The sequence below is a fragment of the Microlunatus soli genome (assembly GCF_900105385.1).
GTDB lineage: Bacteria > Actinomycetota > Actinomycetes > Propionibacteriales > Propionibacteriaceae > Microlunatus > Microlunatus soli.
In genome coordinates this window covers 3,726,596-3,784,266 of record NZ_LT629772.1, presented here as the reverse complement: position 1 = coordinate 3,784,266, position 57,671 = coordinate 3,726,596, and the positions used below count along the sequence as shown (strand labels likewise).

Below are 57,671 nucleotides of genomic sequence, written 5' to 3'. Positions count from 1 at the left end.
GTCGCATGAGAGCCGAGGGGAGCGTCGGTGTTCGAGATCGACGATCACCCGATCCTGTCCCACGTTGAGCCACGGCTCTCGACCTCCCAGCTCGATGGACCCCGACCTAGCCCAGAGCTCGTCTACTACGCAAATCCCCCACTGGCCACCTTATCGACGAAGTCCGGGTGCTTGCTTAGCCACTCGGCGACCGCCTTGTCGGGGTTCTTGTCGCCGTACTTCTCGACCATCACGCTCTCCAACTCCACCATCTGATCTTCGTCCAGGACCATGTTGTGCATCAGCTGCGCAGCAAGCGGATGGTCCTTGCCGAAGCCCGTCCGGGTGAAGTCCCAGAGACCCTCCTTGGCACTCATCGCCTTCTTCGGGTCCTCCAGCTTGCGCAGATCGTATTTCTGGTAGGCCCAGTGCGGCGTCCACAGCGTGACGGCGACGTTCTTCTTCTGCTTGTAGGCAGTATCCAGTGCGCGGAGCATGGCTGCGCTCGACGACGTCTTGAACTCTAGATCCTGCAACCCATATTTCGGGATCGTGCTGTCCTGCATCGTCTGAGTCTCGCCGGCACCGTCCTCGATACCGATGATCTCGTTATTGTACTTGCCAGCCATCGTCTTCAGATCGCCGATCGACTTCGCGGGCGAGTACGTCGGCACCGCAATTTCGATCGTCGGATTGTCATACCAGCAGCCCTGTGGCTCGAGCTTGTCGCCGTACTTGTTGATGTAGGCCTTGTGTGTACTAGGCAGTTCCGCATCGGTGATGACGTCGTAGTTGCCCTGCGCCACGGCCGTGTATGCCGGCGCGGCGTCAAGGGTCTTGACCTCGGTCTGATACCCGGCCTTGTCGAGGATCGCCTTCATCAGGTGCGCGTTGGCTGCACCGTCAGCCCAGCCGGCGAACTTGGTGATCGTGATCTTCTTGTCCTCGTCGGCACCGATCTTCATCGACGCGGTGTCCTTGACTCCTTCGCCAGGTTGACAATCGGCGTACTTGCTCGCGATGTCTCCGGAACCCTTGTCACTACTGCCGCCACCGACTTCCTGGCCACCGGTGTTGGAGGCGCTACAGCCGCTCACCAGGAGCGCCGTCGCCGCGGCCATCGCGACGATCACAGTGCGTGCCTTGTGTATTCCTTCTGTTGTCATCCCACTGCCTTCGCAGTCTGTTGGTGATTGAGCAAAGCAAAGGGGGCCGGATCGGCGTCCTGCCGACACGGCCCCCTCCTGCTGCGCTTGGCCCGTCGAACGGGTCAGCGTGCTACTTCTTCAGTTGTCCCGAGACCAGCTGGTCCTCGAAATCCGGGTTGTCCTTCAGCCACTCCTGGACAGCCTTGTCGGGATTCTTGTTGTCGTACTTGCCGACCATCAGGTTCTCCAGCGAGTTGAGGTCGTCCTCCGGCCACGTCAGGTTCTTGAACAACTGCGAGGCCAGCGGATGATCCTTGCTGAATCCGGTGCGGGAGAAGTTCCAGATGCCTTCCTTGCCGCTCATCGCATCCTTGGGGTCCTCCAACTTGCGCAGGTCGTACTTCGAGTACGCCCAGTGCGGGGACCACAGGGTCACGGCGACATTTTTCTTCGACTTGTACGCGGTATCGAGTGACTGCAGCATCGCAGACGTCGACGAGGTCTTGAACTGAAGATCATCCAAGCCGTACTTGGGGATCGTGGCTTCCTTCATCGTCTTCGTCTCGCCGGCGCCGGGTTCGATGCCGATGATCTCGTTGTTGTACTTGTCGGCCATCGTCTTCAGATCACCGATGGACTTCGCCGGCGAGTAAGCAGGGACGGCGACCTCGATCGTCGCTGCGTCGAACCAGCAGCCCTGGGGCTCCATCTTGTCACCGTACTTGTCGATGTAGGCCTTGTGCGTGCTGGGCAGCCACACGTCGCTGAGGACGTCGTAGTCACCCTGTGCAACCGCGGTAAAAGCCGGCGCGGCATCGAGCGTCTCGACCTCCGCCTGGTAGCCCTTCTTGTTTAGCACGTCCTTCATCACGTAGGCAGTGGCAGCAGACTCGGCCCACCCACTGAACGCCGTGATCGTGACCTTCTTGTCCTCACCAGCGGCCATCTTGGTCGACGACGCGTCCTTGACTCCGTCAGTCACATCACACTTGGCGTACTTGCTCGCCATGTCGTCCTTGCCACTGCCGCCGGCGTCACCACCACCGGCAGGGGTTCCCCCGGTATTCGACGCGCCACAGGCGGCAAGCGCCAGCGCACTGACGACCGCAACTGCGGCTACTCCGAGCCTCGTCTTCTTCATGATCGTTTCACCCTTACCTTCTTCACTTCAGTGTCTACCCGACGTAGCTACGGACCGATTATTCGGCTTTAGTGGTTCAACTCATCCAGCGTCCGCCTTACCTCGGCGTCCTTGCCCCGCGGCAGACGTGACCCGATCCAGGAATACAGCGATGATCACAACGCCCAGGCCTGCTTCGACACCCAGCGGGGTGTCCAGCTGCTGGAGCGACTCATTCACATCCTTGCCCAGGCCCTCGGCCCCTGCCATTCCAGCAATGACGACCATCGATAGCGCGAGCATGATCACCTGATTGACGCCAGCCATGATCGTTGGCATCGCCAACGGGATCTGGATCTGCCGCAGGATCCGGCCCGAGCTCGAGCCGAACGCCTGACCTGCCTCGACGACCTCCTGGTCAACCTGTCGGATCGCCAGCTCGGTCAGCCGCACGCCAGGCGGCAGCGAGAAGACAACGGTAGCCACCGCACCGGGCACCGAGCCGATCCCGAAGAAGATGATCGCGGGGATCAGGTAGACCATCGTCGGTGTCGTCTGCATCAGGTCCATCACCGGTCGGACAACCCCGGACACGCACTTGTTGCGTGCGGCCAGAATGCCGAGAGGTATCGAGATCACCAGCGCAATCACGACCGCGACGATGACCAGCGCGAGCGTATCCATCGCATGCGGCCACAGGTCGAACGATCTGATCAACCAGAAGCCGATCACCGTGAAGACCGCAAGCCGCCACCCGCTGGCGAAGAACGCGATCGCAGCGAAGATCAAGATCATGATCCAGTAAGGCGGGGAGGCCAGAACGAAATCGAGAGCAGAGTAAAGAGCACCGATGATCGCTTTGATGACGTCGAAGAATCCGGACGCATTCGCCAGCAGCCAGTCGAACAGACTCTCAGCCCAGTCGCCGAGCGGAACGTTGGGATTCAGGATCCATTGGAAGATGCCCATCACGCAGTCGCCTCCGATCCCGACTTGCTCTCCGTGCCGCCAGCTTCCTCTGCCGAATCCTCTGCAGCGATGTCCTGAGCCATCGAGGCCAGCAGCGCCACCCGCGGCACGATGCCCGTCAGCTTTCCACTGTCACTGACCACAGCGAGTGGAATCGGCGAGTCCACCGACGGCGCAAATAGGGTGGCCAAGGAATCCGACTCGGCGACCGTCACCAACTGATCAGTGCGGATCAGGGCCTGCAGGTCGGTGTTCCCGGCCTTGACCGCTTCTACGGCGGTGTCGTCGGTGACGTAGCCGAGCAGCTTGCGATCGCGATCGACGACCAGCAGTCCGGACACCTGCAGCCGGCGCATTTCCTCCACGGCTCCGCGGGGTCCGACCGACACCGGAACGACAGCCTTGCTCTGCTCCATCACCGACGATGCGGTCAGAACTCGGGAGCGGTCGACGTCGGCGATGAACTTCGCCACGTAGTCGTTCGCAGGGTCGGTCAGGATCTCCTCTGCCGTGCCGATCTGGACGATCCTGCCCGACCGCATCACGGCGATCCGATCGCCGACGTACATGGCCTCGTTGAGGTCGTGGGTGATGAAGACGATGGTCTTGCCGAGGCTGGACTGCAGCTCGATCAGCTGATCCTGCATCTCGCGCCGGATCAGCGGATCCAGCGCCGAGAAGGCCTCGTCCATCAACAGGATGTCGGTCTCGGCGGCCAGTGCTCTGGCCAGGCCGACGCGCTGCTGCATGCCGCCGGAGAGCTGGCTCGGCAGTCGGTCGCCCCAACCCTTCAGCCCGACGACGTCCAGCCAATGATCGGCCTGTTCCAGCCGCTTGGCCTTCTCCACGCCCTGCTGTTCGAGTCCGTAGGCGGCGTTCTCCCGTACGGATCGGTGCGGCAGCAACGCGAAGTGCTGGAAGACCATCGAGATCTGTTCGCGTCGGACGGCGCGCAACTCGGCGTCCTGCACCGCGGTGATGTCCACGTCGCCGACATAGATCTTGCCCGCAGTCGGCTTCCAGAGCCCGTTCAGCGTGCGGATCAGGGTCGACTTGCCCGAACCGGAGAGCCCCATCACGACAAAGATCTCGCCGGGGGCGACCTCGAAGCTCGCGTCGATCACCGCCGCGGTGCCGTAGGACTTCACCGCCTCGGCGTCGGCACCATCATTGAGCAGCCGAACAGCCTCGGCCCCCCGCCGGCCGAACACCTTGTAGACGTGTTCGGCACGCAGCTTCGGGCTCGTCGACTCCTCGGCGGCAGATACATTCGTTCCAGTTTCCGCTGGAGTTGGCAAACCAAACCTTTCCCGGACCGGGGCGCGCCGAAGATCGTCACACGCAGCTGCGACGGACGCCGACGAACCACACTCGGATCGCCGATCGCCGAAGGCGACGGCGACAACCGGACCCCATGTCCCCGTCGTCTTACGCTCTCTTGTGCACTCGCCACCCTAGACAACGCCCGCTCCCGGCGGTCGTTCAGCTTCCCTTCATCTGGGGCCAATCACCGGACCTCGTCCCGAGAAACCGTCGCTGACTAGGAGGAACAGGAAGTCTCGATCGTTACCTCATCGTGACCCCACAGAGCGCGCCGTTCCGCTATAAGCGGTCGTCGTTCACTACCTGAGGCGAACGAGAGACCACGGTCACGAGCAGGTGAAGATTTGTCCATCCCCTTTACTAACGCGGACCGATTAATCCAGAATGCCTCTTCGACGGGCAACGTTGGGGGCCCGCTGCGGGTCGAGGAGGACCAATGGCTAGATCTGCCACTTCAGTTGTGCACCGGTTACGCTCGGCGTTCCTGCGCCTCGTGCCGGGTCGAGATACCCCGGAGCTCCGCACCGAGCTCAGCACCCGGAACGATTCCGGGCATACCCGAATCCAGCGCGGCCATGCTCCGACCAAGAAGCGCGCCGTTGCGCTGGTCGTCGCCGCTGCCGCGATCTCGATGACCGCCGCGGCCTGCACCGCAGGTACGGCCGGCGGTGGCGCCGCGGGCGGTGCGGCGGCCGGAGGCGGTGGCAGCGCCGCTGCCGGCGACTCGAGCAAGTTCCTGACCTACTCGCCGTGCTGCAGCTGGAACACGACGTGGTCGTTCAACCGCTACAACGTCAACGGCCTCGGCATCACCGACAATCTGATCAACGTGCCGCTGGCGATCCAGAAGGCGCCGAGCCTGACCGAGTACGAGCCGCAGCTGGCCGAGAGCTGGGACACCGCCCCCGGCAAGCTCACCGTGCACCTGCGCAAAGCAGCGAAGTGGGAGGACGGCACCCCGGTCACCAGCAAGGACGTCTACGACACCGCGATCCTGGACGCCACCCGCGGTGACGGCTTCTGGAACGACATCACCAAGATCGAGACCCCGGACGAGCACACCGTGGTCTACACCCTGAAGAAGGGTCAGCCGATGGCGCTGGCCCAAGCCGACATCTTCGGCATGCTCACCTACGCCTCCAGCGTGTACGGCAAGTTCGTCACGCCGCAACTGGAGAAGGACGTCTTCGCCTACTGGACGGCCTATCAGAAGGATCCGGACAAGGCTGCCAAGATGCCGGAGTTCAAGCGGATGAGTGCGGTCTTCAAGAAGCTCGCCGCCTACAAGGTCGACAAGGTGATCGGCAACGGCCCGTTCAAGCTGGAGAACATCACCACCAAGGAGGCCAAGCTTCCCAAGTCCGACACCTTCTGGGCAGCGGACAAGATCAAATTCGGCGGCCTGGACTATCTGAACGGCGCCAATGAGACGATCTACCCGCAGCTGTTCTCCAACCGGGCAGACTTCTCCAACGTCTACCTGCCGCCGCCGATCCTGAAGCGGTGGAACAAGACCCCCGAGTCCAACACCGCACTGCCGCTCGCGTTCGGTTTCGTGATGGGCTTCAACAGCCACAAGTACCCGCTGAACATCAAGGAGGTTCGGCAGGCGCTGGCCTACGTCATCCCGCGACAGCAGATCAGTGATGCCGCCTACGGCACGGGAGCCGGCGCCGGCGGCACCTGGAAGGAAGTCAACACCGGGATCTCGCCGTCACTGGAGAAGCTTTACCTGCCGCAGGACAAGATCAACCAGCTGAACAAATATCCGGTCGATCCGGCCAAGGCCACCGAGCTGCTGAAATCGCAGGGCTTCACCAAGAAGGGCGATCAGTGGATGACGCCGAAGGGTAAGCCGTTCAAGCTGACCTTCACCGCCAACTCCGGCACCTCCGACATCGTCACCTCGTTCAACTCCGCGTCCAAGGCGCTGACCGCGTTCGGGATCAAGTCCGACGTGAACGCCACCTCGGGTGCGCAGCAGGATGCCGACCAGCACAACGGCGACTTCGACATCGGCATGTACCTGGTCGGTGGCAACAACCCGCTCGGCGTGTACAACACCATGCTGCATGATCAGAACTACACCGCCTCCGGCAACTACGCCGGCAAGCGCGGTATCGGCTTCGGACCGAAGACCGACGTGCCCGGACTGGGCAACGTCAATGTCCCGAACACGATCTACCAGCAGTCCAAGACGGTGGCTCCGGGACCGGAGATGAACAAGCAGGTCTGGAACTGGGCCCAACTGGTCAACGAGGACGTTCCCTACATCTGGTACGCCACCAAGGTCTACCAGTTCGAGTATTCGGAGACGAACTTCACCAACTGGCCACCGAAGGACAAGAACGGCACCAGCCCGCTGTGGGACATCGTCGGAGCCAACATGAGCGGCGGCATGTCACTGGCCTTCCAGCAGGGCTACGTCGTCCCGAAGAAGTAGCAGCCGGTGGGTCGGGGGGTGGTCACGCCGTGCCGGTGATCATGCCCCGACCTCACCCCTGTCTGTCTCATCGCCCCATCTTCGAACGGAATCTTGATGCTGCGCTATCTGGCTAAGCGCGTCGTGATGGCCCTGGTGACCATCTACATCGTGATGACGCTGTCGTTCTTCATGATCAGATTGATGCCCGGCAACCCGATGGCTGCGCTGGAGTCGCAGCTTCGGCAGCAGGGCGGTCTGACCGAGCAGGACATCCAACAGCGGATCAACGCGATCTACGGCGTGCTCCCGACCGACCCGGTCCTGGTCCAGTACAAGGACTACTTGATCAACATCCTGCATGGTGACCTCGGCCGTCCGATCACCAATCCGGGCACCACGATCACCGCGGTGATCGCCGAGGCCCTGCCCTGGACCATCCTGGTCGTCGCCGTGTCGCTGATCATCAGCTTCCTGATCGGCGTCGCGATCGGCTCGGCGATGGCGGCCAACCAGAACAGCACTTTCACCAAGGTGATGACCTTCGTGGTCTCCCTGCTCAGCGCCGTGCCGAGCTACCTGGTGGCGATCGTGCTGCTGTACTTCCTGACCGGTGTGTACCGGGTGTTCCCGCCGGGTGGCGCCTACTCGGTCGACGTGACGCCCGGCTTCAACGCGCCCTATCTGGGCAGCGTTCTGTATCACAGCATCCTGCCGATCGCGGCGTCGGTGATCACCTCGTTCGGAGGGTGGGCGCTGGCGATGAAGGGCAGCGCGATCTCGGTGCTCGGCTCGGAGTACGTCCGGGCCGCGGAGTCCCGTGGACTGAGTGAGCGGCGGATCAGCCGCTCCTACATCGGCCGGAACTCGATGCTGCCGATGGTCACCCAGCTCGCCCTGTCGATCGGGTTCATGTTCGGCGGCTCGGTGTTCGTCGAGACCTACTTCCAGTATCCGGGGATCGGCTTCTACATGATCCAGTCGGTCAACCAGCGCGACTACTCGCTGATGATGGGCTGCTTCCTGTTGATCACCGTCTCGGTGGTCGTGACCAATCTGCTGGTCGATCTGCTCTATCCGCTGGTCGACCCGCGGATCGCCAATCCGGCGACTCGGAAGCTTGCCGAGGACACGGCCGATTCCAGTGACGACGCTGTTCCGGTGGGAGGCACGGTCGCATGAGGTTTGCATCAGATCTGTGGCGGATCCTCCGCAACGACAAGGGCGCTCTGGTCGGCGGCGTGATCGTGCTGTGCTACGTGCTGCTCGCCATCTTCGGCCCGATGTTCGTCCAGGTGAGCAACGATCAGGACGCCAACAACGCCTACCAGGCACCGTCCATGGCGCATCCGCTGGGCACCGATTCGCTCGGCCAGGGTGTGCTGAGCCAGATCATCGTCGGCGCCCGCCCGATCATGATCGTCGGCGTGCTGTCCGCGGTCGTCACGATCTTCGTCGGCGTCGCCGTCGGGCTGCTCAGCGGCTACGTCGGTGGACTCGCCGATTCGGTGATCATGCGGATCACCGACATCTTTCTGACCATCCCCGGGCTGCCGTTGATCATCGTGCTGGCCGCGGTGATCCACACCACCAACCCGTTCGTCCTGGCCTGCGTGTTATCCATCACCGCCTGGGCGGGCCTGGCGCGAGCCATCCGATCACAGGCGATGAGTCTGCGCAGTAGCGACTTCGTCGAAGCAGCCAAGCTGCAAGGCGTGTCGCTGGGCAACATGGTCGGCCGACAGTTGCTGCCCAACGTCGGACCGTACGTCGCCATCCACTTCCTGCTCGCGATCACCGGCGCGATCTATGCCGAGGTCGGACTGTTCCTGCTCGGCATCGCACCGATCGCCGGCACCAACTGGGGAATCATGATCAACTTGGCCATGGCGCAGGGTGCGCTCTACACCACCGACAGTGCGTTCTACCTGTTCTCCCCGATGGCGGCGATCGTCATCCTGCAGGTGGCGTTCGTGTTCTTCTCCCGGGCGCTGGACAGCGTCTTCAACCCGAGGCTGCGTGTCCAGTGACCGCCGTATCGCAGAGCAGTCGTGCCACCACCGCGGTCGGCGAACCACTGCTGGAGATCAAGAACCTCACTGTCGCCTTCGGTGAAGGGCCCGGCTCGGTCCGCGCCGTCGAGGATGTCAGCCTGACGGTGAACGCCGGTGAGATCTGTGCCCTGGTCGGCGAGTCCGGCTGTGGCAAGTCGACGCTGGCCTACTCGCTGCTCGGCATCGTTCCGCCGCCCGGTCAGGTGATCGCCGGCGAGGTCACCTTCCGCGGCGAGTCGACCACCGGGCTGTCCACGGCCGAATTCAACAAGCTCCGCGGCGCGGAGCTGGCGATGGTGTTCCAGGGCGCGATGAACGCGTTCAATCCGGTGCTGACCATCGGCAAGCAGGTCGAGCACATCCTGCAGGCCCATCCGGAGTCGTTCGCCGACCCGCAGGAGGGACGGCAGTACTTCGAGCATCTGCTGGAGCTGGTGCAACTGCAGCCGGAGCGGATCTGGAAGTCGTACGAGAGCCAGTTGTCCGGTGGCATGAAGCAGCGGGTCGCGATCGCGGTGTCGCTGCTGCTCAAGCCGTCGGTGGTCATCCTGGACGAACCGACCACGGCCCTGGACGTGCTCAACCAGCGGCTGGTGATCGACATCCTGAAGGACCTGCACCGTACGCTCGGGGTGACGATCATCTTCGTCACCCATGACCTGGCGGTGGTGGCCGAGCTGGCCACCCGGGTCGCGGTGATGTACGCCGGTCGGCTGGTGGAGTCGGGAACCACCGAGGAGATCTTCGGCAACGGTCGACGGCATCCCTACGTCGAGGCCCTGATCGGTGCGATCCCGAGCGTGTTGAACGCCGGCCTACGGGTGAAGCCGATCGGTGGCAGCGTGCCCAACCTGGCCAAGCTGCCGCCGGGCTGCCGCTTCGCCCCGCGCTGTCCGCTGGCCGAGCCGGTCTGCAGCGCGCAGGAGCCCGACCTGATATCCGACGACCATGATCATCTGGTGGCCTGTCATGTGGCCAACCGTGCACTGGAGGTGTCCGGAGCGTGAGTCTGCTCGAAGTGCGTGACGTCACGCACACCTATGCCACCGGCAGCGGTCGACCGGTGCTGAACCATGTCAACCTCACCGCCGATGCCGGCGAGGTGGTCGCCATCGTCGGCGAGTCCGGCTGTGGCAAGACCACCCTCGGTCGGATGATCGCCGGCCTGCACGAGCCCACCAAGGGCACGATCGCCTTCGAGGACAACGACATCAACACCTTGAAGGGTCGGGCCCGCAAGGAGTGGCGCCGTCAGGTGCAGATGGTGCACCAGGACCCGTACGGGTCGTTGAATCCGGGCCTGACCATCGGCAGCACGCTGGCGCCGGGCATGCTGCAGCACAAGCTCGCCACCTGGCGCACCGTGCAGCCCAAGATGCTGGAACTGTTGCAGCAGGTGGGGCTGGATGCGACGCCGGAATTCCTGCAGCGCTATCCGCATCAGCTGTCCGGCGGACAGCGGCAGCGGGTCTCGATCGCCCGCGCGATCGGCCTGGAACCGCAGCTGATCGTCGCCGACGAGGTGACCTCGATGCTGGACGTGTCGATGCGGGTGGCGATCCTGGACCTGCTGTTGTCCTTCCAGGCCGAGCGTGGCATCGGATTCGTCTTCATCAGCCACGACTTCGGTGTGGTGCGCTACTTCGCCCAGGGCGGCCGGATCGCCGTGATGTTCTTCGGCTACATCGTCGAGGAGGGGCCGACCGAGCAGTTGATCACCGCGCCCAAGCATCCCTACACGCACATGCTGTTGGAGGCCATCCCGATCCCGGATCCCCAGCTGGCCAAGGAACGCGAGGACCAGGAGGCCGGCACCGAGCGGCTGATCGGCGAGCCGGCGCAGACCGGCTGTGTGTTCGCCAATCGGTGCCCGTTGGTGCAGGACATCTGCCGCAAGCAGCGGCCGGCGCTGTCCGACATCGGCGGTGGACACCGGACGGCATGCCACTTCGCCGACGACGTGCCGCCGCTGAGGCACATCGAAGCCGTCAGCGAGGAGGTCGCATGATCGTCGCCATGGCCCGGCTGCTGCTCAAGGGCGGGATCGCGATGTTGATCCTGTGCCTGCTGATCCGGCCGGCGATCCACACCCCCAACGGCCTGATGGGCGACAACCTCGCCATCATCGCCTGCCTGGCGTTGATCGCCACCACCCTGCTCTACATTCGCTTCGGCCCCAAGGACGACGACAAGCCCGCCGGTCGGCCGAAGTCCTCGCACTCCCCCAAGCACCCCTGACCCCTCATTCCCGCACCGGTTCGGTCTTTCCGCACCCTCTGCACGGGGTGCGGAAAGACGGAACCGGTGCGGGAATCTCGGTTTCACGTCGGAAACCTCGGTGCGAACACCGCCGGTCGTTGTCAGGATGGTGGGCATCGAGGGAGAGTGAGCATGACTGGTGCAGCATCCGCCGAGCTGATCGAGCTCATTCGGCAAGATCAACATCTGGGCGGCCTGATCACCGAGGTCGCGGCGCATCCCGATGGCGGCAGTAAGGTCGTCCGAGCACGCTGGATCACCGACCACTCTCCCGTCGTGCTGAAGTCCGAGCTCGGCGAGCTCGAGGCCGTCTGGATGCCGGCAATGAGCAGCCGCTGTGACGACGTCGTGCCGCGGATCCGTGCCCACGGGGCAACCCTCGCGGATGAACCACGACCGTGGTTGATCATGGACGACCTGCCGGTTCGCGGGCGTTCGGATCAACCGGCGACCGCGCGCGCCGTGATGTGCGCGGCGGCCCGATTTCAACAAGAAGCCGTCCGACTCCGACTGCCGACCTACCCGATCGATGCCGACTTCACCCAGAAGTACGGAGCGATCGCCGTCGACGCCGGATGTCCCGGTCCCGCACGGGAAGTCGTGCACCGTACGACTGCCGACGACGCCTGGTTGCGGTCGCTGGGTGAACACGTCGTCGGACACGGCGACGTGCATTTCTGGAACTCCGTCGCCGCGCGGCCGGAGGGACCGTGGAGGTTGATCGATCCGATCCCACGGACCGCTCACTGGGCTTGGGATGCGGCGTATGCCCAAATGACCTCCGGAGTGGCCGAGACGCCCGACCTGATCACCCTGCTCGCCGAGGAACGGACCCGCCTCGGACTGCCGATCGGGACCGAACTGGATCGCGTACGCGTCATCCTGCTCGGCTGGAGTTCGATGTTGTGGTGGGCGCTGCTGACCGCTCGCCGCACCGACGACTGGTGGGCGGCTGAGGTCGAGCGTCATCTCACCGCTCTGGCTGCCCTCCCGCAGCTCGTGGCCGGGCCCAAGATCTCACCATCACGCTAACGACAGCATCCCGCCCCTTCGACCGGCCCAGGGGGTGCTGAGCTCGTCGAAGGGAGCGGGATGCTGACAGTCGCGCAGGGTGTTGCAGGTGGTCAGGCGAGCACGTTGAGGACCGGGGCGATGGTCTTCTTCTCCGCACTCTCGTAGGCGGCGAGGATCATGCCGAGCACCTCGATGCCCTCCTTCTCGGTGTGCGGCGGCCGCTCACCGGTCTCCAGGCAGTGCGCGAAGTGACCGATCTCGGCGGTGAAGGTCTCCACCTTGTCGAAGGTGAAGGACTCCTCTTTGCCGTCCCGCAGCCGGTAGCTCAGGGTGGTGCCGTCGCTGTGCAGCGATCCGAGCTCGCCGACCGCGGAGAACCGTTCGGTGACGGCTGCCGGCTGGTAGGCCCAGCTGGTGACCAGCTGTCCGACCACGCCGTTGTCGAAGCGGATCAGCACCTGGGCGCTGTCCTCACCCTCCATGAACTTCAGCCGGTGGGTGGACAGCATCGCGGTCGCTTCCACCGGGACACCACCCGCGAGATGCAGCATCAGGTAGCTCGGGTGGTAGCCGGTGTCGATCAGCTCACCGCCACCGGAGGTCTCCGCGTGTGCCCGCCAGCCCATGTTGGCCGGGTCGAAGTTGTTGAAGAAGCTGTCGGTGGTGCGCACTTCGTAGACGGTGCCGATCACACCGGCCTCCAGCAACTCCTTGGCCTTGGCGACGGCCGGCATGAAGAGCTGGTTGTGTGCCGACATCAGGGTGATGCCGCTCTTCTTGACGGCGTCGTTGACCTGCCGTGCCTCGTCCGGGTTGAGGCAGAGCGGCTTCTCGCACAGCACATTCAGCCCGGCCTCCGCAGCGGCGACGATCGCGTCGGCGTGCAGGTGGTGCGGCAGGCAGATGTCGACCGCGTCCAGCTCGGCCTCGGTGATCATCTTCTTGTAGTCGGTGTACGGCGCCGCGTCGAGCTCGTCACCGCGCTTCTTCGCAGTCTCCTCGACCGCATCGGCGACCGCCGCGATCTTGATCTTGTCCGCATGTTCGGCGTAGCCGCGGATGTGCGCATTGGCGATGCCGCCACCGCCGATGAGTCCTACCTTGATCATGTCTTCCTGGTCTTCCTTGTCGTCTCGGGGTGGCAGATCACTTGTACGAAATGGTCTTGCCGGTTGCGGCGGCCTCGTTGGCTGCCACCACCAGCCGGGTCAGCTCCAGCGCGGCAGCGATGTTGTCATCGGCACGAGTGTCGTCGGCAATGTGCTGCACCCACTGTTGGTAGGCACTCGGCGACTTCTCCGGAACCGCGATCCGCTGCGGACCCTCGCCGAACGCCTTGCCCGACACCAGGACGGAGTCGTCGGCGTCGCTGTAGCTCAGCCAGCCCTCAGTTCCGCCGATCTCGATCAGGAACGGGTCGGGTGAGACGAAGCCGGCCTCGATCACGCCGATCGCGCCGGACTCGTAGCCGACGGTCACCACGGCGTTGTCCTCCACCTGACGACCGGTCACCTTGCCGTAGGTCGCCTGCACGGTGCTCGGATGGCTGCCGAGGATCAGCTGGGTCAGATAGACCGGGTGGCAGCCGAGGTCGGTCAGCGCACCGCCGATCGACGGTTCCGGATCGTAGAACCGGTCCGGCAGCCAGTTGGCCACCGACCCGTTGTGGGACAGCCGGACCTTCGCGTACGTCAGGTCGCCGAGCTTGCCCGAGGCCAGCACGTCGCGGACCACGCTGGTGTAGCCGTCGTACAGCCGCGGCAGCGAGACGATCAGTTTCACGCCGTTGTCGTCACAGGCCTTAATGATCTCCTCGGCCTCGGCGACGGTCGGCGCCAGCAGCTTCTCGGTGAAGATGTGCTTGCCGGCCTTCGCCGCGGCGACCATCAGGTCCCGGTGCCGGCTGGTCTCGGTGGTGACGGTGATCGCGTCGACGTCGTCCCGGGCCAGCAGGGCCTCGAAGTCGGCGACGTACTCGGTCTCGTACTTGGCGGCAGCTTCCTTGCCGCGTTCGGCGTCGTCGTCCCAAATGGCGACGAGCTCGGTATCTGGATGCTGGACGGATGATCTTGTGTAGTCCCCGGCATGAACATGCCAGAAACTCAGAGTTGCCACTCGTAGCGGGGCAGGCACGGACTACAGCTCCTTTGCGCGGTGCGTGAGGTCGGACAGCAGCTGAGAGGTTGCTCACAGACGTGCGTACTCCATCCGATCATGCTCGATTCATTATCTCAAGCCTCTTTACTAATCCGTCTTGATTAGCAATCATCGTTTCCCCCAGGTCCGCCAGGACCGACCGGTGGGAACCGGTGCGGTCGAGGAGGAGTTCGATGACGAGTTCTACCCGGGTGAGCGTGTCGGACGCCGCTCCCCGTGCGGTCGATGCCCCCGGTCGGTCGCGCCGCCTGACCGTTGCCCAACGACGACGACTGAGAACCGGTCTGCTGTTCGTCTCGCCATGGATCATCGGAGTCTGTGCCTTCGTGATCTACCCGGTGATCTACTCCCTCATCGTCAGCCTGACCCGCTATTCCGGGATGCAGTCACCGATCTGGATCGGACTGAAGAACTATGCGTCGATCTTCACCGACCCGCTGATCCACCAGTCGACCTTCAACACCGTCTTCTTCGCCGGGCTCGCGGTGCCGATCGGTCTGATCGTCGCCGTACTGCTGGCGCTGGCCATGAACCGGAACGTCCGCGAGGTCGGCTTCTACCGGGCCGCCCTCTACATCCCGTCGCTGGTGCCGGTGTTCGCCCTGGCGTTCGTCTTCAGCGTGTTCGTCAACCCGACGTTCGGCCTGGTCAATCGCTTCATGGCGTTGTTCGGGACCGAGAACGTCAACCTGCTGGGCACCCCGATCAGCGCCAAGGTGGTGATCGTCGGGATGGCACAACTCGGCGCGGGCAATGCGGCGTTGATCTTCCTGGCCGGCCTGCGCAACATCCCCTCGACCATCTACGAGGCCGCCCGGGTGGACGGTGCGTCCCGCTGGCGACAGTTCACCTCGATCACGCTGCCGTTGCTCAGCCCGGCGATCCTGTTCAACCTGATCACCGGCGTCTCGAACGGGATCCAGGTCTTCACCGAGGGCTACGTCCTGACCAACGGTCTGGGCGATCCGGACAACGGAACGCTGTTCTACATGATGTACCTGTACAAGAACGCGTTCTCCTATGCCTCGCTCGGCTACGCGTCGGCGATGGCGATCCTGCTGTTTCTGGTGGGAATGATCTTGGCCGGTGTCATCTACTGGCTGTCCCGTCGATTCGTCAACTACGACGTCGCCGCAGGCTGAGAGGAGAACATCGATGTCCGCCCTTTCCGATCTTGGAGAACAGGCCGGCCTCGGCGATCGGTCGAAGACGCCGACGCCCAAGCGCAGCAGCGATTTCAACCGCGCTGCCGACGGATCCCGCCAGCCGTGGTGGAGCTCGATCATCGCCCGCGTGGTGATGATCGCGGCCTGCTGCCTGCTGCTGCTTCCGCTCTACTGGATGGTCAACACGTCCCTGAAGTCCAGCCCGGAGCTGGCGACCTATCCGCCGACCTGGTGGCCGCACGCGCCGCAGTTCGGCAACTACGTCGACGCGCTGAACACGATGCCGTTCGTCCGGCTGTTCATCAACACCGCGATCATCACGATCTTGAGCGTGCTGTTCTCGGTGGTGTCGAGTTTCCTGGTGGCGTACGGCTTCTCCTGCATCGAGTGGCCCGGACGGGACAAGCTCTTCTACGTGGTGCTGGCCACACTGTTCCTGCCGTTCCCGGTCACGTTGATCCCGATGTTCGACCTGTACGCCCGACTCGGCTGGGTGAACACCTGGCTACCGCTGATCGTGCCGCACCTGTTCGGATCGGCGTTCTACATCTTCTTGTTACGCCAGTTCCTGTTGCAGATCCCGAAGGACATGTTGGACGCCGCCCGGATCGACGGTGCCGGCGACTGGCGGATCGCCTGGCAGCTGGTCTTTCCGTCGTCGCTGTCGGCGATCACCGCAGTGGCGATCTTCACCGCGGTCGGCGCCTGGAACGATTTCCTCGGCCCGTTGATCTATCTGCAGGACGCCAAACTGCAGACCCTGTCGATCGGACTGCAGACCTTCCGACAGGTCGAGACCCAGGACATCCAGACCAACCAACTGATGGCGGCGTCGTTCCTGGTGGTGCTGCCGTTGATCATCTTGTTCATCGTCTTCCAGCGGTTCTTCCTGAAGGGCATCACGATCGGAGGCTTCAAGTGAGCGGGCGGCGGTTCGGATCCCTGTCCAGACGAGGTTTCCTGGCTGCGGCCGGTGCGGTCGGCGGTGCCGCAGTGGCCGGCTGCAGTCAACGCACCAGCGGCCCCAACGAAGTCCGGATGTGGGGCGTCGGCGGCGATTCCCGGGACGCCGAGCAGAAGGTGATCGACACCTTCCAGCAGAAGAATCCGACGATCAAGGTGACGTCGCAGAACGTTCCGTCCAGCGGCAATTCCGGTGACGCGACGAGCGTGATCACCGCGGTCCGCGGCAAGACCGCGCCGGATCTGTGGTGGATGGACCGGTTCGCCGGCGCCCAGTACGCCGCCCTCGGGCTGCTGGAGCCGATCGACGATCTGATCGAGAAATACGAGGAGCCCGGCTTCCTCGATGCCTGGCTGCCGTTCACCGTCAACGAGCTCAGCTATCAGGGCAAGATGTACGGGCTGCCGACGGTCACCGACACCCGCGGCCTCTACTACAACAAGACCCTGCTGCGGCAGGCCGGCGTCGATCCCGACGAACTGGACATGTCCAACGGCCCGATCACCGTCGAGCGGCTGTTCGAGATCGGCGACAAGATCACCAAGACCGACAAGATCGGCAACTTCACCCGGATGGGGTTCGTCCCCTGGCAGGGGCAGGGCTCGGGCTACACCTGGTCGATGGGTCTGCATGCGCAGTATTTCGATCCGAAGACCTGTGAGCTGACCATGACCTCCGATCCGATCATCGATGCCTACCAGCTCAGCTACGACTTCGCCCGGAAGAACGACTACTCCCGGATCGACGCGTTCATCAAGTCCTACGAACCGGACAACGCGCCTCCCGGCCAGACGGCCTTCAACGGCGGCAAGCTCGGCATGGTGATCGAAACCAGCGGGACGGCGCACACGATCAGCAAGTACGCACCGAAACTGGACTGGGGCTACACCCATCTTCCGGTCTTCAAGGCCGGCGACGACCCGTACACCTGGTCGGGCGGCTTCTCGCTGGTGATGCCGAAGGGCTCGTCGCGCAGCGAGGCGGCCTGGGAGTTCATGAAGCACTACGCCGGAGTCCCCGGGCAGACGATCTACTGCCCGCCGACCTCCTCGCTGCCGACCCAGGAGGCAGTCTTCGACATCCCGGCCCTGAAGTCGGTACGGACCCAACTGAGTCAACTCAGCTACTCCACCTCACGACCGCCGATCCCGGTCGGCGCGCTCTGGTGGGACGCGGTCTCTCAGGTGATGAGCACGGTGAAGATCGGCTCGGCGACACCGCGGGCGGCACTGGAACGCGCGCAGGATCGGGTGGACGGACAAATGCAGACCTATTGCCCGTTCACATTGCCGAAAGGTTACAGCGAGACGTAATCACGGTCGGCAATTCCATCAGCGGAACACCGTTGGGTTAGAGTGAAACGTCACATTCGAAGGAGTTCAGATGCCGAGGTTCCGCACCGCGCTCGCCGCGCTGGCGCTTGCTACCGGTCTGTCCGGTAGCGGGGTCGCCGTTGCGTCGGCGAATCCGGTCGACGATCCGTTGGCCGCCGGCCCCACCTGCGCTCCTTCGGCGTCCGCCGTCAGCTACAGCGATGCGCTGGACAAACTGGTCTACAACGACCAGGAGATCGGCGGGCTGTCCAACCTGGCGTGGGACGCCCGCTCCCGCAACTTCATCGCCACCGTCGACAACCACGACGGCGACCCGGCCAAGCTCTGGAGCCTGGGCGACGACCTGGCCGACCCGCTGCCGACCCGTGACCCGCTGGTGCTGAAGGCCGCCGACGGCACCCCGTACACCGGCGAGACGGCCGACAACGAAGGCCTGGCGGTGCTGCCGGACGGCCGGTACGCGGTCAGCTCCGAGACCGAGCCGTCGATCCGGATCTTCGGCCGCAACGGGGTGCAGCAACAGACCCTGTCGGTGCCGGAACGGTTCGCTGTCGGCCCGGACGGTGAGGCCGAGGAGAATGCCACGCTCGAAGGGCTGACCGTCAGCCGGGACGGACGGACCCTGGTCGCCTCGATGGAGGGCACGCTGTCCGGTGACACCGGCGACGGCAACGACCGCCGGATCCTGGTCTACAAGGCCACTCACGGCCATCACCAGACGGCGAGCTACCGGCTGGACCGGCAGGTCGGATATCGGGTGGACGACGGGATGCGGATCTCCGAGATCGCCTCCTACGACAAGGACAAGCTGCTGGTCCTGGAGGCCGCCTACGACCCGACGGTCGGCAACACCATCCGGCTACAGGCCGCCGATCTGGATGACGCCCCGGACGTCAGCTCGGTGTCGGACCTGTCCGCCGCTCCGGACGAGCTGGTCGACAAGAAGCTGGTCGCCGACGTGACCAACTGCCCCGACCTGGGCGCCACCTCCAAGGAGTTGCAGTCCAACCCGCTGATGGACAACTACGAGGCGATGGCGGTCACCCGCGGCCGGCACGGCGCCTACAACGTCAGCCTGCTCAGTGACGACAACTTCAATCCGACCCAGACCACCCGGGTCCTGAATCTGGTCGCCGAACTTCCCTGACCCCTCATTAGCCGTCGTCAGCTGCGGCCGCAGAGCTGGACGGCCCGATCCAACTGGACCGCATACTTCTTGGTGTCCAACCGCATGATCGCACTAGTGAGCCCGTCGCCGACCTCACCCAGTTCCTTGTCACCGCTGTCCCGTATTGACGCGGCATGTAGCAGCGGACCCGCCGCCTGAGCCTCCCAGAGCCGGGCATCGTCCAGCCCGCCCCAGCTCTCGATGTTGCCTTCGCTCTTGAGGTGCTTCACCAATTCACATCCCATCGCACGGGAGTCGACCTGACCCGGTGTGCCATGGCCGATCAGATAGCCGCCGGCCCCGCCGATCACCAATGCCAGCACGACGACCACGACCGCGACGACGACGGGAATGCGGAGCCGCCGCGGCTCCGGCGGACTCGGGAGACGTCTGGGCTGTTCGGGATTCGCCATGTGCGGGATTCTTCCGATCCGACGGGTCACCGAGGACTGTCAGCGTCGATGATCATCGAAGGCGCTCAGCGCGACCACCATCACCCGTAGTCCGAGGATGACGCCGAAGAACAGCAGGATCACACCGAGCAGCGGATAGAGCCGCAGATCGCCGGTGACGACCGGGCCGGCCTGGGTGGTGATCAACAACATCGCCGACAACACGGCGGCGGCCGCCACCAGGGTGATGCTGATCTGGCCGACCAGTCGGGACAGGAAGGTACGATCCGCCGGATCGGCGAGCACGCGGACCTGAGCGGTGAAGCGGCCGTTCTCCAGATCGTCGGCGATCCGGTTCACCCGCTGGGGCAGCCGCTGCAGCATCGGTAGCATCCGGAACAGTTCCCGTTCGACCCGGACCCGGACCGCCGCCGGATCGGTGATCTCGCCGACCAGCGCGGCACCCTCGCCGCGGGCAGCGGTGACGATGTCGGTGTTGGGGTCGATGGCCCGCACGCTGGTCTCCAGGCCGGCCAGTGATCGCATCGCGGCACCGACCTGTGGCGGCACCGAGAACCGGTGGCTGGTGATCAACTTCCACAGCGCGGCGAACATACCGGCACTGCCGGCCGATCCGATACCGCCGCGGTAGCGGACGATCAGTTGGCCGATGTCACGCTCCAGCTGCCTGCGGTCCAGCCGCTCGCCCTGATGATCAAGGAGCTCGGTCAGGGCGTCGGCCGCACCGATCGGATCGTCCCGCTCCACCGCCAGCAGCAACAGGCCCAATGCCGTACGGGACGGCTGGTCCAGTCGGCCGACCGAGCCGAAGTCGAGCAGGGTCAGGCGTCCGTCGTCGCCGACGATGATGTTGCCGGGGTGCAGATCGGCGTGGAAGGTGCCGGTGAACAGGATCTCCCGGAGCACCTCGGTGAGCAGTCCCTCGGCCATCTCCGCTCGCTGCTGAACGTCAAAGCCGGTGATCAACTCCGAGGCCTGGCCGAGCGGCGTACCGACGATCCGTTCCATGATCAACACCGACGGGCCGGACAGCTGATCGTAGACCCGCGGCACGCCGATCCGCTCCGATCCGGCCAGCGATCCGGCGACCGCAGCCACGTTCTCGGCCTCCACCCGGTAGTCGAGTTCCTCGATCAGCGAGTCGGCGAACCCGCGCGCCAGCCGGACCGCGCCCAGTGATCGGGCCCAGTCGGCGGTTCGTTCCAGTTGCCGGGCCAGCCGGCCCATGATGTCCAGATCGACCTCGACCTGTTCTGCCGCACCGGGACGGCGGATCTTGATCACCACGTCGGTGCCGTCCAGCAGCCTGGCGGTGTGCACCTGGCCGATGGATGCCGTCGCCAACGGGGTCGGGTCGATGTGCTCGAACACCTCCTCCGGCGGCCGGGAGAGCTCCTCGGCCAGCACCGGCTGCAACCGGGACCACGGCAGCGGACCGGCGTCATCCTGCAGCCGGGAGAGCTCGCGGATGTAGGACTCGGGAATGATGTCGGGTCGGGTGGACAGCGTCTGCCCCAGCTTGATGAACGTGACCCCGGCCTCGCCCAGCGCCGCGGCCAGCGAACGCGGTGTCGATCGGTCCCGCCGGACATCGCGTCGACCGCCGATCCGCAACGACGACGACAGCCCGTGCTTGGCCAGGATCGCCAGCACACCGGTGTAACGGCGGCCGCGTCGCAGTCGGGCCCGGGTGTCGGTGATCAGGCTGCACGGATTGCCCAGGCTCCCGGTCGGTACGATCACCTCGGCGATCACCAGCACGATCAACGCCAACCCGAAGACGGTGAGCATGCCGATGCCGATCAGCAGTGTCGCCTCCGCGGGATCGCCGACCAGCCGGGTGCCGTCCAGCAACCCCTGCCGGGTCAGCATCACGCCCATCACCGGGAACGATGCCAGCGTCATGCCGCCGCCGATGACGATCGATCGGGGCCAGCCGACCGGGACACCGAGGACCCGGCGGCACAACAGCGCGAGCAGCACCGAGGCGATCACCAGGCTGCCCAGCGCGAAGACGATCTGGGCCAGCCCGCTCAGCACATTCATGGCCTCATCTCACCGGTTCGCGGCGAGCGGAGCAACCATCCGCGTGTCGGGTCCGGCCCGGAACGTCCGATCAGTCCCGACGCAGGACGTAGCCGACCGCTCCGTCATCGACGGCGATGTCGACCGCGGAGAAGCCGGTCACGGACTGGTTGGCCGCCTCGGCCGCCGAGTCGGCGAGCGGGATCCTGTCCTGCTCTGCCGGGAGCAGATCGACGAACGCCGGCCCCGGCCGGAAGGTCGACCGCAGCGGCAGGGTGTAGGCCGCCATCCCGCCGGGGTGCAGGACTCGACGCCAATCGGCGAAGATCGCCGCCGGGAAGAAGTGCAACGAGGACGTACAGAGCACCAGATCGACGCTGGAATCCTGCGCCGGCATCGTGCGCGCGTCACCGGCGATCCAGTTGATCCGTTCCGCCCCGGGGACCGTGTCGGCGATGTCCCGAGCCCGATCGATCATCGCCGGCGACAGGTCGATCGCGGTGATCCGGGCGGCCGGAAACGCTGCCAGGGCAGCGAATGCGGCCGCTCCGGTGCCGGTGCCGACGTCGACGATGACATCGGGCCGCCCGTCCGGCCAGACTCGGGTGACTCTGTTGATCAACGCCGCGGCGCGGGCGGCATGAGCACCGTTGCGGTCGTAGTCGGCGGCCAGGTCGTCGAACGGATTCACGGTCACCCGGTCACCGTAGCCTCCGGCTCAGGAGGTGGTACGGCCACACGGCGCCAGCCCCGGGATCGCCGCCGGCGCCGTCGCGGCCAGCCGCATCGCCCGTCGCGCACGGACAAGCGAGATGATCATGGCCGCCGCCACCAGCAGCGCATCCAACGCGACGTAACCGATGGTGGTGTCCCGCAGCCCGACGACACCGGTCAGCAGGCCGGCGACCAACGCCGGGACGCTGAAGGCGGTGTAGCTGAGCAGATACATGGTGGCGAACACCCGGCCGCGTTGCAGAGCCGGCGTCAGTGCTGCCACCTCGGCGATCACGGCACGGAACGTCGCCCCGAAGCCGGCGCCGGCGACGACCGAGCCCAGCACGTAGAGCGGCGTGCTCGGCAGCAGGGCCGCGATCAGGGTGATCAGCACCCCGATCCCCAGTCCGGTCAGGCCGACACGTTCGCGGAGCCGTTCGGGCAGTCGTCCGGACAGTGCTCCGCCGATCGCGCCACTGCCGAAGAAGGCACCCAGCACCAGGCCCGCCACGGCATGGCTGTGCACGCCCAGAACCCTTGCCACGATGGAGGTTCCCAGCGAGAGGTAGAGACCGCCGAGCGCCCACGTTGCGGCCATCGCCGGCACCACGGCCAGGAATCCGGCGCGGATCTCGGCCGGCAGTCCGACGCTCGGGCGCAAAGCCCGGAACACCGATCGGCCGTCGGCCGATCGCCGCTGCTCCTGCGGCAGCCGTGCCAGCAGGATCGCCAGCACCAGGTAGAGCCCGGCCAGCAGCCAGTAGACCAGGTAACGCGGCCACGGTGCGTAGTCGACCAGCACTCCGGCCGCCATCGCGCCGACAGCCATCCCGATCGCCGGTGCAGCCGAGCTGACCATCGATCCGGCCCGGGCGTGCGGTTGCAGATCGATGATCATCGCGCTGATCGCGCCAGTGGCGGCGCCGACCGCAATCCCCTGCACGATCCGGGCGGCCAGCAGTCCGCCGACCGACCCGGCGAACACGAACAGCAGCATGCTGATCGCCAGCAGCACCATCGCGCCGATCGCCAACGGTCGGCGTCCGACCCGGTCCGATATCGATCCGACAGTGATCAGCGAGGCCATCAACGCGAAGACGTACACCGCGAAGATCACCGTGAGGGTCAGCGCTGAGAATCCCCACAACCGCTGATAGACCGGGTAGAGCGGCGACGGCGCGGCGGACGCGGTCAGCAGCGCCGCACCGGACCCGCCGGCCAGGAAGAACGATGCCGTCCGGCTCGATTGCCGTACGAGCTGGGAAGACCGCATGAATCACCCTCCGCTTAAAGCAATACCTATTGCGTTAACGCGGGGAGCGTAACAGCACCGCGAGATCAAAAGCAACAGACGGTGCAATAATGTTCCCATGAGTCCCTCGACCTCGGCCACCTCGACACCGGTTCGCCGCCCGGGCGGCCGCAGCGCCCGGGTACAGGAGGCGGTGCACACCGCGTTGGGCCGACTGATGGGCGAGACCACCCGCGACAAGATCACCCTGCGCCAGGTCGCCGAGCGGGCGGGCGTCAACCCGACCAGCGTCTATCGGCGCTGGGGTGACATCGACACCCTGATGGAGGAGGTCGCGGTGGCCGCGCTGACCAGGGACGGCGACGTGATCCCCGACCACGGCGACCTGACCGCCGACCTGAACGATTGGGCCGGCATCATCGCCGAAGACATCACCCGGCCGCAGCGGGTGCGCTACCTGCGGGCCATGGTGTCGGCCCGCGACCTCCAGGTGGACAACTGCCCGTGCATGGACATCCGGCAACAGCAGGCCGAGCTGATGATCAACCGGGCGATCGAACGCGGCGAACCCGCCCCGACGTCGCAGCAGGTGCTGGACCACGTGGTCAGCCCGCTCTACCACCGCGTGACCTTCGGTCTGCCGGTCGACCGCGACTACGCCGTCCGGCTCGTCTCCGACGTCCGCGCGATGGCCTCGGCTCTCACAAACGCCGGCCGTCGCGAGCACTGAGAGCACCGCAACACTCCGCCGACCCGTCAGTTCCTCCCCGACATTCCGGGCGTGTCGGGGAGAAACTGACGGGTCGGCGCGGTGGGGTTGGGCTGGTCAGGTGAGGGCGAAGGTGAGCAGGTGCCGGTTGGTGGCGGTGGCGGTGTCGTCGAGCAACCGCAATCCGGCGGCCGCGCCGAGGTCGGCGAACTCCTGCCGGGTGCGTTCCCGGCCACCGAACAGGACGAACAGGCGCAGGTCCTGATGGGTGGCCTCGCGCAGCTCGTCCGCACCGCCGCCGAGGACTCGTTCGATCACCACCACGCGGCCGGACGATCCGGCAGCGGCCGCCGCTCGGGACAGGATGATCCGCGCGTTCTCGTCGTCCCAGTCGTGCAGGATGTGGGCAAGCACGTACGCGTCGGGTCCGGTGGAGGTGACCGGTAGCGGCTCCCGCAGGTCGCCGACGACGACCTCGACCCGTTCACCGTACGACGCCAACCTCGTCCTGGCGGCCGCGGCGGGGCCGGGACGTTCGATCACCGCGCCACGCAGCCGCGGCCGCGCCGTCAGCAGTGCGGCCACCAGATGCCCGCGGCCGCCGCCGAGGTCGAGCACCCGGTCGTAGGCCGACCAGCTGTCGGAGGCGGCGACGGCGTCGATCCACTCGTCGGCCCGGGTGTTCATCAGCTCGTCGAACGAGGCGTCCAGGGCGGGGTCGGCGGCCAACTCGGCCCAGATGTCGCGGTCGGTGCGGCCGGCGCGCAGCATCGGCAGCAGGTCCTCGACGAACCGGCGGTCGAGATGCCCGGCCGCGCCGGCCCAGTTCAGCCGGGCCGACCAGTTGCCCGGTCGGCCGAGCGGCTCGGAGACCGCCGTCAGCAGAACATTGCCGTCAGCATCGATCCGCAACAGGTCCCGTGCCCGCAGGAATCGCACCAGCCGGTCGAGGGCGGCGACGTCGACGTCGAGTTCGGCGGCCAGGACCGGCAGCGGAACCGCGCGCTCCCCGACCGCTTCGAACAACCCGATCGCCACCGCTGCCCGCAACGCCACCGGCGTCATCAGATCGGCCAATCCTGCCAACGTCGTCTCTGCCCCCATGGCCCCTCATCCTCCCACCGGGTTGTGGAGACGACGTTGCTGGTGGCTACGAGGTGCGGGTGACGACGGAGTCGCAGAGGTCGGCCAGAGCCGCCTTGGCGGGGCCGTCCGGGAGCGGGTCGAGGATCCGGCGGGCGGCCTCGGCGCGGCGTTCGACGTCGGCTCTGGCCTCGGCGATCGCGGGGTGTTTGCGGAGCAGATCCAGTGCCTCGGCGACCTCGTCCTCGGTCCGTTCCCGTTTGCCGCCATCGGCCGCGGGTCCGACCGGACCGAGCAATTCCAACAGCCTGCTGTCGGCCGGATCGGTGGACCGTTTGGCCAACAGGATCGGCAGCGTGTCGACCCCCTCACGCAGGTCGGTCCCCGGTGTCTTGCCGGTCTCGTCACTGGTGATGTCGATGATGTCGTCGCTGAGCTGGAAGACCAGGCCGAGTTGTTCGCCGTAGTCGGCCAGCAGATCCTGGGTCGGCACATCGGCACCGGCGACCATCGCGCCGACCCGGGTGCTGGTCGCGATCAGCGACGCCGTCTTGTCGGCCAGCACCTGCAGGTAATGGTCCAGCGGATCGACGCCGTCGGCCGGTCCGACGGTCTCGGCGATCTGCCCGCGGACCAGCCGGTTGAACATGTCGGCGTAGGTGCGGACGACGTCCATCCCGAGGTCGGTCAGCAGGTCCGAGGCTCGGGCGAAGAGGTAGTCACCGACCAGGATGGCCAGCGAGTTGCCCCAGCGGACATTGGCGCTCTGGGAGCCGCGCCGTACGGTGGCGTCGTCCATCACGTCGTCGTGGTACAGGCTGGCGACGTGGGTCAGCTCGACCACGATCGCACCGGTCGCCACCCTGCCCTCGGCGGCACGGTCCTGCAGTGGGCCGAACTTGGATCCGAGCACCACCAAGTGGGGCCGGAACCGCTTGCCGCCGGCCTCGATGATGTGCTTGGCGGCTTCGCTGAGCACTTCGTTGTCGGCTTCGACAGCAGTCAGCAACTCGGCCTCGATGCGCTCCATCTGGGCGCGCACGACAGCCTCGAAATCGGCGATGTCGACGTTCGAGACCGATGCCGCGTTCGCTGCCATGTCATCCGCCCCTTTCGTCGACCGCCGACGCTCCGGCCGCCAGACTAGTCGGCCGACCGGAGCATTCGGTCATCGGAGGAACTCTCCCGCGCTGGCGGCCAGGTCGAGCACCGGCCCCGGGTAGACACCGAGGAACACGGTGGCGACGACACCGATCCCGATCGCGGCCAGCGTGCTGGCGCCGGGACGCACCACCTCGGCCACCGGGGCACCGTCCTTCGGGGTGGTGAAGAACATCATCACGATCACCCTCAGGTAGATCACCGCGGAGATCAGGCTGATCACCACGGCCGCCGCGACCAGCGCGTAGTCGCCCCCGGCCCAACCGGCCGCGAACACCGACCACTTGCCCATGAATCCACCGGTCAGCGGGATGCCGGCGAAGCTCAGCATGAACAGTGCGAAGACACCCGCGGTGATCGGCGACCGACGGCCGAGTCCGGCCCAGGTGGACAGCTCGTTGGACTCGCCGCCGCGCAGCCTGATCATCGTGATGATCGCGAACGCGCCGAGGGTGGCCACGCTGTAGGCCACCAGGTAGAACATCACCGAGGAGACGCTGGACAGGCTGTCCGCGGGCTTACCGTTGCCGGTCTGCGATGCCGCAGCCACGGCGACCAGGATGAAGCCGGCGTGCGCGATCGAGGAGTAGGCCAGCATCCGCTTGATGTCGTTCTGCACGATGCCGAGCACCGAGCCGATGAACATGGTCGCCACGGCCACCACGATCATCACCGGCTGCCAGTCCCACCGCATTCCGCCGAGGGCGACGTAGAACACCCGGAGCAGGGCACCGACCGCGGCGATCTTGGTGCAGGTCGCCATGAAGCCGGTGATCGGCGTCGGGGCTCCCATGTAGACGTCCGGGGTCCAGGAGTGGAACGGCACCGCGCCGACCTTGAACAGCAGGCCGATGCCGACGCCGATCATGCCGGCGAGCAGCAGGCCGTCCTTCTGGTCCGAGGTCTGTAGTGCGGTCGCGATCTGACCGAGGTCGAAGGAGCCGGCGTAGCCGTAGAGCAACGCCATCCCGTAGACGAAGATCGCCGAGCTCAGCGAGCCGAGCAGGAAGTACTTCAGCGCGGCCTCCTGGCTGAGCAGCCGGCGCCGGCGGGCCAATCCGCAGAGCAGGTAGAGCGGCAGCGACAGGATCTCCAGGCCGACGAACATCAGCACCAGGTCGTTGGCGGCCGGGAAGAGCATCATCCCGGTCAGCGCGAACAGCGCCAGCGGGTACACCTCGGTGTGTTCCAGCCGGGCCCGGATGGCTTCCTGCTCACTGCTGGTCCCCGGTACGGCGGCGGCCGACGGGGTGAACGCCGAGGCGTTCGGATCCAGCTTGCGCTCGGCGAAGATCAGGAACGAGATGCCGCCGAAGATCAGCAGGATGGTCCACACGAAGTAGGTCGGCCCGTCGATGCTCAACGCACCGAGGGCGGTGACCGCAGTCTGTCCGTTCGCCCAGTTGACGATGGTGAACAGCAGCGCCAGACCGATGCCGACGAAGGTGACCAGCAACTGCAGCGGGTGCCGCAGCGACCGCGGCGCAAGCGCCTCGACCAGGACGCCGAGGCAGGCTGCGGCGAAGATCACCATGAACGGCAGCAGCAGGCCGTACTGCAGGTCCGGTGCCGGAATCTGAAGGGCGGGAATCTGTAGGGCGGTCATCGGTCAGCGCCCTCCTTCCGAGATCTTGGCAACCGGATCCTTGAGACCGACGTGCTGTTGCAACGTGTCGTTGACGGTCGGCTCGATGATCGACAGGAACGGCTTGGGGAAGAACCCGAAGACCAGGATGGCGATCACGACCGGGATCAGGGCCAGCCGCTCACGCCCGTCCAGATCCTTGGTGAACGTCGCCGTCACCTCCGCGCTCGGCTCGCCGGTGTTGGTCCGCTGATACATGATCAGCGCGTAGAGCGCGGCCAGCACGATCACGATGGTCGCGATCACCGCGTAGATCGGGTGCCGGGAGAAGGTTCCGGCCAGCACCATGAACTCGCTGATGAACGTCGACATCCCGGGCAGCCCGAGCGCCGACAACGCGGCGAACATGATCAGTCCGCCGAGCAACGGGGTCAGCTTGACCACACCGCCGAGGTCGCCGATGTTGCGCGATCCACGCCGCTTCATCATGAAGCCGGTGGCGAAGAACAGCGCCGCCGTCGACAGCCCGTGGTTGACCATGTAGAACGTGGCCCCGCTCGCGCTCTGGGTGGTGAAGGCGAAGATGCCCAGCACGATCAGGCCGAAGTGGCTCACCGACGTCCAGCCGATCAGACGATGCAGATCCCGGCTGCCGATGGCCATCAGCGCACCGTAGATGATCGAGATCAACGCCAGCACGATCACCACCGGGGTCGCCCACTTCGACGCCTCGGGGAACAACTGCAGGCAGAACCTGATCATCGCGAAGGTGCCCAGCTTGTCCATCACGCCGGTCAGCATCACCGCACCACCCGGAGTGGACTGCTCGACCGAGTCGGGCAGCCAGGAGTGGAACGGGACCATCGGCGCCTTGATCGCGAAGGCGATCATGAAGGAGACGAAGATCCACCGCTCCGCGCTCGGGCTGAGGTGCAGATTCGCCAGATCGGTCAGCAGGTAGCTCGGCTCTCCACCGTGTGCCGATGCGACACCAAGACCGATCACGCCGGCCAGCATGATGAAACCGCCGAGCAGACCGAACAGCAGGAATTTGCCCGCTGCCTGGGCGCGTTGCGCACCACCGAAGCCGCCGATCAGGAAGTACATCGGGAACAGGATGGCTTCGAAGAACAGGTAGAACAGGAAGACGTCGGTCGCGGTGAAGGCGAACAGTGCGAAGCCCTCGACCGCCAGCACCAGCCCGATGAAGGCGTGTGCACCCCACCGATGGCCGACCTCGGAGGACTCCCCCGGCTTCGGGAGGTCGGGATCGTTCCAGGAGGCGATGATCACCACCGGGGTGAGGAAGGCGGTGAGCAGCACCAGGGTGAGCCCGATGCCGTCCAGGCCGAGCGCGTAGTGCGCACCGATCGCCTTGATCCAGGTGACGTCCTCGACGAACGACAACCCGGGACCGCTCTTGTACGAGACTGCGACGGCGATGCTCAGCACCAGGGTGATCAAGGAGAAGATCAGCCCGGTCAGCTTGGCCGTTGTTCCACGGACGAAGATCATCGCCAGACCGCCGATCAACGGCAGCAGGCTCATGACTGTCAGCCAGGGGAAAGACATTGTTTCTCCTTCCCGCTCAGCCGAGCCGGCCGAGGACGAGGACGAAGCCGATCACGAAGGCTCCGGCGATCATGGTCAGGGCGTAGGACCGGACGAAGCCGCTCTGCCAGCGACGCAGCCGGGCGCCGATGCCGGCGATGATGCCGGAGATCCCCATCACGGTGCCGTCGACACCGCCGCTGTCGGTCTTGGCGACACCGGCGACCAGCCCGATCCCGGGCCGCATGAAGACGGCCTCGTTGAACGCATCGCCGTACAGGTCGTTGCGGCCGGCCAGGGTGAACGGCGAACGGCTGACGGGCTGTTCGACCGGGATCTCTCGGCGGCGACCGAAGAGCAGGATCGCCACCGCGACACCGATGGCGACCACCAGCAGGGTGATGCCGCCGATCGCGCTGAAGTGCAGCAGACCGGTCGCGTGCGCTTCCTCCTCGGCACCGACGGCTGGGGCGAGCCACTGCCCGATCCATCCGTTCAGCAGTGCACCGATGATCACCGATCCGATGGCCAGCAGGATCAGCGGGACGGTCATCACCAACGGCGACTCGTGCGGATGCACACCGTCGGCATGCCGCTTGGCACCGAAGTAGGTCATGATCATCAGCCGGGTCATGTAGAACGCGGTCACCCCGGCGCCGATCAGAGCCAGGGCTCCCATGATCTTGTTGTGCTCCCAGGCCGCCTCGATGATGTGGTCCTTGGAGTAGTAGCCACTGAGGAACGGGAAGCCGATGATCGCCAGGTAGCCGATCCCGAAGGTGACGAAGGTGATCGGCATGAACCGGCGCAGCGCACCGTAGTGCCGCATGTTCACGTCGTCGTTCATCCCGTGCATCACCGAACCGGCACCGAGGAACATGTTGGCCTTGAAGAAGCCGTGCGTCACCAGGTGGAAGATCGCGAAGGCGGCACCGGCCGGACCGATCCCGGCGGCCAGCATCATGTAGCCGATCTGGCTCATGGTGGAGCCGGCCAGCACCTTCTTGATGTCGTCCTTGGCACAACCGATCCAGGCACCGGCCAGCAGCGTCACCGTGCCGACGATGGCGACCACCAGGGCTGCGGTCTCGGTCTGGGCGAAGATCGCGTGGCTGCGGACGATCAGGTACACACCCGCGGTGACCATGGTCGCCGCGTGGATCAGCGCCGACACCGGGGTCGGGCCCTCCATCGCGTCCAACAGCCAGGACTGCAGCGGCACCTGGGCGGACTTGCCGCAGGCACCCAGCAACAGCAGCAGGCCGAGGATGGTCGCCTGGGCGAAGGTCAGGTGTTCGGCGCCGGCGTTCACATCGGTGAACTGCACCGATCCGAACAGGTACAGCATGAACGCGATCCCGATCGACATCCCGAGGTCACCGACCCGGTTGACCACGAACGCCTTCTTGGCCGCGGTCGCGGCGGTCGGCCGTTCCTGCCAGAAGCCGATCAGCAGGTAGGACGCCAGACCGACGCCTTCCCAGCCGACGAACAGTGCGAAGTAGTTGTCGGCCAGCACCAGCAGCAGCATCGCCGCGACGAACAGGTTCAGATAGGCGAAGAACCGGCGCCGATTGGGATCGTGCGCCATGTAGCCGATCGAGTAGATGTGGATCAGGCTGCCGACGCAGGTGATCAACAGGCAGAACAGGATCGACAGCTGATCGACCTGTAGCCCGGCGGCGATGTGCCATTTGCCGGAGCTGATCCAGTCGAACAGGTGTAGGTCGTAGCTGCGGCTACCGGCGTCGGCGGACAGCAGCTGGGCGAACATCGCGACCGCGAGCACGAAGGACGCGATCGGTGCGAGGGTCGCCAGGAAGTGTCCCCAGGCGTTGGCTGCGCGTCCCAGCACCAGCAGCAGAGCTGCCACCAGGCCGGGGATGACGATCAGTAGCCAGGAGAGGGAGAAGATGCCGGTGGCCGGTGCGGCCACTTCAAGCAGATGCACGCTGTTCTTCCTCTCAGAACTTCAGCAGGTTGGCGTCGTCGACCGAGGCCGACCGGCGGGTACGGTAGATGGAGACGATGATCGCCAGGCCGACCACGACCTCGGCGGCGGCCACCACCATCACGAAGAAGGCGGCGATCTGGCCGTCCAGCGTGCCGGTGGAGTGGGCGAAGGTGACCAGGGCGAGGTTGGCCGCGTTCAACATCAACTCGATGCACATGAACACGATCAACGCGTTGCGCCGGATCATCACCCCCAGCACGCCGATCGAGAACAGGATCGCCGACATCACGATGTAGGCCTGCGGATCCATCACTCATCACCTTCCTCGGAGGCTTGTCCCTCAGGGTCCTGAGCTCGTCCCTGCGCCGGGTCCTGAGCTCGTCCCTGCGCCGGGTCCTGAGCCTGTCGAAGGACACGTTGCCCCGCAGCGTCGTGGCTCGGTGTCGCGTGCTCGACGAAGGACGCGACCGCGGTCGCCGGCTGATCGGCGCGCTCCGGCGCGATCGCCTTGACGGTTGCCTGGGTCGGCGCGATCAGGTCGGCCGGGTTCTGCACCACACCGCGTGCCTTGAGGGTGCTGGACACCGAGGCCTCGGCGACCTCACCGGAGGCCAGCAGCGCCGGGGTGTCGACGGCGTTGTGCCGGGCATACACGCCGGGTGGCGGCATCGCGCCCGGATGCGCGCCGGTCTGTGCGTAGGCCTGCATCCGGTCGCCGACCAGGTCGGCCTGGGTCTTCTTCTTGCTCAGCCGTTCGCGGTGCGCCAGCACCATCGCGCCGAGCGCTGCGGTGATCAGCAACGCCGAGGTGGCCTCGAAGGCGATCACGTAACGGCCGAAGATCAGCGCTGCCAGGCCCTGCACGTTGCCGCCGTGCGCGGTGTTGGCCTGCGCCAGACCGCTGGGCTGACCGACGACGGCGTTACCGACGGCGAAGATCAACAGCACGAAGAAGCCGACGCCGGCCAAGATGGCCAGCACCCGCTGACCCTTGATCGTTTCGACCAGCGACTCCGAGGTGTCGACGCCGACGATCATCATCACGAACAGGAACAGCATCAGGATCGCGCCGGTGTAGACGATGATCTGTACGGCGAACAGGAAGGGTGCCTGCTGGGCGGCGTACTGCACCGCCAGCGACAGCATCACCGCGGCCAGGCTCAACGCCGAATGCACCGGCTTCTTGGCCAGGATGGTGCCGAGCGCGCCGAGGATCATCACCGGCATCAGCATCCAGAAGGCGAACTGCGCGCCGAGAGCGAGCGGAACGATCATCACTTCTCATCCTTCTGGTCGTCGCCGCTTTCCAGGGCCGGCCGTCCGGATTCGCTTCCCCGGCGACCGTCTCGCTCGATCGCCGAACCCGAAACACTCGGCGGTCCCGGGGGCTCGCTCCCCCTGCCCGGAGTGTTGGCGTACGTCTCGGCGACCTGGGCCTTGGCTGCTGCCCGGTCTCGCTTGTTCCAGCCCGGGTTGGGCAGGCCGGCGTTGGAGTCGGCCGGCATCGGCTTGGTCTCCGGCAGACCGAGGAAGTAGGCCTTCTCGCTGTCACCGAGCATCCGCTCGTGCGGCGGCGCGGTCATTCCCGGCAGCACCGGGGCCAGCAGCTGGTGCTTCTCATAGATCATGTCTTCACGGGTGAAGTCACTGAGCTCGAAGTTGTTGGTCATCGTCAATGCCCGGGTCGGGCAGGCTTCGATGCACAGGCCGCAGAGGATGCAGCGCAGGTAGTTGATCTGGTAGACCCGGCCGTAGCGCTCACCGGGGCTGTAACGCTCCTCCTCGGTGTTCGACGCGCCCTCGACGTAGATCGCGTCGGCCGGGCAGGCCCAGGCGCACAGCTCGCAGCCGACACACTTCTCCAGTCCGTCCGGCCAGCGGTTCAGCTGGTGCCGTCCGTGGAAGCGCGGTGCGGTGACCTTCGGTCCGGTCGGGTAGGCCTCGGTGAAGGTCTTGGAGAAGAAGGTCTTGAGTGTGATGCCGAATCCGGCGATCGGATCGAGCAAGCCCATCAGCTGTCTCCCTTCGCACGCTGTTGATCATCCGGTGCGGCGTGTTCCGCCCGCTGCGCTTCGTCCGAGCCCTGCTGGGGTTCGGGATCTGCCGCGACCACCCCGGCCAACTCCGGCAGCACCTGACCGGGACGCGGTGGCACCGGGAAGCCACCGGCGAAGGCGTCGAACTCGCCGTCGGGCTCCTTGGCCTTCTCCTGCTCCGGCTTTCCACCGAAGAGGAAGGCCGCGATCAGCGCGACCACGATCACCGCGATCACGATCCAGATCACCGGCTGGCCGAACCAGCCCTGGGTCCGGGCGGTCCGCAGCGTTGCCACCGCGAGCACCCAGATCAGTGAGATCGGGATCAGCCACTTCCAGCCGAGCTTCATGAACTGGTCGTAGCGGAATCGCGGAACCGCGGCCCGGACCCAGACCATGAAGAACATGAAGGCGACGGTCTTGACGACGAACCAGAGCAGGCCCCAGTAGCCGTGATCCATGCCCAGCCAGTTGAACGGGATCGGCGCGTGATAGCCGCCGAGGAAGATGGTGGTGCAGACCGCGGAGACGTTGGTCATCGCCATGTACTCGGCCATGTAGAACATCGCGAACCGCATCGAGGAGTACTCGGTCAGGTAGCCACCGACGATCTCCGACTCGCCCTCAGGCAGGTCGAACGGGGTCCGGTTGGACTCACCGAAGATCGAGATCACGAAGATGATGAAGGACGGGATCAGCGCCAGGCAGAACCACAGTTTCTGCTGGGCCTCGACGATCTCGGAGGTGGACAGCGAGCCTGCGTAGATGAAGACCGCGACCAGGCTCAGACCCATCGCCACCTCGTAGCTGATCATCTGTGCCGAGGCACGGATCCCGCCGAGCAGCGGGAAGGTCGAGTTGGACGCCCAGCCGGCGAGTACCACGCCGTAGATGCCGACCGAGGTGACACCGAGCACCAACAGCACCGAGATCGGCATGTCGGTGACCTGCAGCCGGGTGGTGCCACCGGGGATCGGGACCTCACCGGCGAACGGGATCAGCGCGAAGATCATCACCGCCGGGATCACGTTGATCGCCGGAGCCAGCATGAAGACGACCTTGTCGACGCCGGACGGAGTGATGTCCTCCTTCAGCATCGACTTCAGACCGTCGGCCAGCGACTGCAGCGAACCGAACGGACCGTTCATCGTCGGACCGGGTCGGTTCTGCATCCGACCCAGCACCTTGCGTTCGAAGACGATCGCGAACAGCACGAACAAGATCAGCAGGATGAAGCCGAACAATGCCTTCAGGATCACGACCCAGAGCGGGTCGTTCATGAAGATCGACAGGTCCATCCCGACCAGCTGCGGTACGAAACTCGGCGCGAAATTCATCGGGTGACTCCTTCGATCCGCACGACCTCGCCGGAACTTACCGCCAGATGATCACTCAGGGCCAATCCCGGCGCCCGGGTCGGCAGCCAGATCACGCCGGCGGGCATGTCGTCGACGATCTCCGTGGGGAAACTGACCGAACCGCGAGAGGTGGAGACGACCACCATGTCACCGATCCCCGCTGCTTCGGCCGTGCGTGCACTGAGCCGGGCCACCGGGGTCCGCGCGGTGGCGGCCAGATGCGGCTCGCCGTCGATCGCTCGCGCATCGTCGATGTGCAACCGCCAGGTCGACAGCACGGCCGTGTTCGGATCCGAGAAGGGTCCTGAGCCTGAACCATGAGCTCCGCGCCCTTCGACAAGCTCAGGGGCCTTTGCTCGTTGCCCTTCCCACGGTCCGAGCTCGGCCAGCTCGGCACGGGCCTCGTCGATGGTCCGGACGCCAAGATCATGTCCGAGTCCGTCGGCCAGGGCGGCGAGCACCCGCAGGTCGCTCATCGTGTTCGGCTTCTTGATCACCACGTCGAAGGCGCGGTTACGGCCCTCCCAGTTGACGAAGCTGCCGGCTCGTTCCTCCAGCAGCCCGACCGGCAGCACCACGTCGGCACGTTCGGTGACCGCGGAGGTCCGGGTCTCCAGGCTGACCACGAAGCCGGCATTCTCCAGGCCGTTCTTGACCAATGCCGGGTCACGGAAGTCCGACGGTTGGATGCCGCCGACCAGCAGTGCCGCGACGTCGCCGCCGGCGGCAGCGGCGAAGATCTCCTCCGCGCTCCGTCCGGTCAACGTGGGCAGCGAATCCGACTCCCAGGCGGTAGCCGTGTCGACCCGTGCCGACGGGTCGGTCACCGGGCGTCCACCCGGCAGCAGGTTGGGCAGGCAGCCGGTCTCGACCGCGCCGCGTTCACCGGCCCGGCGCGGGATCCAGGCCAGTCGGGCCCCGGTTCGCGCGCTCAGATCGAGGGCGGCAGTGAGGGCGCCGGGCGACCGAGCCAGCCGCTCGCCGACGATGATCACCGACTTCTCGTCGAGTTCGACCGCCCCGGCCTCGGTGGCCGGGTTGGCCAACGCCTCTGCTTCCGCACCGGGCACGGTCGGGATCAGGGTGGCGCCGATCTTGCGGGCACCGTCGGACAGGTGCGACGCGATCTGGAACGAGGTGAGCCCGTTCTTGCGGTTTGCCTTGCGCAACCGCAGGAAGACAACGCCGCCCTCGTCCTCGGGCTCGAAGCCGGCCATCAGGACCGCCGAGGCGTTTTCCAGGTCGGTGAAGGTCACGCCGAGACCGGTGCCGGCGACCGCCGCCGCCAGGAACTCGGCCTCCTCGGCGGAGTACGGCCGGGCCCGGTAGTCGATGTCGTTGGTGCCGATCACGGTCCGGGCGAACTTGCTGTAGCCGTACGCGTCCTCGGTCGTCAGCCGACCGCCGGGCAGCACGCCGACCGATGAGCCGGCCTTCTTCAGACCGGCGACGGCGGCATCAATGGCCTCCGGCCAGGACGCTTCGCGCAGTTGATCACCATCGCGGACCAACGGCTGGGTCAGCCGATCCTCACCGCGACCGTAGCGGAAGGCGAAGCGATCCTTGTCGCTGATCCACTCCTCGTTGACCTCGGGATCGTCACCGGCCAGCCGACGCATCACGGTGCTGCGCCGGTAGTCGACCCGGATCGCCGAACCGGAACTGTCGTGCTCGGCGATCGACGGCACGCTGACCAGATCGAACGGGCGGGACCGGAAACGGTATGCGGCGCTGGTGAGTGCACCGACCGGGCAGATCTGGATCGTGTTGCCCGACCAGTAGCTCTCCAGCGGCTGCTCCTCGGAGATGTTCACCTGCTGCCAGGCGCCGCGGTCCATCAGCTTGATGAACGGATCGCCGGCGATCTGCTCGCTGAACCGGGTGCAGCGGGCGCACAGCACGCAGCGCTCGCGATCCAGCAGCACCTGCGACGACAGGTTGATCGGCTTGGGGTAGACGCGCTTGACCCCGTCGTAGCGGGACTCGCCGTTGCCGTGACTGAGCGCCTGGTTCTGCAGCGGACACTCGCCGCCCTTGTCGCAGATCGGGCAGTCCAGCGGATGGTTGATCAACAGCAGTTCCATCACGCCGTGCTGGGCCTTCTCGGCCTGCGGGCTGGTCAGCTGGGTCTTGACCTTCATCCCCGGCATCACCGTGATGGTGCAGGAAGCCTGCGGCTTGGGCATCCCGCGGCCGTTGCCCATGTCCGGGATCTCGACCATGCACTGCCGGCAGGCGCCGACCGGGTCGAGCAGCGGATGATCACAGAACCGCGGGATCTCGACACCGATCAGCTCGGCGGCGCGGATCACCAAGGTGCCCTTGGGGACACTCACCTCGATGTCGTCGATGGTGATGGTGACGAGATCTTCCTTCTTCTCGACCTCGGCTCCGGAGCCCTCGTTCTTGACGGCAGTCACTGGGCCACTCCTGCGTTGTGAGTGTTCTGCGCGTTCTGCGCGTAGATGACATTCCGCTCGTACGGGAAGAGCTCCCAAGCGGGCGTGTGGTAGCCGGCCTCGAACTCGTCCCGGAAGTACTTGATCGCGGAGTTGACCGGGGTCACCGCGGCGTCACCGAGGGCGCAGAACGACTTGCCACCGATGTTGTCGCAGAGGTCGAGCAGCTTCTCGATGTCGCCCTCCTGGCCCTGCCCGGCCTCGATCCGCTTCAGGATCTGGACCAGCCACCAGGTGCCCTCCCGGCACGGCGTGCACTTGCCGCAGGACTCGTGCTTGTAGAACTCCAGCCAGCGGGTCACCGCACGGACCACCGAGACGGTCTCGTCGAAGATCTGCAGCGACCGGGTGCCGAGCATCGAGCCGGCCTTGGCGACCGAGTCGTAGTCCAGCGGGACGTCGAGGTGCTCGTCGGTGAAGATCGGCGACGACGAACCGCCCGGCGTCCAGAACTTCAGCTGGTGGCCCTCCCGGATGCCGCCGGTCATCTCCAGCAACTGGCGCAGCGTGGTGCCCAGCGGCACCTCGACCTGGCCCGGGTTGGCGACGTGGCCGGACAGGCTCATGATGCCCATCCCCTTGCCGTTGTCGACGCCCATCGAGGTGAACCAGTCGATGCCGTTGCCGACGATCGCGGGAACAGTGGAGATCGACTCGACGTTGTTGATCACTGTGGGTGCACCGTACAGACCGGCGACCGCCGGGAACGGCGGCTTCAGCCGCGGCTGCCCGCGACGACCCTCCAGGGAGTCCAGCAGCGCGGTCTCCTCACCACAGATGTACGCTCCCGCGCCGGCATGCACGATCAGCTCCAGGTCGTACCCGCTGCCCTGGATGTTGCGGCCCAGGTATCCCGATGAGTACGCCTCCGCAACGGCCTGCTGCAGCCGGCGGATGACGTGCAGCACCTCGCCGCGGACGTAGATGAAGGCGTAGTGCGCGTGGAAGGCGAACGAGGAGATGATCACGCCCTCGACCAGGGTGTGCGGACTCGCCATCATCAGCGGCATGTCCTTGCAGGCACCCGGTTCGGACTCGTCGGCGTTCACCACCAGGTAACGCGGCTTGGACAGGTCCTTGTCCAGCAGGCTCCACTTCAGCCCGGTCGGGAAGCCCGCGCCGCCGCGCCCGCGGAGCTGGGAGTCCTTGATCATCGCGGCGATGTCGTCGGGGTTCCCGCGCAACGCCTTGCGCATCGTCGCGTAGCCGCCGCGACGTTCGAAGTTGGTGATCTTCCAGGCCCGGTCGTCTGCCCAGTTCGCGGTCAGTACCGGGGTGATCGGATCGGTCACTTCGCCTCACCTTCAGACTTCTCTGCTTCGGCCTTCTCCGCCGCTTCCTTCTCGGCAGCGATCCGGTCGGCTTCGGCCTTGGCCTCGGCTGCTTCCTCGACCGTCGGCGCCGCCCAACCCTGCTCGGCGGCGATCCGGACCCCGAGCTGGGAGGTCGCGCCGGAGGTCGGGCCCTCGTCGGCTCGTCCGTCGGGGAATCCGGCCAGCACTCGTTCGCTCTGTCGCCAACTGCAGATCCGCGCGCCGCGGGTGGAGGTCACTTCCTCGCCGGCGGTCAGCTTGTCGACCAGCTCGACGGCGGAGTCGGGAGTCTGGTTGTCCATGAACTCCCAATTGACCATCATCAGCGGCGCGTAGTCACAACCTGCGTTGCACTCGATCCGCTCCAGGGTGATCCGGCCGTCGGCCGTGGTCTCGTCGTGGCCGACACCGAGATGCTTGCTCAGCCGGTCGTAGACGTCGTCGCCACCCATGATCGCGCACAGCGCGGTGGTGCAGACACCGACGTTGTACTCACCGTTCGGCCGCCGCTTGTACATCGTGTAGAAGGTCGCGACGCTGGAGACGTCCGCGGTCGAGATGTCGAGGACCTGTGCGCAGGCTTCGATCCCGGCCGGCGTCACCCGCCCCTCGACGCTCTGCACCAGGTGCAGCATCGGCAACAGCGCCGACCGCGACTGCGGGTAGCGCGCCGCGATCTGCCGCAGTTCGTCCATCGTCTGCTCACCGATCGCGGTCTCGCCGTCGGTGAATTCGATCGGCTCCGGCCGGTGGCTGTTCGGGTCCTCGACGTCGACGCCGGGCGGCACCTGCCCGAAGCGGCCGTCAGCCGATGGTGTGTTGTCGTGGGCCGAATTCATCGGTCGACACCTCCCAGTACCGGGTCGAGCGTGGCAATGTTGACCACCACGTCGGCGATGAAGCCGCCCTCGGACAGGGCCGGCAATGCCTGCAGGTGATGGAAGCTGGGGTCGCGGAAGTGCACCCGGAACGGGCGGGTCCCACCGTCGGAGACCACGTGCGCACCGAGCTCGCCCTTGGCGCTCTCGGTCGGCACGTAGGCCTGGCCGGGCGGCACCCGGAAGCCCTCGGTGACCAGCTTGAAGTGGTGGATCAGGGACTCCATCGACTGCCCCATGATGTGCTTGAGGTATTCGTTGGAGTTGCCCTGGCCGTCGGAACCGATGGACAGCTTGGCCGGCCAGGCGATCTTCGGATCGTCGATCATCACCGGCTCACCCTGGGTGGCCTCCAGCTTGGTCACGCACTGGTCGATGATCTTGACGCTCTCCCACATCTCGTCGATGCGGTTCAGGAACCGAGCGTAGCCGTCGGCCTCGTCCCGGACCGGGACGTCGAAGTCGTAGTCGGAGTAGCCGCAGTACGGCATCGCCTTGCGCAGGTCGTAGTCGTACCCCGCCGACCGCAGCATCGGCCCGGTGACCCCGAGAGCCATGCAGGCCGACAGATCCAGGTGACCGACGCCGATCAGCCGGCTCCGGACGATCGGGTTCTTGCTGGCGAGCTTGCCGAACTCCGGCATCTGCTTCTTGATCGACGTCAGCGTGTCCTTGAGCAGCTGCAGCCCGTGATCGGGAAGATCGTTGGCGACACCGCCCGGACGGATGTAGGCGTGGTTCATCCGCAGGCCCGTGACGGCCTCGAAGAAGTCCATGATCTTTTCCCGCTCGCGGAAGCCGATCGTCATCATGGTGGTCGCGCCGAGCTCCATGCCGCCGGTGCCGAGGGCGACCAGGTGGGAGGCGATCCGCATCCACTCCGCCATCATCACCCGGATGATCTTGGCCCGATCGGTGATCTGATCCTCGATGTCGAGCAGCTTCTCCACGCTCAGGCAGTACGCGAGCTCGTTGTGCAACGGCATCACGTAGTCCATCCGGGTACAGAACGCCACGCCCTGGGTCCAGGTGCGGTATTCCATGTTCTTCTCGATGCCGGTGTGCAGGTGACCGATGCTGGACCGCAGCTCGGTGACCGTCTCACCGTCCAGCTCCAGGATCACCCGGAGCACGCCGTGGGTCGACGGGTGCTGCGGACCCATGTTGACGACCATCCGCTCGTCGCCACGTTCGACCTGCTCCTTGACGACCTCGTCCCAGTCGCCGCCCATCACCGTGTAGACGGTGCCCTCTGCCGGTTCCTCGCCCGGACCGGCGAACAGATCCTCGTTCACGGGCCCTGAGTTTGTCGAAGGGCCGGTATCTGTCGTGCTCATCAGTTGTAGCTCCTGCGGTTGTCAGGGCTGGGGATCCTCGCACCCTTGTACTCGACCGGAATGCCACCGAGCGGATAGTCCTTGCGCTGCGGGTGTCCCGGCCAGTCGTCCGGCATCAGGATCCGGGTCAGGTGCGGATGTCCGTCGAAGATCATTCCGAACATGTCGAAGGTCTCCCGCTCATGCCAGTCGGCCGACGGGTAGACGCTGACCACCGACGGCAGATGCGGATCGGCCTCGGGCACCGAGACCTCGAGCCGGATCCGCCGGTTGTGGGTCAGCGAGGCGAGGTGATAGACCGCGTGCAGTTCCTTGCCCTCGTCGGTCGGGTAGTGCACGCCGGACACGCCGCTGAACAGCTCGAACCGCAGCTGGGCATCGTCCCGCAGCACCTTCACCAGCGCCAACAGTTCATCTCGGCTGACGTGCACGGTGAGGTCACCGCGTTCGATGACGATCTTGGTGATCACCGATCCGACGTTGGGCATCAGCTCGGCGATCCGGTCGATCGCGGCGTCGTACCAACCGCCGTACGGCCGCTGGCTCGGGCCGGGGAACTCGGTGATCTGCCGCAGCCCGCCGTAGCCGGAGGTGTCCGGGGTACCGGTCTGGCCGAACATCCCCTGCGACCGCTTGAGGACCTCGGGACGCTCGGCGCTTCCCGGGCCGATCGGCTCCAGGTCGTCGCGATGATCGGGTCCGGTCCGCGGATCGCGATCGGCGTCCGGCGGCACCGGCGGGGTCTGCTCCTTGGTCTGCTCGGCGTCCTTGCCGGGCTGCTGGGCGTTGCGGTCGCTCGGGTCCTTCTCACTCACCGCAGCAGTCCCTTCTGCTCGATCGTCGCCGGCTTGGCCAGCGCCAGGCGTTCGTTGTCCTGCTCGGCCGCTTCGGCATTGCTGCCGATCGGCATCTTCTCCACCTTCAGCTTGCGCAGCTTGAAGATGCCGTCGATCAGCATCTCCGGCCGCGGCGGGCAGCCGGGAACGTAGACGTCGACCGGGACGATGTGATCAACGCCCTGGACGATCGCGTAGTTGTTGAACATGCCGCCGCTGGAGGCGCAGACACCCATCGACAGCACGAATTTGGGCTCGGCCATCTGGTCGTAGACCTGGCGGACGATCGGCGCCATCTTCTGGCTGACCCGGCCGGCGACGATCATCAGGTCGGCCTGCCGCGGACTGTTGCGGAAGACCTCCTGGCCCCAGCGGGCGGAGTCGAACCGCGGCGTACCCATCGTCATCATCTCGAACGAGCAGCAGGCCAGGCCGAAGGTCACCGGCCAGAACGATGCGCTTCGCACCGCACCGGCGAGCGCCTCGACGGTGGTGAGCATGATCCCGCTCGGGAGCTTTTCCTCGAGTCCCATGACGCCTCAGTCCCTCTTGTCCGTGTCGACGATCTGCGTGATCAACTTCATCAGTCCCACTCCAGCCCGCCGCGTCGCAGGATGTAGAAGTAGGCGACGAACACCGTGACGATGAACAACACCATCTCGACCAGCGCGAAGACGCCCATCTGGTCGAACGAGACCGCCCACGGGTAGAGGAAGACGATCTCGATGTCGAAGACGATGAACAGCATCGCGGTCAGGTAGTACTTCACCGGGAAGCGACCACCGCCGGCCGGCTGCGGGGTCGGCTCGATGCCGCACTCGTAGCTGTCCAGCTTGGCCCGGTTGTAGCGCTTCGGTCCGACCAACATGCTGGCCGTGATCGTCAACGCCACGAAGCCCGCGGCGATGATCAACGCGATCACAAAGCCGGTGTAGAGGCTCATCGCTTATTTCCTCCCCTTGCCCGCTAGGGCGCTGAGCTGGTCGAAGGGCCCCGAGCTTGTCGAAGGGCCGTCAAGTGTCCGGCTGGTCGCGTTCGTGATCTTCATGTTGCCGGCGCGATCCTGGACAGTCCGTTGACGATCCGGTCGTAGATGTCTCCGTCACGGTGATCGGTCAGGTGCGACAACATCTTCAGCGTGAACTGCATGACCACCTTGCGCGGCAACCCGTACTTGACCGCCACCTTCATCAGGGCCGGCTGCCCGATGATCTTGGTGAACACCCGGCCGAGCGTGTAGTAGCCGCCCCACTCCTCGTTCAATCGAGCAGGGTATCCCTGCAGCACCTTCTCCGCCGCAGGGGTCCCGACTCCGCGGAAGTGCGCGTCGGCGATCGCCTCGGCAGCCATCTCGGCCGACTCCATCGCGTACGGGATGCCCTCGCCGTTGAACGGGCTGACCATCCCGCCGGCGTCGCCGACCAGCAGCAGTCCGCGGGTGTAGTGCGGGCGCCGGTTGAACGCCATCGGCAGCGCCGCGCCGAGCACCCGGCCGACCCGGTTCTCGTCGGTGAAGCCCCAGGCCGGCGGCGTGTTGTCCATCCACACCTTGAGCATCTGCTTGTAGTCGACCTTGCCGAAGGCGGTCGAGGTGTTCAGGATGCCGAGGCCGACATTGCAGGTGCCGTCGCCGAGCGGGAAGATCCAGCCGTACCCCGGGAGCAGCTTGGACTCCCCCGGCTTGCCCTCCCAGAGCTCGGGCCAGGACTCGATGTACGGGCTGTCGTGCAGCGGGCTCTTGTAGTAGGTCCGGACCGCGACCCCCATCGGCAGCTTCTCGCGTCGGTTGATTCCCATCGCGACGCTGATCCGGGTGGAGTTGCCGTCGGCAGCGACCACCAGCGGCGCGGTGAACCGGCGGCCGTCCTTGGTGAGCACGCCGGTGATCCGGTCGGTGTCGGGCGAGATGATCGGCTCGGTCACGTTGGCCAGCTCGTACAGCTTGGCGCCGGCGGCGACCGCATTGTTGGCCAGCAGCTGATCGAAATCGGCGCGCTGCCGGGTGACGCCGTAGCCCGGCCAATCGGTCAGATCCGGCCAGTCCAGATCCCAGTGCCGGCCACCGGCCCAGAACCGCAGGCCACGCTGGTGCGCCCAGCCGTTCTCGGTCGAGATGTCGATGCCGAGCTTGATCAACTGCTTGGTGCCGCGCGGGGTCAGACCGTCGCCACAGACCTTCTCCCGCGGGAAGCTGGTCTTCTCCAGCAGCGACACGTTCAGGCCGCTGCGGGCCAGATAGGTGGCCGCGGCAGACCCGCCGGGCCCGGCACCGACGACGATCACGTCGCTCTCGATCGCACCGCCACTGGGTGCGCCGGACCCGGTCGCCGCGTGACGACGCTGCGACCCAACTCCCGATGCGGGAGCCGCGCTGCCAGTCATGTGCCTCTCCGGGGACTTAGTGAAAACCTTCACTAGCTACGGGTCACTCTACGACGCAACGGCCGCGTTAGTCACGCCGGTACCGGTGTTAGTGAACCGGCCATTGCCAAATCGGTCAATTCGCAGCGCCGAAGAGCATTTCCCCTTGCCAGCAAGGACATTTTCGCAACCAAGACCTTGCGTAAAACCTCAGCCAAGACCACCCGCTCGCGCCGTCGACAAGCACCACCCTGCACCCCGCCTTGACCCACGGCCGCACCGGCACCCCGCTGCACCCGCCCACCCAACGGGATTTCGGCCCGCTGATGGGGTTTCGGGTGTGGCGGGCGTTGCGTCGCGGCCGGCAGCGAAACGCAACAGGCATGCCGTACGCAACCCGGCCGCGATGCTGGGCGGAAACCCCATCAGCAGGCCGAAATCCCACCACGTGCTATGCAGATCGCGCACCAGCGCCGGTCGTGCCGGAATCGTCGGGAATCTCGGCCAGATCGACCCGAGCCCGTCGACGGCGCGACAACTCACATGCCTCGGCGATGCGGAAGGCCTGCAGACCGTCCCGTACGGTGCACGGGCTCGACACCCGGCCGGCGACGAGATCGGCGAAAACGCCCAGCTCGCGGCGATAGGCGGGCTGGAAGCGTTCCATGAACGACCATTTCTGCGGCCCGCGCGGATAGTCGACGCCGTCCTCGGCCGAGCGCACCGCCAGCGAGTCGTCGAAGCCGACGCCGACGGTGCCCGCCGACCCCATCACCTCCAGCCGGACGTCGTGCCCGGCGCCGTTGTAGCGGGTCGCCGACACCGTGACCACGGTGTCGTCGTCCAGCGTCAGGACCGCCGCGCAGGTGTCGACGTCTCCGCCCTCGGTGAAGAAGTCGTCGCCCTTGTTGGCGCCGACGCCGTAGACCGACAGCACCTCCCGGCCGGTGACGAAGCGGATGATGTCGAAATCGTGGATGCTGCAGTCACGGAACAGGCCGCCGCTGGTCGGGATGTACGCCGCCGGCGGCGGCGCCTGGTCGTGGGTGTTGGCACGCAGCGTGTGCACGAAGCCCAGGTCACCGCTACGGACGGCGTCGCGAGCCCGTCGATAGCCGGTGTCGAAGCGTCGTTGGAACCCGATCTGGACCGGCACCGTGGACGATTCGACGAGATCGACCAACTCGATGCTCTCGTCCAACGTCATCGCCACCGGCTTCTCGCAGAAGGTCGGCAGGCCGGCCGCGACCGTCTGCCGCAGCAGTGCCGCGTGGGTCGTCGTCGGTGTCGTGATCACGACGCCGTCGACCTGCCCGAGCAGGGTGTCGACGTCGGGAGCAGTGCCGTAGCCGTGCTCGGCGGCGAGGGTCTCGGCGGCACCCGGCACGGCATCGGTCAGCACGACCTCGTCGACCTGGTCAAGCCCGGCCAACGTGCTGGCGTGGAACGCGCCGATCCGTCCGGTCCCGACCAGTCCGATTCTCATCGCGCGATCCTCGCACGCGCTCGGCAACGCCGGGTGTCAGGTCCCCAGCGCGTCGCGCATCGGGACGAGCTTGGCGACCGATTCGGCCAGTTCGGCCTCGGGATCGGATTCGGCGACGATGCCGCAGCCGGCGTAGAGCCGGATCTGATGCGGGTCATCGGCGTTGATCCGGCCGCAGCGCAGCGCGATCGCCCATTCGCCGTCGCCGTCGGCGTCGATCCAGCCGACCGGTCCGGCATAGCGGTCCCGGTCGAGCTGCTCGAGCTCGGCGATCGTCTGCCGCGCCCGATCGGTGGGGGTGCCGCAGACTGCCGCGGACGGATGCAGTGCCGCCGCCATCCGCAACGAAGTCGCGTCCGGGGCCGCGACCGCGGTGACGTCGGTGGCCAGATGCAGCACGTTGGGCAGTTCGAGCACGTACGGCGCATCCGGCACGTTCATCCCCGAGCAGTACGGCGCCAACGCTCGGGCCACCGAGGCGACCGCGTACTCGTGTTCCTGCAGGTCCTTGCTGGATTGGGAGAGCGCCGCTGCGAGCGCCAGGTCCTGGTCGGAGTCGTTGGAGCGGCGGATGGTGCCGGCCAGCACCCGGGAGGTCGCCAGACCCGCTTCGCGGCGGATCAGCATCTCCGGCGTGGCACCGACCAGACCGTCGATGTGATAGGTCCAACAGGCCGGATATTCGGCGGCCAACCGTGCCACCAGCCGGCGCGCGTCGATCGGGTTGTCGGCGATCGCGATCAGCTCCCGGGCCAGCACGACCTTGTCCAGGTCACCGGAGTTGATCATGGTCACCGCGTCGGCGACCACACCCTCCCACTCCGGTCCGCTGAGCTTGCCGTCGGCAAAACTGACCGCCCCCGGGGCCGGGATCGACAGCTGCGTCGGGTTTTCCAGGGCGTCGGGGATCGTGACGTCGGCGGAGGTGATCGTGGTCCGCCAAGCCCGGCCGGCGCGGCGTCCGATCACAACCCGCGGCACGATCAGCACCGATCCGGACGAGGAGTTGTCGGGGTCGAAGCAGAAGCTGCCGAAGGCGACGAATCCGGCGCCCGGCAGATCGCCGCCAGGCAGCTCACGGTCGACGACGACCTGGTCGGTGATCTCCCGCCACCAGTTCTCGGCGTCGGTGATCGAGGTCGCCTTGTGTCGCGCGGTCTCGCCGTAGCCGATCATTCCCTCGCCGCGACGGACCCAGGCCAGCGCGCCCGGGTCGGGCATCTGAGCGGGCAGCGGTCCCGGATCGGCGATCTCCTCGGTCGCCACATGCAGCCGTGGCGGCCGGAGTGGGTGACCCGAGCGAATCGTTCTCACGTCGCTCAGAGTAGCCCGGTCGACCGCGACATCCGGCCGGTACGGAGTGTGACATCTACCTCCGCACGGGTGAATCGTGAGCAAATTCACTGGCTCGGCAGACTCCCGACCCGCCATCATCGTGGTCGCACCGCTGAGAAGTCCCAAGTCGAGGAGTGACCGTGCCGGATCCGTCGCCCGTGATGCCGCTCACCACCCCCACCGCGGGCACGGCACAACGGCCCAGCTGGGGCGAGTTACCGACGGCGGTCCGGTCCTGGGTCCAAGATCAACTCGGCTCGGCCGTGATCGAGGGGCGCTCGCAGCGCAGCGGCTACACCCCCGGGTTTGCCTCCCGGCTCACCCTCGCCGACGGCAGCCCGGCCTTCGTCAAGATCATGGGCTGGGGTCATGACTACCTGTTGCCGTCCTACCGCAACGAGGGCGAGAAGCGTCGCAGGCTGCCTGCCGGGCTGGCCGCACCCAGGCTGCGATGCTCCGACGAGGCCCGGATCGCCGAACAGGACTGGGTGCTGTTGATCTTCGACGACATCGACGGCCATCCGCCGCGCCGCCCGTGGGACCCGGATGAGGCTCGGATCGCGATCGAGACCGTCGAGCACAACGCCGATCTCCTCACCCCGGCACCGGCGGACTATCCGTGGCTGTCGATCACCGACGAGCTCGGCGGCCTCAGCCCGGACAAGGAGGAGGCGATCGATCGACTGTTCGGCGATCACCGCAGCGAGCTGCGCGAGCTGGTCGGGTCGTTCGGCGAACTGTGTTCCGGCGAGTCGCTGGTGCACGCCGATCTGCGCGACGACAACATGCTGATCGGATCCGACGGCTCCGGCTGGGTCTGCGACTGGAGCTTCCCGGTGCTCGGCCGATCGTTCATCGATCTGGTCACCCTGCTGTTGTCGATCCGCGGTGACGGACTCGATGCCGACGCCCTGTTGGCGGCCAGTCCGTTGCTCACGCCGGCCGATGCGGACGGAGTGGACAGCCTGCTGGCCGATCTGATGCTCTACTACGTCATCTCCGCCGCCAAGCCCGGCCCGGACAACTCGCCGTATCTGCGCGATCATCAACGCTGGAACGGAAAAGTCGCCGCCCGCTGGCTCGCCGACCGCCGCGGCTGGGATCCGGACCGATGACCTCGCCAGGCACAGCGGCTCCAGCCACCAATGGTGAGCTGGTGGCTGTCTACTGATCGGATCGCCAGCCATCAGCTCACAATCGGTAGCGACAGCGGAGTCATCGGCGACCCGCGCCACGCCACAGCCGAACTCGGGCAGCAACTGTGGGATGCGAGTGTGACCTGGGCTGCCGACTATCTGAACGCCGCTGCCTTCGCCGGCGACTGACCGACAACCAAGCAGCCTCTTCGCCCTGGGCAGATCTGCGGACAGCAGATGTGGTCGAGCCGAACCATCACTCGGACGCAGAGTTGATCATGAACACGACATCTGAGGAGTTTTCATGATCAGCACATTGGCACCGCGCCGCGAAGGCGAACCGCAGTTCAAGGCCGGAATCGATGATCAACTCGGCACCCGTCTGCTGGAACAGCGGATCGTCGTGCTGGGCCAACCGGTCGACGACGCCATTGCCAACCGGCTGTGTGCTCAACTGCTGCTGCTGTCGGCCGAGGATTCCCGCGCCGACATCAGCCTCTACATCAACTCCCCCGGCGGTTCGGTCAGCGCCGGATTGGCGATCTACGACGTGATGAAGCTGATCCCCAACGACGTCAGCACGCTGGGGATGGGACTGGCCGCCAGCATGGGTCAGTTCCTGCTGTCGGCCGGGACCAAGGGCAAGCGCTTCTGCCTGCCGCATGCCCGGGTGCTGATGCATCAGGGGTCTGCCGGCATCGGTGGCACCGCGGCCGACATCGAGATCCAGGCCGAGAACCTCGACTACACCAACAACCTGATCAACACCCTGATCAGCGAACACACCGGCCAGACCAAGGACACGATCGACGCCGACTCGGGCCGGGACCGCTGGTTCACCGCCGAGCAGGCCCTGCAGTACGGCTTCATCGACTCCATCGTCACCGAGGTCTCCGACGTCCGCCCGACCACCCGCACCAAGTCCGCTCGGCTCTGAACCGGGCAACGGAAGAGAGAGATTGATCATGAGCCAGTACACCATCCCCACGGTGGTCGAGCGGACCATGCGTGGCGAGCGGGTCTCCGACATCTACTCCCGGTTGCTCAGCGACCGGATCATTCTGCTGGGCACCCAGATCGACGACGGCGTTGCCAACGTGATCATCGCCCAGTTGCTCTACCTGGACTCCGAGGACTCCGAGGCGGAGATCGGCGTCTACATCAATTCCCCCGGCGGCTCGCTGACCGCACTGATGGGCATCTACGACACGATGCAGTACATCAGCGCCGACGTCTCCACCGTCTGCATCGGTCAGGCCGCCTCGTCGGCGGCGGTGCTGTTGGCGGCCGGTGCCGCCGGCAAGCGTGCGGTGCTGCCGCACTCCCGGGTGCTGCTGCACCAGCCGTCCGGTGGGGCCGAGGGAACCATTCCGGATCTGGCGATCCAGGCGCGTGAGGTGGGCCGGCTGCGGCGCCAGATGAACGAGATCCTCAGCACCCACACCGGCAAGTCGGTGGAAACGATCAAGAACGACACCGACCGCGATCTGGTGCTGACTCCCGAGGACGCGATCAGTTACGGCGTGGTCGACAAGATCATGCAGCCGCGGGAGGTGAAGGCCTACCGGATCGGGTGACCGAGCTGTTCGCCGAGGCCTCGGCCACACCGGCATCCTCGCCGGGCCCGGCGTCAGTCCGCGAAGATCTCCTCGGCACGACCCTTCTGATGCAGCCAGCAGCGGACCCAGTGGCCGTCGCCGAGCTGAGTCTGTTCGGGCAGTGACTGACGGCATTCGTCCATCGCGAACGGACAGCGCGGGTGGAACCGACAGCCCGACGGCGGGTCCACCAGGCTCGGCGGCTCGTCCGGCACGTCGTCGTCATCGAGGTCGTCGAGGTCGGCGTCGGACTGCAGGCTGCGGTCGGTCCGGCCCGGGTCGGGAGATGCGTCGACGAGCAACCGGGTGTAGGGATGCATCGGCCGCTGGATCAGGGCGTCCTTCGGACCCGATTCGATCATCTGGCCGGCGTACATCACCGCGACGTCGTCACTGAGGTAGCGGGCCGAGGCGATGTCGTGGGTGATGTAGAGCAACGCGAGGCCCTCTTCGTCGCGCAGCTTGGCCAGCAGGTTGAGCATGTCCAGCCGGATCGACACATCCAGCATCGAGATCGGCTCGTCGCCGAGCAGCACCGCCGGCCGCACCGCCAGCGCGCGGGCGATCACCACCCGTTGCCGTTGCCCGCCGGAAAGTTCGTACGGCAGCTTGTCCAGATAGTCCTCCGCGGGTGTCAGCCCGACCCGTTCGAGCAACTCGACGGCCTGGCGGCGCGCATCCGCCCGGCCCTTGGCATGGCCGTGGATCCGGAGCGGGCGTTCCAGGTTGTAGGCGATCTTGTGTGACGGATGCAGGGAACCGAAGGGGTCCTGGAAGATCAACTGCACCGATCGGAAGTACTCCCTGTCGGGTCGGCCGGAGACCGACAGCCCGCGCAGTCGGATGTTGCCGTCGGTCACCGGGTAGAAGCGGGCGAGCAGCCGGGCCAGGGTGGTCTTGCCGCTGCCGCTCTCGCCCACCAGCGCGACGATCCGTCCCGGCAGCAACGCCAGGTCGACGCCCTCGACGGCCTGCACGACACTGCTACGTCCGGTGCCGTTGCGGACCCGGAAGTGTTTGGTGACCTTGGTTGCCTCCAGCACCGGTGGTTTGCGGACCGGCGCACCGGGCACGGTCGTCCGATGATCAACAGTCGTCATCGCCGGTCTCCTCTCCGAGTCGTCGGTCCGGTTCTCGTGCTGACGCTGTGCATGATCAACCGACCACCGCAGGATCGCGGTCGGCGGCTGCTCGATCGTCGTCGTACAGATGGCAGGCGGCCTGTTGATCACCGATCTGCCGCAGCACCGGGCGGGTCGAGCGACAGTCGTCGATCGCTTCCGGACACCGTGGCGCAAAGGCACACCCGCTCGGCAGTCGACTCAGGTTGGGCGGGGTTCCGGGGATCCCGGTCAACGTGGTCAACGGAGCGTGCAACGGTGGGAAGGAGTCCCGCAGGCCACGGGTGTAGGGATGCCGCGGCCGGTGGTAGATCTGCTCGGCGCTGCCGATCTCGACGATCCGACCGGCATACATGATCGCGATTCGATCGGCGAGCTCGAGCAGCAGCGACAGGTCGTGGGTGACGAAGACGACCGCAAAGCCGAGCTTGCGTCGCAGCCGCAGGATCTGCCGGACGATCTGACGTTGCATCACCACGTCCACCGCGGTGGTCGGCTCGTCCATCACCACCAGCTTCGGACGGCAGGCCAGGGCGAGCGCGATCATCGCCCGTTGCCGCATCCCACCCGACAACTCATGCGGGTAGCTGCGGATCCGGTTGGCCGGGATTCCGACCATGGCCAGCAGTTCGGTGGTCCGGTCGAGGACCGCCTCGGTACGCAGCGACGGTTCGTGAGCCCGGATCACGTCGGCGAACTGGGCACCCAGCCGGAGCACCGGGTTCAACGCATCCATCGCGCTCTGCAGCACGATCGAGACGGTGTTCCAGCGGTAGCGCCGCAACTCCTCCTCGGCCAGACCGACCAGGTCGACCTGCTGATCCTGATCATGGAGCACGATCCGGCCACCGGTGGTCGCGGCCGGCGGACGCTGCAGCCGGGTCAGGGCGGTGATCAAGGTCGACTTGCCCGAACCGGACTCGCCCGCGACGCCGAGGATCTCGCCGCGGGCCAACCGGAGGTTGATCTCGGCACAGGCCGTCACCGGCCGATCACCGAGATACTGCACGGTCAGGTCCTGGACGTCGAGTACCCACGGCTGACCTGTTCGATCCTCAGACATCCCTGTTCGGTCCTCGGTCATGCTGTCACCTGTCCGGCGGTCGCGGCCGCCCGTCGGGTCCGGCGGACCACGGTCCGCCGGGCGCTACGCAGTTTGGGATTGGCGATCTCGTCGATGCCGAAGTTGATCAATCCGACGGCGGTGCCGATCGCTGCGATGCAGAGCCCCGGTGGGATGAACCACCACAGCTGTCCGTTCAGAATCGCGTTCTGTTGCTGGGCGTTCTGGATCATCGTGCCCCAGCTGATCGTGCCGGGATCGGAGATCCCGAGGAACGCCAGTCCCGCCTCGGCCAGGACGCCGCCGATCACCCCGTGCAGGAACATCGCCGAGACCCAGCCGGACAGCTGCGGGAAGACCTCGACGAAGATCAACCGCAGCCTGCTCTCGCCGAGCATCCGCATCGCCATCGTGAAGTCCCGGTTACGCAGACTCATGGTCTGCGCCCGGAGCGATCGGGCACCACCGGCCCAGCCGAAGATGCCGATCACCAGGGCGATCACGACCGGGCCGGTTCCTTCCACATACCCGGCGACCACCAGGGTGAGTGCGAACACCGGCATCACGATGAACAGATTGGTGATGAAGTTCAGGATCATCCCGGCGGTGCCGCCGAAGAAGCCGGCGGTGACGCCGAACAGGATCGACAGTGCCGTGCTGACCAGGGCCGCGAGGACTCCGACCAGCAACGAATTGCGGCTGCCGGCGATCAGTTGCGCCAGCACGTCCTGCCCGGTCGAGGTCGTCCCGAGGAGATGGCCCGGGCCCGGCGGCAGACCGATCGCGAAGTAGTTCAGGGCGGCCGCGTCGTAACCGAGCACGACCCGGTTGAACCACGGGCCGAGGAAAGCGGCGACCACGAACACGGCGATGATCGCCAGCCCGACCCGGACCTTCCAACTGCGCAGGATCTCGATCTTGACCATGGCCTACTCCCCCTGTTCCCGGGTCCGCGGATCCAACAGCACGTAGACCGAGTCGGCGATGAAGTTGGCCAGCAGGACGGCGAGCGTGGTCATCAACAGGATCCCTTGCATCACAGGGAAATCCCGGTTGGAGACCGCGTGATACATCAGGTAGCCGACGCCCGGATAGGTGAAAACGGTCTCGGTCAGCAGGGCGCCGCCGAGGATGCTGCCGATGGCCAACGCAAAGCTGGTGAACTGCGGCAAGACAGCGTTCCGGGCGGCGTAGCTGAAGATCACCCGGCGCGGCGACAGCCCCTTGGCCCGAGCCAGCAGCACGTAGTCCTCGCCGGTGGTGGTGATCGTCATGTTCCGCATCCCGAGCAGCCAGCCACCCGAGGCGGAGATGACGACGGTGAAGGCGGGCAGGAAACCGTACTTGAGGGTGGAGGCCCAGAAGGTCAGGCTGCTGCCGAACGGCGTGTTCGGATCGTAGCCACCGGCCAGCGGGAACCAACCGAGCTTGAAGCCGAACAGCCACAGGGCGAACAAGGCGACCCAGAAGTACGGCACCGCGGCCATGAAGGTGGACAGCGGGCTGAGGATGCTGTCCAGCCGGCTTCCGGACTTCCAACCGCAGATGATGCCGATGCCGGTCCCGATCAGGAATGCGAGGACCGTGGTGGTGCCGACCAGCAGCAGCGTCCACGGCAGCGCCTGACCAATCAGAACGCTGACCGGGCTCGGGTAGCTACTGGTCGAGACACCCAGGTCGAAGTGCGCCAACTGGACGAGATAGTCGCCGTACTGCTGCAGCAGATTCGCATCCGGTTGGCCGAAGATCTTCTGGATCGAGGCCACCGTCGCCGGTGTCAGCTGGGCACCCTTCTGTTGCAGCGAAGCGATCACCGCGTCGGCGGGCGAACCGGGCATCAGCCGTGGGATCAGGAAGTTCAGGGTGACCGCGGACCAGGCCGCGATCAGATAGAAGCCGATCCGGCGGAGCAGGAAGGTCAGCCCGGAGGCGCCGAGCCGCTGTCGTCCGGCGCCGGCTTCGCCCGGGACCGCGTCGGCTCGGGTTGCGGAGACCGCTTGGTCGGTCATGCCTGTCCCACCTTCCGCAGCTTCTGCAACATCAACACCAGGTCGGCGGTGCTGTCGGCGACCTTCAACGGTGCGTTGTCGGAGATCGGCCAGTTGCCCCAGTAGGTCTTGTTGATCGCGTTCCAGATGCCACCGGACAGCACCGGGATGAACGGCACCTGTTCGACGACAATTCGTTGCATGCGTCGCCCGACCTTGTGCAGCACGGCTTCGTCATCGGTGCCACGCATAATGGCCATCAGCCGCTTGGTCTCCGGGTCCTTCCAACGCCCGGGGTTACCGACAGCGACCTTTCCGATCGGGACGGCAAGGCTCGGATCGATCAACGAGTAATAGGCCTGGTAGACGCCGTTGGCATTGCCGCAGAACCAGTAGGCGACGTCGAAGTCGCCGGAATTGACCTTGCCGTTGTAGGTCGCCCCCGGCTGTGCGATCAGGTTGACGTCGAGCCCGAGATAGCGCTGCCATTGATCGGCCACCACGGCGGTCTCGATGTGCCAGGCCGGGTAATCGGTGATGAATCGGAAGTTCACCGGATAGGACTTACCGTCCTTGCTCAGCCTGCCGTTCTTGATCTTCCAACCGCCCGCCGCCAGCTCGCGACGTGCGCCGTCGACGTCCAGCGGCTGCACCTTGCCGGCATACTCCGGCAGCAACCAGTCGCGATAGATGTCGTCGTCCAGATTGGTGATCGTCATCGGTTGCTGACCGTCGGCCAGCACATCGGAGACCACTTTCCGGTCGATCGTCATCGACAACGCCCGGCGGACATGGACGTCGTTCCACGGCGCCTTGGTCAGGTTGAAAACGATGCCTTCGGAGCCGCCGCTGGGCCGGGGCGCGTAGGAGTAGCTGGACGGATCCCGGTCGACGTAGTGCTTGGTGCCGCCGGGCCAGGCGATCGTTGACAGGTCGAGCTGACCGTCGACCATCAGCAGTTTGGCCGAGTCCTCACTGGCGGTCGGGAACCGGACGTACGGCATCGGCAACGGCCCTGCCCAGTAGTTCTTCCTGCTCTTGAAGAGGAACTGCTGGCTGGAGAAGCCGGCCAACAGCGACGGCCCGGTTCCGATCGGGTCCGGCGCGGTCCAGGTCCGCGGATCATGTTTCTCCCATTGGTGACGGGGAACGACGACGATCTCGGTGCAGTTGACCAGGTTCTGATAGGACGGCTCCTCGAAGATCAACTTCACCTGCCGGTCGTTGATCTTGGTGACGCCGCTGTAGCCGGCTCCGGAGGAGTTCAGTTCGGGATACTTCAGCGGCAACTGCATGCTGTAGGCGAAGTCGTCGGCGGTCACCGGACGGCCGTCGGAGAAGGTCAACCCGTCGCGTACGGTGAAGATCAACTCCCGGCCACCGTCGGCGAACTCCCAGGACGAGGCCAGCCACGGTTTGATGCTGGCGCCGTCGAAGGTGTCCAGCCGGACGATCTGTTCGAAGATCAGCCCGTTGGACGGTCCAGCGTGATTGGACGGGGAGAACACGTTGAAGTTGCGGACGAGTTGGGTGTCCTTGCTGAGGATGTTGACCGTGTCCTCACGCGGCGTCACCACACCACTGGCATAACCACGGCCACAGCCGGCCAAGCCCAGCGCGGCGCTGGCGCCGAGACCGGCGCCAAGAAACTTTCGGCGCGAAATACTGCTCACAGAGCCTCCGGATGACACAGCATTGGATCTTGAGGAGAGCACTGCCCACGCAACGGGCGGGCTGATTGGCTGCAAATCTAGGGACGCCGACAAACGCCGGTCAATGCCGGCGCGGGTTTGTTTCCACGACACACGAGCCGAAAGATTTCGGCCCGCCGCAGCTACCGGTTCCGGTCCGGACGCGGGACGCCGGTGCTCTCCCGTTCCAGCAGGATGGTCGCCAGTTCGACCCGCCGCGATCGCGGCTGGCGACCTCGGATCAACTGCGCGAGCAGGTCCAGCGCGGCCACCGCCATCTCCTCCACCGGCTGCCGCACGGTGGTGAGCCGGGGCGAGACCCAATGCGATTCCGGCCGGTCGTCGAAGCCGACGATGCTGAGGTCGGCGGGTATCGTCAGCCGGCGTTCACCGATGGTCCGGTAGGCGCCCAGAGCAAGGGTGTCGGCGCCGATGAACAACGCCGTCGGCGGCTGATCCAGGTCCAGGAACTCCGCAGTCAGATCGCGGCCGGTGTAGGTGCTGAAGTCGGCGCCGTAGCGGACGTAGCCGTCGGGGACCTCCAAGTCGGCGCGGTCCATCGCGGCGCGATAGCCGGCGACCCGGGCTCGGTTGCAGAGCAGGTCCTCCGGACCGGCGAGCACACCGATCCGGCGATGGCCGAGCTCGATCAGATGCTCGGCCGCGGTACGGCCGCCGGCCCAGTTGGTGGCTCCGACGGAGTAGACGGTGTCTTCGGGGGTGGCGACCGGATCGACCATCACACAAGGGATCGCGGCCCGTTCCAGTTTGCGCCGCTGGACGGCGCCGAGCTGGACCAGGGCGCCGATCACGCCGCGTGAACCGCGGGCGATGATCTTGTCCACCCAGTCGCCGCCGGGCCGGCCGCTGTCCCGGGCGACCGTCACCGCCACGCCGAGATTGCGGTCGTGACAGGCGGCCTCGACGCCGGCCAGCAGGGCCGCCGCCCAGGAGTTGTCGAGGGAATCGATGACCACCTCGACCAGGCTGTGCGACGCACCGGAACGATCTCCCCGACGCCGTACGTAGCCACGTTCGTCGAGCAGTTGCTCGACCCGGAGCCTGGTCTGCGGCGCGACCTCACTCCATCCGTTCAGCACCTTGGACACCGTCGGCACCGAGACGCCGGCCTCACGGGCAATGGTCGCCATCGTCGGCCGGCCCGGCGACGTCGCTGACCGAGGTCGTGGCATGCAGGTGACCGTAGCGCCACCCGGCGGCGGGTGCCAGTCCCGATCCCGTTCGGTGTTCAGGCAGCCAGGGCCAACACGTCCGAGGGGCCGTGCCCGGTCGAGCGGCCGATCGAACGGCCACGCAGCACCCGCGGCCGCGGCGCCTCGACCCGCTGTCCGATCAGCTCGATGTAGCTGTTGGACAGCAGATCGACAAGATCAAGATCGAGCGCCCGGCAGACCGCACCGAGCATCTCCGAGGACGGCTCCTTGCGGCCGCGTTCGATCTCCGACAGATACGGGATCGACACGCCGGCGACCTCCGCGACGTCGGCCAACGTCCGCCGCTGCTGCTGGCGGGCCCTCCGGATCACTCGGCCCAGCACGTCCCGCAGCAACGGCTCGGGTTCGCGCTGTTGACGATCATCGCGGCGTGCCGGACGGCGCAGCGGAACGACATCGCCGGTCGCCCGATCGGCCGCCGGCCGCGTCTCGGCATCGTCACGAGTCGGTTCGGACATCGGGGCCGGTTCGGTCATCGGGGTCTCCGCTCACCAGGGCTGTTTGTCGATCGGCCCGCCGCCGGGCCGTCTCGACCTCAACGCTAACGCCGGGATCGTCGGTCGACCGCAGGCTTTCGCTGCTGGCAGAAAACCGCCGATGCTCCGATGATCAACATCGGCCGGCCAGCCGGCTCCTACACTCGGTCAGAGGCGTCGACCACTCTCCGACAAATTTGTGGCGCCAGATGACGCGAACCGGCGGATTGAACCGATGCATCCCCATCCGGCGCTACAAAACTATCGGTAGCTTCACTCGCCGCGACGGTAGTGGCGCCAGTTGGAGCAGGGTTGGGTCGACCCACGTCGAACGGTGCCACAGGGCGGTGGGATGTCGGGAGCCGCCAGCTCGGTCGCCTCGGCCGGATCGTCGTAGCCATAGAGCGCGAGCTGTTGCGCGGTCAGGCCAGGGAAGAGCG

General features: G+C 66.1%; 51 protein-coding genes and 1 pseudogene (1 of these 52 cut by a window edge). 15 read left to right on the top strand and 37 right to left on the bottom strand.

Translation table 11 applies throughout. The features are described 5' to 3' along the window. Positions 1-125 precede the first annotated feature (125 nt). From BLU38_RS17365 to BLU38_RS17350, 4 genes are all read right to left on the bottom strand, one after another. On the bottom strand, positions 126-1,145 hold the full coding sequence (locus tag BLU38_RS17365; protein WP_091526770.1) for a glycine betaine ABC transporter substrate-binding protein: 1,020 nt from the start codon (positions 1,143-1,145) through the stop codon (positions 126-128). A 112-nt stretch (positions 1,146-1,257) separates the two neighbouring features. After that, positions 1,258-2,268, bottom strand: a complete 1,011-nt coding sequence (locus tag BLU38_RS17360) for a glycine betaine ABC transporter substrate-binding protein (protein WP_231919893.1) — start codon at positions 2,266-2,268, stop codon at positions 1,258-1,260. 81 nt (positions 2,269-2,349) lie between these two features. Next, complete coding sequence (locus BLU38_RS17355) at positions 2,350-3,216, bottom strand: ABC transporter permease (protein ID WP_091526768.1); 867 nt, start codon at positions 3,214-3,216, stop codon at positions 2,350-2,352. Then, a complete protein-coding gene (locus tag BLU38_RS17350) occupies positions 3,216-4,451 on the bottom strand; it encodes a quaternary amine ABC transporter ATP-binding protein (protein ID WP_091532640.1) in 1,236 nt (411 codons plus the stop codon). Before BLU38_RS17350 ends, BLU38_RS17355 begins: the two co-directional genes overlap by 1 nt. A 581-nt stretch (positions 4,452-5,032) precedes the next feature. Here BLU38_RS17350 and BLU38_RS17345 point away from each other — a divergent pair. The 7 genes from BLU38_RS17345 to BLU38_RS17315 all read left to right on the top strand — a co-directional run bounded on the left by BLU38_RS17345 (position 5,033) and on the right by BLU38_RS17315 (position 12,306). Then, positions 5,033-6,982: an ABC transporter substrate-binding protein gene (locus BLU38_RS17345; protein WP_157683529.1), complete on the top strand. Its 1,950-nt coding sequence runs from the start codon at positions 5,033-5,035 to the stop codon at positions 6,980-6,982. A 96-nt stretch (positions 6,983-7,078) separates the two neighbouring features. Further along, positions 7,079-8,143: an ABC transporter permease gene (locus BLU38_RS17340; RefSeq protein ID WP_091526766.1), complete on the top strand. Its 1,065-nt coding sequence runs from the start codon at positions 7,079-7,081 to the stop codon at positions 8,141-8,143. Then, positions 8,140-8,991 carry an ABC transporter permease gene (locus BLU38_RS17335; protein WP_091526765.1) on the top strand — a complete coding sequence of 284 codons (852 nt, stop codon included), beginning with the start codon at positions 8,140-8,142 and terminating at the stop codon, positions 8,989-8,991. Before BLU38_RS17340 ends, BLU38_RS17335 begins: the two co-directional genes overlap by 4 nt. Beyond that, entirely contained in the window at positions 8,988-10,022 is a 1,035-nt protein-coding gene (locus BLU38_RS17330) for an ABC transporter ATP-binding protein (RefSeq protein ID WP_091526764.1), read from the top strand. The genes BLU38_RS17335 and BLU38_RS17330 overlap by 4 nt, the downstream gene beginning before the upstream one ends. Continuing rightward, entirely contained in the window at positions 10,019-11,023 is a 1,005-nt protein-coding gene (locus tag BLU38_RS17325) for an oligopeptide/dipeptide ABC transporter ATP-binding protein (protein ID WP_091526763.1), read from the top strand. Before BLU38_RS17330 ends, BLU38_RS17325 begins: the two co-directional genes overlap by 4 nt. Further along, on the top strand, positions 11,020-11,253 hold the full coding sequence (locus BLU38_RS17320) for a hypothetical protein (RefSeq protein ID WP_091526762.1): 234 nt from the start codon (positions 11,020-11,022) through the stop codon (positions 11,251-11,253). The genes BLU38_RS17325 and BLU38_RS17320 overlap by 4 nt, the downstream gene beginning before the upstream one ends. 153 nt (positions 11,254-11,406) lie before the next feature. Next, entirely contained in the window at positions 11,407-12,306 is a 900-nt protein-coding gene (locus tag BLU38_RS17315; protein WP_091526761.1) for a hypothetical protein, read from the top strand. 92 nt (positions 12,307-12,398) lie between these two features. Here the strand turns inward: BLU38_RS17315 and BLU38_RS17310 are convergent, their stop codons facing one another. Both BLU38_RS17310 and BLU38_RS17305 read right to left on the bottom strand, forming a co-directional pair. Then, positions 12,399-13,397: a Gfo/Idh/MocA family protein gene (locus BLU38_RS17310; RefSeq protein ID WP_091526760.1), complete on the bottom strand. Its 999-nt coding sequence runs from the start codon at positions 13,395-13,397 to the stop codon at positions 12,399-12,401. A 37-nt stretch (positions 13,398-13,434) separates the two neighbouring features. Continuing rightward, the gene (locus BLU38_RS17305; protein WP_091526759.1) at positions 13,435-14,421 is read right to left on the bottom strand and encodes a Gfo/Idh/MocA family protein; all 987 of its coding nucleotides are present in this window, start codon (positions 14,419-14,421) and stop codon (positions 13,435-13,437) included. Between the two features lie 197 nt (positions 14,422-14,618). Here BLU38_RS17305 and BLU38_RS17300 point away from each other — a divergent pair, with 197 nt between their 5' ends. The 4 genes from BLU38_RS17300 (at position 14,619) to BLU38_RS17285 (ending at position 19,056) form a co-directional block, all read left to right on the top strand. Continuing rightward, a complete protein-coding gene (locus BLU38_RS17300; protein ID WP_091526758.1) occupies positions 14,619-15,587 on the top strand; it encodes a carbohydrate ABC transporter permease in 969 nt (322 codons plus the stop codon). 13 nt (positions 15,588-15,600) lie between these two features. Then, positions 15,601-16,533 (top strand): carbohydrate ABC transporter permease, encoded by a 933-nt coding sequence (locus tag BLU38_RS17295; protein ID WP_091526757.1) that lies wholly within the window; start codon positions 15,601-15,603, stop codon positions 16,531-16,533. Continuing rightward, complete coding sequence (locus BLU38_RS17290; protein ID WP_091526756.1) at positions 16,530-17,888, top strand: ABC transporter substrate-binding protein; 1,359 nt, start codon at positions 16,530-16,532, stop codon at positions 17,886-17,888. The genes BLU38_RS17295 and BLU38_RS17290 overlap by 4 nt, the downstream gene beginning before the upstream one ends. Positions 17,889-17,958: 70 nt before the next feature. Then, on the top strand, positions 17,959-19,056 hold the full coding sequence (locus tag BLU38_RS17285) for an esterase-like activity of phytase family protein (protein ID WP_091526755.1): 1,098 nt from the start codon (positions 17,959-17,961) through the stop codon (positions 19,054-19,056). 17 nt (positions 19,057-19,073) lie between these two features. On the opposite strand, the gene BLU38_RS17280 is transcribed toward BLU38_RS17285, so the two are convergent. The 4 genes from BLU38_RS17280 to BLU38_RS17265 all read right to left on the bottom strand — a co-directional run bounded on the left by BLU38_RS17280 (position 19,074) and on the right by BLU38_RS17265 (position 23,502). Further along, positions 19,074-19,490, bottom strand: coding sequence for a hypothetical protein (locus BLU38_RS17280; protein ID WP_091526754.1), 417 nt, complete (start codon positions 19,488-19,490; stop codon positions 19,074-19,076). Positions 19,491-19,529: 39 nt separating this feature from the next. Then, positions 19,530-21,536, bottom strand: a complete 2,007-nt coding sequence (locus BLU38_RS17275; protein WP_091526753.1) for an ABC1 kinase family protein — start codon at positions 21,534-21,536, stop codon at positions 19,530-19,532. 70 nt (positions 21,537-21,606) lie between these two features. After that, a complete protein-coding gene (locus BLU38_RS17270; RefSeq protein WP_091526752.1) occupies positions 21,607-22,212 on the bottom strand; it encodes a class I SAM-dependent methyltransferase in 606 nt (201 codons plus the stop codon). A 21-nt stretch (positions 22,213-22,233) separates the two neighbouring features. Beyond that, positions 22,234-23,502, bottom strand: coding sequence for an MFS transporter (locus BLU38_RS17265; RefSeq protein ID WP_091526751.1), 1,269 nt, complete (start codon positions 23,500-23,502; stop codon positions 22,234-22,236). A 97-nt stretch (positions 23,503-23,599) separates the two neighbouring features. On the opposite strand from BLU38_RS17265, the gene BLU38_RS17260 reads away from it, so the two are divergent. Continuing rightward, a complete protein-coding gene (locus tag BLU38_RS17260; RefSeq protein ID WP_091526750.1) occupies positions 23,600-24,211 on the top strand; it encodes a TetR/AcrR family transcriptional regulator in 612 nt (203 codons plus the stop codon). A 96-nt stretch (positions 24,212-24,307) separates the two neighbouring features. Here the strand turns inward: BLU38_RS17260 and BLU38_RS17255 are convergent, their stop codons facing one another. From BLU38_RS17255 to BLU38_RS17165, 19 genes and pseudogenes are all read right to left on the bottom strand, one after another. Next, complete coding sequence (locus tag BLU38_RS17255) at positions 24,308-25,294, bottom strand: methyltransferase (protein WP_091526749.1); 987 nt, start codon at positions 25,292-25,294, stop codon at positions 24,308-24,310. A 46-nt stretch (positions 25,295-25,340) separates the two neighbouring features. Beyond that, positions 25,341-26,372: a polyprenyl synthetase family protein gene (locus BLU38_RS17250; protein WP_091526748.1), complete on the bottom strand. Its 1,032-nt coding sequence runs from the start codon at positions 26,370-26,372 to the stop codon at positions 25,341-25,343. Between the two features lie 69 nt (positions 26,373-26,441). After that, a complete protein-coding gene (nuoN, locus tag BLU38_RS17245; RefSeq protein ID WP_091526747.1) occupies positions 26,442-28,040 on the bottom strand; it encodes an NADH-quinone oxidoreductase subunit NuoN in 1,599 nt (532 codons plus the stop codon). 3 nt (positions 28,041-28,043) lie between these two features. Further along, on the bottom strand, positions 28,044-29,591 hold the full coding sequence (locus BLU38_RS17240; RefSeq protein WP_091526746.1) for an NADH-quinone oxidoreductase subunit M: 1,548 nt from the start codon (positions 29,589-29,591) through the stop codon (positions 28,044-28,046). Positions 29,592-29,607: 16 nt separating this feature from the next. Then, entirely contained in the window at positions 29,608-31,506 is a 1,899-nt protein-coding gene (gene nuoL, locus BLU38_RS17235; protein ID WP_407939711.1) for an NADH-quinone oxidoreductase subunit L, read from the bottom strand. 28 nt (positions 31,507-31,534) lie between these two features. Beyond that, positions 31,535-31,834, bottom strand: coding sequence for an NADH-quinone oxidoreductase subunit NuoK (nuoK, locus tag BLU38_RS17230; protein ID WP_091526744.1), 300 nt, complete (start codon positions 31,832-31,834; stop codon positions 31,535-31,537). Further along, positions 31,834-32,799, bottom strand: coding sequence for an NADH-quinone oxidoreductase subunit J (locus BLU38_RS17225; protein WP_091526743.1), 966 nt, complete (start codon positions 32,797-32,799; stop codon positions 31,834-31,836). Before BLU38_RS17225 ends, nuoK begins: the two co-directional genes overlap by 1 nt. A 236-nt stretch (positions 32,800-33,035) precedes the next feature. Next, positions 33,036-33,536, bottom strand: a pseudogene (gene nuoI / locus BLU38_RS17220) (NADH-quinone oxidoreductase subunit NuoI); the annotation flags it as partial. Further along, positions 33,536-34,858, bottom strand: a complete 1,323-nt coding sequence (nuoH, locus tag BLU38_RS17215) for an NADH-quinone oxidoreductase subunit NuoH (RefSeq protein ID WP_407939709.1) — start codon at positions 34,856-34,858, stop codon at positions 33,536-33,538. The pseudogene nuoI and the gene nuoH, both read right to left, overlap by 1 nt. A gap of 35 nt (positions 34,859-34,893) precedes the next feature. Beyond that, a complete protein-coding gene (locus tag BLU38_RS17210; protein ID WP_091526742.1) occupies positions 34,894-37,338 on the bottom strand; it encodes an NADH-quinone oxidoreductase subunit G in 2,445 nt (814 codons plus the stop codon). Beyond that, a complete protein-coding gene (nuoF, locus tag BLU38_RS17205) occupies positions 37,335-38,669 on the bottom strand; it encodes an NADH-quinone oxidoreductase subunit NuoF (protein ID WP_091526741.1) in 1,335 nt (444 codons plus the stop codon). Before nuoF ends, BLU38_RS17210 begins: the two co-directional genes overlap by 4 nt. Next, positions 38,666-39,385, bottom strand: coding sequence for an NADH-quinone oxidoreductase subunit NuoE (nuoE, locus tag BLU38_RS17200; protein WP_231920405.1), 720 nt, complete (start codon positions 39,383-39,385; stop codon positions 38,666-38,668). Before nuoE ends, nuoF begins: the two co-directional genes overlap by 4 nt. 140 nt (positions 39,386-39,525) lie before the next feature. Then, entirely contained in the window at positions 39,526-40,863 is a 1,338-nt protein-coding gene (locus BLU38_RS17195; protein WP_407939600.1) for an NADH-quinone oxidoreductase subunit D, read from the bottom strand. Between the two features lie 41 nt (positions 40,864-40,904). Then, positions 40,905-41,720, bottom strand: coding sequence for an NADH-quinone oxidoreductase subunit C (locus tag BLU38_RS17190; RefSeq protein ID WP_172836173.1), 816 nt, complete (start codon positions 41,718-41,720; stop codon positions 40,905-40,907). Further along, entirely contained in the window at positions 41,717-42,274 is a 558-nt protein-coding gene (locus BLU38_RS17185; RefSeq protein ID WP_091526738.1) for a NuoB/complex I 20 kDa subunit family protein, read from the bottom strand. Before BLU38_RS17185 ends, BLU38_RS17190 begins: the two co-directional genes overlap by 4 nt. A 50-nt stretch (positions 42,275-42,324) precedes the next feature. Beyond that, positions 42,325-42,684: an NADH-quinone oxidoreductase subunit A gene (locus BLU38_RS17180; protein ID WP_091526737.1), complete on the bottom strand. Its 360-nt coding sequence runs from the start codon at positions 42,682-42,684 to the stop codon at positions 42,325-42,327. A gap of 101 nt (positions 42,685-42,785) precedes the next feature. Beyond that, the gene (locus BLU38_RS17175) at positions 42,786-44,123 is read right to left on the bottom strand and encodes a geranylgeranyl reductase family protein (RefSeq protein ID WP_091526736.1); all 1,338 of its coding nucleotides are present in this window, start codon (positions 44,121-44,123) and stop codon (positions 42,786-42,788) included. Positions 44,124-44,553: 430 nt separating this feature from the next. Further along, positions 44,554-45,588: a Gfo/Idh/MocA family protein gene (locus BLU38_RS17170; RefSeq protein WP_091526735.1), complete on the bottom strand. Its 1,035-nt coding sequence runs from the start codon at positions 45,586-45,588 to the stop codon at positions 44,554-44,556. A 36-nt stretch (positions 45,589-45,624) separates the two neighbouring features. Then, positions 45,625-46,902 (bottom strand): isochorismate synthase, encoded by a 1,278-nt coding sequence (locus BLU38_RS17165; RefSeq protein ID WP_331715044.1) that lies wholly within the window; start codon positions 46,900-46,902, stop codon positions 45,625-45,627. A 161-nt stretch (positions 46,903-47,063) separates the two neighbouring features. Here BLU38_RS17165 and BLU38_RS17160 point away from each other — a divergent pair, with 161 nt between their 5' ends. The 3 genes from BLU38_RS17160 (at position 47,064) to BLU38_RS17145 (ending at position 49,636) form a co-directional block, all read left to right on the top strand. Continuing rightward, a complete protein-coding gene (locus tag BLU38_RS17160; RefSeq protein WP_157683528.1) occupies positions 47,064-48,038 on the top strand; it encodes a phosphotransferase family protein in 975 nt (324 codons plus the stop codon). A 325-nt stretch (positions 48,039-48,363) separates the two neighbouring features. After that, positions 48,364-48,996, top strand: a complete 633-nt coding sequence (locus tag BLU38_RS17150) for a ClpP family protease (protein WP_091526732.1) — start codon at positions 48,364-48,366, stop codon at positions 48,994-48,996. 28 nt (positions 48,997-49,024) lie between these two features. Continuing rightward, the gene (locus BLU38_RS17145) at positions 49,025-49,636 is read left to right on the top strand and encodes an ATP-dependent Clp protease proteolytic subunit (protein WP_091526731.1); all 612 of its coding nucleotides are present in this window, start codon (positions 49,025-49,027) and stop codon (positions 49,634-49,636) included. 53 nt (positions 49,637-49,689) lie between these two features. Here BLU38_RS17145 and BLU38_RS17140 read toward each other — a convergent pair whose 3' ends face one another. From BLU38_RS17140 to BLU38_RS17105, 8 genes are all read right to left on the bottom strand, one after another. Beyond that, a complete protein-coding gene (locus BLU38_RS17140) occupies positions 49,690-50,757 on the bottom strand; it encodes an ABC transporter ATP-binding protein (RefSeq protein ID WP_091532632.1) in 1,068 nt (355 codons plus the stop codon). A gap of 55 nt (positions 50,758-50,812) precedes the next feature. Then, positions 50,813-51,841 carry an ABC transporter ATP-binding protein gene (locus tag BLU38_RS17135; RefSeq protein WP_197679750.1) on the bottom strand — a complete coding sequence of 343 codons (1,029 nt, stop codon included), beginning with the start codon at positions 51,839-51,841 and terminating at the stop codon, positions 50,813-50,815. 17 nt (positions 51,842-51,858) lie between these two features. Then, complete coding sequence (locus BLU38_RS17130) at positions 51,859-52,767, bottom strand: ABC transporter permease (RefSeq protein ID WP_091526729.1); 909 nt, start codon at positions 52,765-52,767, stop codon at positions 51,859-51,861. 3 nt (positions 52,768-52,770) lie between these two features. After that, positions 52,771-53,850 (bottom strand): ABC transporter permease, encoded by a 1,080-nt coding sequence (locus tag BLU38_RS17125; protein ID WP_172836172.1) that lies wholly within the window; start codon positions 53,848-53,850, stop codon positions 52,771-52,773. Further along, positions 53,847-55,502, bottom strand: coding sequence for an ABC transporter substrate-binding protein (locus BLU38_RS17120; RefSeq protein WP_157683527.1), 1,656 nt, complete (start codon positions 55,500-55,502; stop codon positions 53,847-53,849). Before BLU38_RS17120 ends, BLU38_RS17125 begins: the two co-directional genes overlap by 4 nt. A gap of 161 nt (positions 55,503-55,663) precedes the next feature. Then, positions 55,664-56,713: a LacI family DNA-binding transcriptional regulator gene (locus BLU38_RS17115; protein ID WP_091526727.1), complete on the bottom strand. Its 1,050-nt coding sequence runs from the start codon at positions 56,711-56,713 to the stop codon at positions 55,664-55,666. Between the two features lie 56 nt (positions 56,714-56,769). After that, complete coding sequence (locus tag BLU38_RS17110; RefSeq protein ID WP_231919891.1) at positions 56,770-57,231, bottom strand: helix-turn-helix domain-containing protein; 462 nt, start codon at positions 57,229-57,231, stop codon at positions 56,770-56,772. Between the two features lie 273 nt (positions 57,232-57,504). Then, on the bottom strand, positions 57,505-57,671 hold the 3' portion of the coding sequence (locus tag BLU38_RS17105) for a DUF2695 domain-containing protein (RefSeq protein WP_231919890.1). Its footprint extends 286 nt past the window's final position; only the last 167 of its 453 coding nucleotides appear in the window; the start codon falls outside the window, past its right edge; it ends in the stop codon at positions 57,505-57,507.

Bases quoted from the DNA above. Each gene is read 5' to 3' on its own strand.
- BLU38_RS17365 (WP_091526770.1), bottom strand. From the start codon at position 1,145: ATGACAACAGAAGGAATACACAAGGCACGCACTGTGATCGTCGCGATG.
- BLU38_RS17360 (WP_231919893.1), bottom strand. From the start codon at position 2,268: ATGAAGAAGACGAGGCTCGGAGTAGCCGCAGTTGCGGTCGTCAGTGCG.
- BLU38_RS17355 (WP_091526768.1), bottom strand. From the start codon at position 3,216: ATGGGCATCTTCCAATGGATCCTGAATCCCAACGTTCCGCTCGGCGAC.
- BLU38_RS17340 (WP_091526766.1), top strand. From the start codon at position 7,079: ATGCTGCGCTATCTGGCTAAGCGCGTCGTGATGGCCCTGGTGACCATC.
- BLU38_RS17335 (WP_091526765.1), top strand. From the start codon at position 8,140: ATGAGGTTTGCATCAGATCTGTGGCGGATCCTCCGCAACGACAAGGGC.
- BLU38_RS17320 (WP_091526762.1), top strand. From the start codon at position 11,020: ATGATCGTCGCCATGGCCCGGCTGCTGCTCAAGGGCGGGATCGCGATG.
- BLU38_RS17315 (WP_091526761.1), top strand. From the start codon at position 11,407: ATGACTGGTGCAGCATCCGCCGAGCTGATCGAGCTCATTCGGCAAGAT.
- BLU38_RS17310 (WP_091526760.1), bottom strand. From the start codon at position 13,397: ATGATCAAGGTAGGACTCATCGGCGGTGGCGGCATCGCCAATGCGCAC.
- BLU38_RS17300 (WP_091526758.1), top strand. From the start codon at position 14,619: ATGACGAGTTCTACCCGGGTGAGCGTGTCGGACGCCGCTCCCCGTGCG.
- BLU38_RS17295 (WP_091526757.1), top strand. From the start codon at position 15,601: ATGTCCGCCCTTTCCGATCTTGGAGAACAGGCCGGCCTCGGCGATCGG.
- BLU38_RS17285 (WP_091526755.1), top strand. From the start codon at position 17,959: ATGCCGAGGTTCCGCACCGCGCTCGCCGCGCTGGCGCTTGCTACCGGT.
- BLU38_RS17280 (WP_091526754.1), bottom strand. From the start codon at position 19,490: ATGGCGAATCCCGAACAGCCCAGACGTCTCCCGAGTCCGCCGGAGCCG.
- BLU38_RS17275 (WP_091526753.1), bottom strand. From the start codon at position 21,536: ATGAATGTGCTGAGCGGGCTGGCCCAGATCGTCTTCGCGCTGGGCAGC.
- BLU38_RS17265 (WP_091526751.1), bottom strand. From the start codon at position 23,502: ATGCGGTCTTCCCAGCTCGTACGGCAATCGAGCCGGACGGCATCGTTC.
- BLU38_RS17260 (WP_091526750.1), top strand. From the start codon at position 23,600: ATGAGTCCCTCGACCTCGGCCACCTCGACACCGGTTCGCCGCCCGGGC.
- BLU38_RS17255 (WP_091526749.1), bottom strand. From the start codon at position 25,294: ATGGGGGCAGAGACGACGTTGGCAGGATTGGCCGATCTGATGACGCCG.
- BLU38_RS17250 (WP_091526748.1), bottom strand. From the start codon at position 26,372: ATGGCAGCGAACGCGGCATCGGTCTCGAACGTCGACATCGCCGATTTC.
- nuoN (WP_091526747.1), bottom strand. From the start codon at position 28,040: ATGACCGCCCTACAGATTCCCGCCCTTCAGATTCCGGCACCGGACCTG.
- BLU38_RS17240 (WP_091526746.1), bottom strand. From the start codon at position 29,591: ATGTCTTTCCCCTGGCTGACAGTCATGAGCCTGCTGCCGTTGATCGGC.
- nuoK (WP_091526744.1), bottom strand. From the start codon at position 31,834: ATGGATCCGCAGGCCTACATCGTGATGTCGGCGATCCTGTTCTCGATC.
- BLU38_RS17225 (WP_091526743.1), bottom strand. From the start codon at position 32,799: ATGATCGTTCCGCTCGCTCTCGGCGCGCAGTTCGCCTTCTGGATGCTG.
- nuoH (WP_407939709.1), bottom strand. From the start codon at position 34,858: ATGGACCTGTCGATCTTCATGAACGACCCGCTCTGGGTCGTGATCCTG.
- nuoE (WP_231920405.1), bottom strand. From the start codon at position 39,385: ATGGACGAACTGCGGCAGATCGCGGCGCGCTACCCGCAGTCGCGGTCG.
- BLU38_RS17185 (WP_091526738.1), bottom strand. From the start codon at position 42,274: ATGGGACTCGAGGAAAAGCTCCCGAGCGGGATCATGCTCACCACCGTC.
- BLU38_RS17180 (WP_091526737.1), bottom strand. From the start codon at position 42,684: ATGAGCCTCTACACCGGCTTTGTGATCGCGTTGATCATCGCCGCGGGC.
- BLU38_RS17175 (WP_091526736.1), bottom strand. From the start codon at position 44,123: ATGACTGGCAGCGCGGCTCCCGCATCGGGAGTTGGGTCGCAGCGTCGT.
- BLU38_RS17170 (WP_091526735.1), bottom strand. From the start codon at position 45,588: ATGAGAATCGGACTGGTCGGGACCGGACGGATCGGCGCGTTCCACGCC.
- BLU38_RS17150 (WP_091526732.1), top strand. From the start codon at position 48,364: ATGATCAGCACATTGGCACCGCGCCGCGAAGGCGAACCGCAGTTCAAG.
- BLU38_RS17145 (WP_091526731.1), top strand. From the start codon at position 49,025: ATGAGCCAGTACACCATCCCCACGGTGGTCGAGCGGACCATGCGTGGC.
- BLU38_RS17140 (WP_091532632.1), bottom strand. From the start codon at position 50,757: ATGACGACTGTTGATCATCGGACGACCGTGCCCGGTGCGCCGGTCCGC.
- BLU38_RS17135 (WP_197679750.1), bottom strand. From the start codon at position 51,841: ATGTCTGAGGATCGAACAGGTCAGCCGTGGGTACTCGACGTCCAGGAC.
- BLU38_RS17130 (WP_091526729.1), bottom strand. From the start codon at position 52,767: ATGGTCAAGATCGAGATCCTGCGCAGTTGGAAGGTCCGGGTCGGGCTG.
- BLU38_RS17125 (WP_172836172.1), bottom strand. From the start codon at position 53,850: ATGACCGACCAAGCGGTCTCCGCAACCCGAGCCGACGCGGTCCCGGGC.
- BLU38_RS17115 (WP_091526727.1), bottom strand. From the start codon at position 56,713: ATGCCACGACCTCGGTCAGCGACGTCGCCGGGCCGGCCGACGATGGCG.
- BLU38_RS17110 (WP_231919891.1), bottom strand. From the start codon at position 57,231: ATGACCGAACCGGCCCCGATGTCCGAACCGACTCGTGACGATGCCGAG.